42 protein-coding genes are annotated in these 48574 nt (G+C 66.2%); 24 read left to right on the top strand and 18 right to left on the bottom strand.

Features of this window, described 5'->3' with window-relative positions; all coding sequences use genetic code 11:
• Positions 1-216: 216 nt before the first annotated feature.
• From Q0K12_RS07290 to rpoZ, 5 genes are all read right to left on the bottom strand, one after another.
• Positions 217-1428 carry an acetate kinase gene (locus tag Q0K12_RS07290; protein ID WP_297261518.1) on the bottom strand — a complete coding sequence of 404 codons (1212 nt, stop codon included), beginning with the start codon at positions 1426-1428 and terminating at the stop codon, positions 217-219.
• Between the two features lie 80 nt (positions 1429-1508).
• Positions 1509-3608, bottom strand: a complete 2100-nt coding sequence (gene pta / locus Q0K12_RS07285; protein ID WP_297261516.1) for a phosphate acetyltransferase — start codon at positions 3606-3608, stop codon at positions 1509-1511.
• 101 nt (positions 3609-3709) lie between these two features.
• Positions 3710-7243: a pyruvate:ferredoxin (flavodoxin) oxidoreductase gene (gene nifJ / locus Q0K12_RS07280; protein WP_297261514.1), complete on the bottom strand. Its 3534-nt coding sequence runs from the start codon at positions 7241-7243 to the stop codon at positions 3710-3712.
• Between the two features lie 710 nt (positions 7244-7953).
• On the bottom strand, positions 7954-9069 hold the full coding sequence (gene dnaJ / locus Q0K12_RS07275; RefSeq protein WP_297261512.1) for a molecular chaperone DnaJ: 1116 nt from the start codon (positions 9067-9069) through the stop codon (positions 7954-7956).
• A 2-nt stretch (positions 9070-9071) separates the two neighbouring features.
• A complete protein-coding gene (rpoZ, locus tag Q0K12_RS07270) occupies positions 9072-9311 on the bottom strand; it encodes a DNA-directed RNA polymerase subunit omega (protein WP_296304060.1) in 240 nt (79 codons plus the stop codon).
• A 319-nt stretch (positions 9312-9630) separates the two neighbouring features.
• Here rpoZ and Q0K12_RS07265 point away from each other — a divergent pair, with 319 nt between their 5' ends.
• The 4 genes from Q0K12_RS07265 (at position 9631) to Q0K12_RS07250 (ending at position 13992) form a co-directional block, all read left to right on the top strand.
• Complete coding sequence (locus Q0K12_RS07265) at positions 9631-10440, top strand: tRNA 2-thiocytidine biosynthesis TtcA family protein (RefSeq protein ID WP_297261510.1); 810 nt, start codon at positions 9631-9633, stop codon at positions 10438-10440.
• Positions 10441-10474: 34 nt separating this feature from the next.
• The gene (locus tag Q0K12_RS07260; RefSeq protein WP_297261508.1) at positions 10475-11371 is read left to right on the top strand and encodes a M23 family metallopeptidase; all 897 of its coding nucleotides are present in this window, start codon (positions 10475-10477) and stop codon (positions 11369-11371) included.
• Positions 11372-11479: 108 nt separating this feature from the next.
• On the top strand, positions 11480-12706 hold the full coding sequence (locus Q0K12_RS07255; RefSeq protein ID WP_297261506.1) for a dicarboxylate/amino acid:cation symporter: 1227 nt from the start codon (positions 11480-11482) through the stop codon (positions 12704-12706).
• Entirely contained in the window at positions 12703-13992 is a 1290-nt protein-coding gene (locus Q0K12_RS07250; RefSeq protein WP_297261504.1) for an L-serine ammonia-lyase, iron-sulfur-dependent, subunit alpha, read from the top strand. The genes Q0K12_RS07255 and Q0K12_RS07250 overlap by 4 nt, the downstream gene beginning before the upstream one ends.
• 382 nt (positions 13993-14374) lie before the next feature.
• On the opposite strand, the gene Q0K12_RS07245 is transcribed toward Q0K12_RS07250, so the two are convergent.
• The 12 genes from Q0K12_RS07245 to Q0K12_RS07190 form a co-directional block, all read right to left on the bottom strand.
• Positions 14375-16018: a hypothetical protein gene (locus Q0K12_RS07245; protein ID WP_297261502.1), complete on the bottom strand. Its 1644-nt coding sequence runs from the start codon at positions 16016-16018 to the stop codon at positions 14375-14377.
• Positions 15996-17000, bottom strand: a complete 1005-nt coding sequence (locus Q0K12_RS07240; protein WP_297261500.1) for a lysylphosphatidylglycerol synthase transmembrane domain-containing protein — start codon at positions 16998-17000, stop codon at positions 15996-15998. The genes Q0K12_RS07245 and Q0K12_RS07240 overlap by 23 nt, the downstream gene beginning before the upstream one ends.
• Positions 17001-17126: 126 nt before the next feature.
• Positions 17127-18563, bottom strand: a complete 1437-nt coding sequence (locus Q0K12_RS07235) for a glycosyltransferase (protein WP_297261498.1) — start codon at positions 18561-18563, stop codon at positions 17127-17129.
• Positions 18564-19556: 993 nt separating this feature from the next.
• Positions 19557-22793: an efflux RND transporter permease subunit gene (locus Q0K12_RS07230; RefSeq protein WP_297261496.1), complete on the bottom strand. Its 3237-nt coding sequence runs from the start codon at positions 22791-22793 to the stop codon at positions 19557-19559.
• On the bottom strand, positions 22790-25915 hold the full coding sequence (locus tag Q0K12_RS07225; RefSeq protein WP_297261494.1) for an MdtB/MuxB family multidrug efflux RND transporter permease subunit: 3126 nt from the start codon (positions 25913-25915) through the stop codon (positions 22790-22792). The genes Q0K12_RS07230 and Q0K12_RS07225 overlap by 4 nt, the downstream gene beginning before the upstream one ends.
• 146 nt (positions 25916-26061) lie before the next feature.
• Positions 26062-27231, bottom strand: a complete 1170-nt coding sequence (locus Q0K12_RS07220) for an MdtA/MuxA family multidrug efflux RND transporter periplasmic adaptor subunit (RefSeq protein WP_297261492.1) — start codon at positions 27229-27231, stop codon at positions 26062-26064.
• Positions 27228-28529, bottom strand: a complete 1302-nt coding sequence (locus Q0K12_RS07215; protein WP_297261490.1) for a HAMP domain-containing sensor histidine kinase — start codon at positions 28527-28529, stop codon at positions 27228-27230. Before Q0K12_RS07215 ends, Q0K12_RS07220 begins: the two co-directional genes overlap by 4 nt.
• Positions 28526-29230 carry a response regulator transcription factor gene (locus Q0K12_RS07210; RefSeq protein WP_297261488.1) on the bottom strand — a complete coding sequence of 235 codons (705 nt, stop codon included), beginning with the start codon at positions 29228-29230 and terminating at the stop codon, positions 28526-28528. The genes Q0K12_RS07215 and Q0K12_RS07210 overlap by 4 nt, the downstream gene beginning before the upstream one ends.
• A 183-nt stretch (positions 29231-29413) precedes the next feature.
• Entirely contained in the window at positions 29414-29794 is a 381-nt protein-coding gene (locus tag Q0K12_RS07205) for a NirD/YgiW/YdeI family stress tolerance protein (protein ID WP_297261486.1), read from the bottom strand.
• Between the two features lie 220 nt (positions 29795-30014).
• On the bottom strand, positions 30015-30407 hold the full coding sequence (locus tag Q0K12_RS07200) for a NirD/YgiW/YdeI family stress tolerance protein (RefSeq protein ID WP_297261484.1): 393 nt from the start codon (positions 30405-30407) through the stop codon (positions 30015-30017).
• 34 nt (positions 30408-30441) lie between these two features.
• On the bottom strand, positions 30442-30864 hold the full coding sequence (locus Q0K12_RS07195; protein ID WP_297261482.1) for a NirD/YgiW/YdeI family stress tolerance protein: 423 nt from the start codon (positions 30862-30864) through the stop codon (positions 30442-30444).
• 29 nt (positions 30865-30893) lie between these two features.
• Positions 30894-31277, bottom strand: coding sequence for a NirD/YgiW/YdeI family stress tolerance protein (locus Q0K12_RS07190; protein WP_297261480.1), 384 nt, complete (start codon positions 31275-31277; stop codon positions 30894-30896).
• 184 nt (positions 31278-31461) lie between these two features.
• Here Q0K12_RS07190 and Q0K12_RS07185 point away from each other — a divergent pair, with 184 nt between their 5' ends.
• Positions 31462-31692 (top strand): hypothetical protein, encoded by a 231-nt coding sequence (locus Q0K12_RS07185; RefSeq protein ID WP_296304945.1) that lies wholly within the window; start codon positions 31462-31464, stop codon positions 31690-31692.
• Between the two features lie 51 nt (positions 31693-31743).
• Here the strand turns inward: Q0K12_RS07185 and Q0K12_RS07180 are convergent, their stop codons facing one another.
• Positions 31744-32424, bottom strand: coding sequence for a helix-turn-helix transcriptional regulator (locus Q0K12_RS07180; protein WP_297261478.1), 681 nt, complete (start codon positions 32422-32424; stop codon positions 31744-31746).
• Between the two features lie 257 nt (positions 32425-32681).
• Here Q0K12_RS07180 and Q0K12_RS07175 point away from each other — a divergent pair, with 257 nt between their 5' ends.
• The 19 genes from Q0K12_RS07175 to Q0K12_RS07085 all read left to right on the top strand — a co-directional run bounded on the left by Q0K12_RS07175 (position 32682) and on the right by Q0K12_RS07085 (position 48354).
• Positions 32682-32912: a hypothetical protein gene (locus tag Q0K12_RS07175; protein WP_297261476.1), complete on the top strand. Its 231-nt coding sequence runs from the start codon at positions 32682-32684 to the stop codon at positions 32910-32912.
• Positions 32899-33591 (top strand): Mor transcription activator family protein, encoded by a 693-nt coding sequence (locus Q0K12_RS07170; RefSeq protein WP_297261474.1) that lies wholly within the window; start codon positions 32899-32901, stop codon positions 33589-33591. Before Q0K12_RS07175 ends, Q0K12_RS07170 begins: the two co-directional genes overlap by 14 nt.
• A gap of 486 nt (positions 33592-34077) precedes the next feature.
• Positions 34078-34758, top strand: a complete 681-nt coding sequence (locus tag Q0K12_RS07165) for a glycosyl hydrolase 108 family protein (RefSeq protein WP_297261472.1) — start codon at positions 34078-34080, stop codon at positions 34756-34758.
• Positions 34759-34760: 2 nt separating this feature from the next.
• Positions 34761-35072, top strand: coding sequence for a hypothetical protein (locus Q0K12_RS07160; RefSeq protein ID WP_297261469.1), 312 nt, complete (start codon positions 34761-34763; stop codon positions 35070-35072).
• 17 nt (positions 35073-35089) lie between these two features.
• Entirely contained in the window at positions 35090-35470 is a 381-nt protein-coding gene (locus Q0K12_RS07155) for a DUF2730 family protein (protein ID WP_297261467.1), read from the top strand.
• Complete coding sequence (locus Q0K12_RS07150) at positions 35470-35763, top strand: hypothetical protein (protein WP_297261465.1); 294 nt, start codon at positions 35470-35472, stop codon at positions 35761-35763. Before Q0K12_RS07155 ends, Q0K12_RS07150 begins: the two co-directional genes overlap by 1 nt.
• Positions 35764-36141: 378 nt before the next feature.
• Positions 36142-37557, top strand: a complete 1416-nt coding sequence (locus tag Q0K12_RS07145; RefSeq protein WP_297261464.1) for a terminase family protein — start codon at positions 36142-36144, stop codon at positions 37555-37557.
• A 1-nt stretch (position 37558) separates the two neighbouring features.
• Entirely contained in the window at positions 37559-38170 is a 612-nt protein-coding gene (locus Q0K12_RS07140) for a hypothetical protein (RefSeq protein ID WP_297261462.1), read from the top strand.
• 46 nt (positions 38171-38216) lie between these two features.
• On the top strand, positions 38217-38429 hold the full coding sequence (locus tag Q0K12_RS07135; protein WP_297261460.1) for a hypothetical protein: 213 nt from the start codon (positions 38217-38219) through the stop codon (positions 38427-38429).
• Positions 38430-38441: 12 nt separating this feature from the next.
• Complete coding sequence (locus Q0K12_RS07130; protein WP_297261458.1) at positions 38442-40331, top strand: portal protein; 1890 nt, start codon at positions 38442-38444, stop codon at positions 40329-40331.
• A complete protein-coding gene (locus Q0K12_RS07125; RefSeq protein ID WP_297261456.1) occupies positions 40328-40651 on the top strand; it encodes a hypothetical protein in 324 nt (107 codons plus the stop codon). Before Q0K12_RS07130 ends, Q0K12_RS07125 begins: the two co-directional genes overlap by 4 nt.
• Entirely contained in the window at positions 40644-41177 is a 534-nt protein-coding gene (locus Q0K12_RS07120; RefSeq protein ID WP_297261454.1) for a hypothetical protein, read from the top strand. The genes Q0K12_RS07125 and Q0K12_RS07120 overlap by 8 nt, the downstream gene beginning before the upstream one ends.
• A 96-nt stretch (positions 41178-41273) precedes the next feature.
• Positions 41274-42266 (top strand): major capsid protein, encoded by a 993-nt coding sequence (locus Q0K12_RS07115; protein WP_297261452.1) that lies wholly within the window; start codon positions 41274-41276, stop codon positions 42264-42266.
• 102 nt (positions 42267-42368) lie between these two features.
• Complete coding sequence (locus Q0K12_RS07110; RefSeq protein WP_297261450.1) at positions 42369-42800, top strand: hypothetical protein; 432 nt, start codon at positions 42369-42371, stop codon at positions 42798-42800.
• Positions 42801-42947: 147 nt separating this feature from the next.
• Complete coding sequence (locus tag Q0K12_RS07105; RefSeq protein ID WP_297261448.1) at positions 42948-43541, top strand: hypothetical protein; 594 nt, start codon at positions 42948-42950, stop codon at positions 43539-43541.
• 486 nt (positions 43542-44027) lie between these two features.
• Positions 44028-45503, top strand: a complete 1476-nt coding sequence (locus Q0K12_RS07100) for a hypothetical protein (RefSeq protein WP_297261446.1) — start codon at positions 44028-44030, stop codon at positions 45501-45503.
• Positions 45504-45505: 2 nt separating this feature from the next.
• On the top strand, positions 45506-45991 hold the full coding sequence (locus Q0K12_RS07095) for a DUF4376 domain-containing protein (RefSeq protein ID WP_297261444.1): 486 nt from the start codon (positions 45506-45508) through the stop codon (positions 45989-45991).
• A complete protein-coding gene (locus Q0K12_RS07090) occupies positions 45991-46269 on the top strand; it encodes a pseudouridine synthase (protein ID WP_297261443.1) in 279 nt (92 codons plus the stop codon). The genes Q0K12_RS07095 and Q0K12_RS07090 overlap by 1 nt, the downstream gene beginning before the upstream one ends.
• Positions 46270-46272: 3 nt before the next feature.
• On the top strand, positions 46273-48354 hold the full coding sequence (locus Q0K12_RS07085; RefSeq protein ID WP_297261441.1) for a hypothetical protein: 2082 nt from the start codon (positions 46273-46275) through the stop codon (positions 48352-48354).
• Positions 48355-48574 lie beyond the last annotated feature (220 nt).

The following is a 48574-nucleotide window of genomic DNA, read 5'->3' as shown; positions in this document are numbered from 1 at the left end:
GCGAGGCAGGAGCCTTACGGACATCGACAGCAGAGCGCGACCGAAAGGCGGCCCGAGGGGCCGTGTCCGTTAGGCGACGAAGGAGCCTTACGGACATCGACAGCAGAGCGAGGGGTTCCCCTTCCCCCCAAATAAACAGCGAATAGTGTCAACAGGCCCTAACGCAAGAAGGCCCTGCCGGAGCAGGGCCTTGCGGGACGGAGAAAGAGGCTGGGGCTAGCGGCCCACGATCTCCAGGGTGGCCTGGGCGATCTGCAGTTCCTCGTTGGTGGGGATGACCAGCACCTTCACCCGGCTGTCCGGGGTGGAGATGGTGCGGGCGCCGGGACGGCGGGTGCTGTTTTCGGCAAGGTTGAGGTGGATGCCGAATTCTTCCAGACCCTTGCAGACGGCTTCACGCACGATGTCGTCATTTTCGCCGATGCCGGCGGTGAAGACGATGGAATCCACCTTGCCTTCCAGCAGGAAGAAGTAGCTGCCGAGGGTCTTCTTGATGCTGCGCACGAGCATGTTCAGGGCCAGTTCGGCGCGCTTGTTGCCGTTTTCCACTTCCTTGTGCACGTCGCGCATGTCGGTGAAGCCGCACAGGCCCAGCAGGCCGGACTTCTTGTTCATGAGCGTGTCCATCTCGGCGGGGCTGAGCTTTTTCTTCTCCATGACGAAGGGCACGATGGCCGGGTCGATGGAGCCGCAGCGGGTGCCCATGATGAGGCCTTCCAGAGGCGTGAGGCCCATGCTGGTGTCCAGGCACTTGCCGTCGCGCACGCAGCTCATGGAGGAGCCGTTGCCGAGGTGCATGGTGATGGAGCGCAGATCCTTCAGCGGCTTGCCCAGATATTCGGCGGTCTTCTTGGCGATGTACTTGTGAGAGGTGCCGTGGAAGCCATAGCGGCGGATGTGCAGCTCTTCATAAAGCTCGTAAGGCAGGCCGTACATGTAGGCTTCCTGCTCCATGCCCATGCCGAATTCGGTGTCGAACACGGCCACGTTGGGCACGCCGGGGAAGAGCTTCTCACAGACTTCGATACCCATGAGGTTGGCCGGATTGTGCAGGGGGCCAAGCAGGAAGCAGTCGCGGATGATCTTCTTGACGTGGTCGTCCACCTTCACCGGGTCGGTGATGGATTCGCCGCCGTGCAGCACGCGGTGGCCGATGGCGTGGATCTCGCTCTTGTCCTTGATGACGCCCTTTTCCGTATCGGTCAGCAGGGCGATGACCAGTTCCATGGCTTCCACGTGGGTGGGGAAGGGAGCTTCCTTGACGATCTTTTCTTCCTGGTCGGTATCAGGAGCGATTTTGTGGGACAGACGGCCCATGTCCTGGCCGATGCGTTCGGCCACGCCGGAACAAAGGACGGTCTCGGTCTCCATTTCCAGCAGCTGATATTTGCAGGAAGAGGAACCGGCATTGATCACAAGAACTTTCATGGCAAGACTTCCTTATGGTTGATGCCGCCCGGACACGACGGCTGGTGCGTCCGGGCGGCGATGGTGTGCGATGATCAGATCTACTTGTGCTTTTCGGCGGCGGCCTGCACGGCGGTGATGGCCACGGTGTTCACGATGTCCGGCACGGTGCAGCCGCGCGAGAGGTCGTTGACCGGCTTGTTGAGGCCCTGGAGCACCGGGCCGATGGCCACGGCCTCGGCGGCGCGCTGCACGGCCTTGTAGGTGTTGTTGCCCGTGTTGAGGTCGGGGAAGATGAAGACCGTGGCGCGGCCGGCCACCTTGCTGTCGGGGAGCTTGGTCTTGGCCACGGAGGGATCGATGGCCGCGTCGTACTGGATGGGGCCTTCCAGCAGGAGGTCGGGGGCCATTTCCTTGGCGATGGCCGTGGCTTCCTTGACCTTGTCCACATCCACGCCCTTGCCGGAGGTGCCGGTGGAGTAGGACAGCATGGCCACGCGCGGCTCGATGCCGAACACCCGCGCCGTATGGGCCGAGGCGATGGCGATTTCGGCCAGCTGCTGGGCCGTGGGATTGGGGTTGACCGCGCAGTCGCCGAAGGCCAGCACGCGGTCCTTGAGGCACATGAGGAAGACCGAGGACACCACCGAGAAGCCGGGCTTGGTCTTGATGAACTCGAAGGCCGGACGGATGGTGTGGGCGGTGGTGTTCACCGCGCCGGAGACCATGCCGTCGGCGTCGTCCTTCTTGACCATCATGGTGGCGAAGTAGGTGGCGTCGTTCATGATGTCGCGGGCGGTCTCGGGCGTGATGCCCTTGGCCTTGCGCAGTTCGTAGTAGGTATTGGCGTAATCGTCGAAGCGCGGCGAGGTGGCGGGGTTCTCGACGGTGGCGCCGGAGATGTCCAGATTGAGGTCGCGGGCCTTCTGATGGATGACGTCCGGGTTGCCCAGCAGGATGATGTCCGCCACGTCACGGCGCAGCAGCACGTCCGTGGCCTGGAGGATGCGCTCTTCCTCGCCTTCGGCCAGCACGATGCGCATCTTTTTGGTCTTGGCGCGCTCGATGAGGTTGAACTCGAACATCATGGGCGTCATGCGCGAGCTGTTGGAGCTGAACTGCAGACGCTTGCTGATCTCCTTGGAGTTCACATGGTGGGTGAACAGGCCGAGGACGGTATTGATCTTGCGGGTGTCCGTGGGCTCGATGTAGCCGGACACTTCGTGCAGGGCCATGACGCTCTGGTAGGTGAGCGTATTGGTCATGAGAATGGGCAGGGGCGAATTGGTCCAGCCCTCGATGAGCTCGCAGACCTCGACGGGCGGCTTCATGCCGCCGGTGAGCAGCACGCCGGCGATGTCCGGCTTGGAGGAGGACATACGGGTGCCGATGGCGGCCAGCAGGATGTCCGTACGGTCGCCGGGCGTGATGATGAGCTGGTCCTTCTCCACATATTTGAGGAAATTGTCGATGTGCATGGCCGCGATGAGGTAGGAGCCGACCATGGTGTCGAGGCGGTTTTCCCCGTAGAGCACTTCCGCGCCGAGGCTCTTCTTCACGTCGTACATGGTGGCCTTGGCGATGGTGGCGTCGTCGGGGATGGCGTAGACGAGGGCGCGGTGCGCCTCGGTGCTCAGCGCGTCGCGGATCTCGTCCAGTTCCATCTGGGAGAGATGGCCGCGGTTGATGATGGTGGCGATGACCTCCAGCGAGTTTTCGTTCATGGTGGCCATGACGTTCTGGAGGCTCTGGCGCAGGTCGTCGGCCGGATGGTCGCCGTTGACCACCAGCATGACCGGGCAACCGAGGTTGGAGGCGATCTCCGCGTTGAGCTCGAATTCGTAGACCGCGTCCTTGCCCAGGAAGTCCGTGCCTTCCACAAAGACGAATTCGTGTTCGGCCTGCAGTTTCTTGAACTGCTTCATGATGGTCTCGATGACCAGATCATGGTCGCCGCGGTTGATGACCTTGCGGGCCTCCTCGTGGGTGTAGACGAAGGTCTCCGCATAGTCCTGCCGCAGTTTGAACTGCTCCATCATGAGGTGGATGTCCGGGTCGCGGTCGGTCATCTGGGGGGTGTTGATGATGGGCCGGAAAATGGCCACGTCGCGCATACTGAGATTGAGCATGTGCATGATGCCCAGAGCCGCGGCGGTCTTGCCGGACAGAGGGCCTGTGGCGGTGAGATACAGGGCGTTCATGTTTCCTCCAAAGGCGGCAGCGGGGCTGCCATACTCAAAGCCCGGGCTGCGCAAGGGGGGTACGGCGCAGCCCGCCGTACCCCCGTGGTATGCGTGAGGCGTTAGCTGTTGCTGCCGGGCAGCGGCAGTTCAGCCATTTGCTTGTACATGGCGAAGCGTTCCATGTAGGACTTGTCGAGCTGTTCCTTCAGCTGCTGGGCCACGTCGGGGGCCTTCTTGTCCAGGGCCGCAAAGCGGGTCTCCCCGGCCAGGAATTCCTGCAGGCCGCCGTTGGGCTCCTTGGCGTAGTCGAGCTGGAAGGGGTTCTTGCCTTCCGCGGCCAGGGCGGGGTTGTAGCGATAGAGGGGCCAGTAGCCGGTCTGCACGGCCAGCTTGGCTTCTTCCATGCTCTTGCCCATGCCCTTGCGCAGGCCCTGGTTGATGCAGGGCGCGTAGGCGATGATGAGCGAGGGGCCCTTGTAGGCTTCGGCCTCGCGGAAGGCCTTGACCACCTGCGCCTTGTCCGCGCCCATGGAGATGGACGCCACATAGACGTAACCGTAGGTCATGGCCATGCGGCCCAGATCCTTCTTGCCCATGCGCTTGCCGGAGGCGGCGAACTGGGCGATGGCGCCCAGCGGCGTGGACTTGGAGGCCTGACCGCCGGTGTTGGAGTACACTTCGGTGTCGAAGACCAGCACGTTGATGTCGTCGCCGGAGGCCAGCACATGGTCGAGGCCGCCGTAGCCGATGTCATAGGCCCAGCCGTCGCCGCCGAAGACCCAGACGCTCTTCTTGGTGAAGAGGTCGCCCATGTGCCAGATCTCGTGGGCCAGCGGGCTGCCGAAGTCTTCCAGGTTGGCCAGCACGCGTTCGCCGTATTCGCGCGAACCTTCGGCGTCGTCCTTGTGGGCCAGCCAGCCTTCCATGGCGTCCTTGAGTTCGGGAGAGATGCTCTCGTCCTTCAGGGATTCCTGCACGAGCATGGCCAGGCGGTTGCGGCGCTGCACATAGGCCAGGCCGATGCCGCAGCCGTATTCGGCGGCGTCTTCAAAGAGGCTGTTGCCCCAGGCCGGGCCGAAGCCGTCCTTGTTGGTGGTGTACGGCGTGGTGGGCGAGGAGGCGCCCCAGATGGAGGAGCAGCCCGTGGCGTTGGCGATGAGCATGCGCTCGCCGAAGAGCTGGGTCAGCACCTTGGCGTAGGGCGTTTCGCCGCAGCCGGCGCAGGCGCCGGAGAACTCGTGCAGGGGCTGCTGGAGCTGCGAACCCTTGACGCTGTCGCGCGGCATGAGGTCGTCCTTGAGGGCGACATGATCTTCGGCGAAGGCCAGGTTGACCTTCTGGGCCTCGATCTGGGTCTCCAGCGGCTTCATGACGAGGGCCTTTTCCTTGGCCGGGCAGACGTCGGCGCAGGAGCCGCAGCCGAGGCAGTCCTCGGCGTAGACCTGCATGCGCATCTTGAAGCCCTTGAGTTCCTTGCCCTGGGCGTCCTTCACCTCGAAGGTCGCGGGCGCGCCTTCCAGTTCGTCGTCGGAAGCGATGACCGGACGGATGGCGGCATGCGGGCAGACGAAGGAGCACTGGAAGCACTGGATGCAGTTGTTCACCTGCCATTCGGGCACGAGGATGGCCGCGCCGCGCTTTTCGCAGGCGGCGGTGCCCAGCGGCATGAGGCCGGCCGGCTCCATGGCGGAGACGGGCAGCTTGTCGCCGCGCTGGCCGAGGATGGGACGCACCACGTTGCGCAGGTAGTCGTCGTCGCCGCAGTGGCAGACTTCCGCACCTTCGGTGGCATTGGCCCATTCGGCGGGGTATTTGATCTCTTCAAGGGCGTCCATGCCCTTTTCCACGGCGGCGATGTTCATGTTGACGACCTTGTCGCCCTTCATGCCGTAGGTCTTCTTAATGGATTCCTTGAGCAGCTCCACGGCGTGCTCGAAGGGGATCACGTTGGCCAGCTTGAAGAAGGCCGTCTGCATGATCATGTTGATGCGGCCGCCGAGGCCCACTTCCGCGGCCACCTTGACGGCGTCCACGTTGTAGAACTTGAGCTTCTTGCGGGCGATGGTGCGCTTCATGGCGGCGGGCAGGTGCTTTTCCATGTCGGCCAGCGACCAGTTGGAGTTCAGCACGAAGGTGCCGCCTTCCTTGGCGCCTTCCAGCACGTCGTACTGAGTGACGTAGGAGGACTTGTGGCAGGCGATGTAGTCCGCCTGGGTGATGAGGTAGGAGGACTGGATGGGCGCCTTGCCGAAGCGCAGGTGGGACACGGTGAGGCCGCCGGACTTCTTGGAGTCGTAAGCGAAGTAGGCCTGGGCGTACATGTCCGTATTGTCGCCGATGATCTTCACGGCCTGCTTGTTGGCGCCCACGGTGCCGTCGGAGCCGAGGCCGAAGAACTTGCACTGCACGGTGCCGGCGGGCACGGTGTCGATCTCCTCGTCCACGTCAAGGGAGAGGTTGGTCACGTCGTCGCGGATGCCCACGGTGAAGTGGTTCTTGGGACCCACGGCCAGCATGTTGTCGAACACGGCCTTGGCCATGCCGGGCGTGAAGTCCTTGGAGCCGAGGCCGTAGCGGCCGGCGACGAGGGTCGGGGCCTCGCCCTTTTCCATGAAGGCGGTGCACACGTCCTGATAGAGCGGATCGCCGAGGGAGCCGGGCTCCTTGGTGCGGTCGAGCACGGTGATGGTGCTCGCCGTGGCCGGGATGGCCTGCATGAGGTGGGCGGCGGAGAAGGGACGGAACAGGCGCACTTTCACCAGACCCACGCGCTGGCCGCGCTGGTTCAGGTAGTTCACCGTCTCCTCGATGACTTCACAGGAGGAGCCCATGCTGATGATCACGCGGTCGGCTTCGGGATCGCCCACATAGTCGAACAGCTTGTATTTGCGGCCGGTGATGGAGGCCACCTTCTGCATGTTCTCCAGCACGATGGACGGCACCATGTCATAATACAGGTTGCTGGCTTCTCGGTTCTGGAAATAGATGTCCGGATTCTGGGCCGTACCGCGGATGTGCGGGTGCTCGGGGTTCATGGCGTTGTTGCGGAACTCTTCCACCTTGTCCCAGCTCACCAGACCGCGGATATCTTCATAGTCGATGAGTTCGATCTTCTGCACTTCGTGCGAGGTGCGGAAACCGTCGAAGAAATGGCAGAAGGGCAGGCTCGAGTCGATGGCGGACAGATGCGCCACCAGCGCAAGGTCCATGCATTCCTGCACCGAGGAGGAGCAGAGGAAGGCAAAGCCCGTCTGACGGGCGCTCATGACGTCCTGATGATCGCCGAAGATGGACAGGGCGTGCGAGGCCAGCGCGCGGGCCGACACATGGAAGACGCCGGGCAGCAGTTCGCCGGCGATCTTGTACATGTTGGGAATCATGAGCAGGAGGCCCTGCGAGGCCGTGAAGGTGCTGGTCAGCGCCCCGCCGGAGAGCATGCCGTGCACGGCGCCGGCCGCGCCGGCTTCGGACTGCATTTCCCGCACGAGCACTTTCTGGCCCATCAGGTTGATCGCGCCGCGGGCGGCCATTTCGTCCACCACTTCGCCCATGACGGACGAGGGCGTGATGGGGTAGATGGCCGCCGTGTCGGACAGGGCGTAGGCAATGTGCGCGGTGGCGTTATTGCCGTCCATGGTTTTCATCTTCGCCATTATGATCCTCCTTGCGCCCGAAGGCGCTCTTTTTGGCTAAAGCAGGCCAGAGGCATGGCGTCCCGTTCTCCGGCAGGGTGCGGCAAAGCGGGAGAAAATGCGCTGCTGGCATGGTCAGGGTGTTGTCTCCCGCGGCTTCGATGCGGCAGGAGGCAGGGCGTCGGGGATGCTTCCTCGACATGTCCAGAGCCTAGCAAGAAATTGATTGATTGAACAGTCTATTTTGACGCATTTTCTGAAAACTTTCTGCGCTCCTTGCAGAAAGGCAGGAAAATCAGCATGTTGTCATTTTTTCTTTGACAACGTGTCCGCCGCGTGGCTGCGGCGGAAGACCGGTCGTGGCGGAGCTGATCTGCTGTCCTGCCTCACCCTAGCCTGTCTTGGACAGGGGTGCAAGCACTGCGGAACATTCTCCGGGTCAGGGGACGAAAGGCCGTCGCACGGCGGACGCGGGGGCAGGGAAGCGTGGGGAGGGGGTGCGTCCTGGCGGAGGCGGCCTTGCGCGGCAGGACAAAAACAGGGGGACGCTGTGCGTCCCCCCTGTCGTCTGCGATCATGTATCGTACGTGTCCGAGAGCATTTCCAATGTGAAGCGCGTTGCGTTTCACACCATACGGCCTGGCGTTTCGCGGAAAAAACGCGGTTTTTCCGCTCACTTTGGGCCGGGCGGCGCTGTGCCGCCGCCTCGCGTTTGTTTTTGATAAAACGCTCTAGTCGAGCCCGATCTTCTTGCCGATCTTCTTGCCGACTTTCTTGGCCTTGTCGAGCAGGCTTTCCTCGCCCAGGGATTCGAACTCGCGCAGCAGTTCCTCCTGCCGTTCGGAAAGCTTGGTGGGCGTCAGCACCTTGACCACCACCAGCAGATCCCCGCGCTGGCTGCGGCCGGGATAGGGCATGCCTTCGCCCTTGAGGCGCAGGGGCGTGCCGCTCTGGATGCCCTTGGGGATCTCCAGCGGCAAGGGGCCGTTGAGGCCCGGCACTTCGACGCGATGGCCCAGCGCGGCCTGCACGAAGCTGATGGAGCACTCATAGATGAGATCCTGCCCCTGACGGTCATAATGCTTGCTCGGGGCCACATGCAGCACCACATAGAGGTCGCCGGGCGGGCCGCCGTGCACGCCGGCTTCCCCTTCGCCGCGCACGCGCAGGCGCGTGCCCGTGTCCACCCCGGCCGGGATGCGCACCACGATCTCCCGCACGTTCTCCACCACGCCGTCTCCCTTGCAGCGGGGGCAGGGCGTGGCGATGACCTGGCCCGTGCCGTGGCAGGCGGGGCAGGGCATGGCCAGTTGGAAAAAGCCCTGCGTGCGGCGGACCTGCCCCGTACCGTTGCACTGGCGGCAGGTCTCCGGTTTGGTGCCGGGCGCGGCGCCGCTGCCCTGGCATTCGGGACATGGCTCATGACGGGGCAGCTTGAGGGGGATCTCCGCGCCGGTGGCCGCCTGCTCGAAGCTGATCTCCAGATTGTAGCGCAGGTCGGCCCCGGCCATGGCCCGGGGGCCGCTGCGGCCCGTGCCGCCGCCAAAGCCGAACAGATCGCCGAAAATATCGCTGAAATGGGCGAAGATGTCGTCCGTACTGCCAAAACCGCCCGCGCCGCCCTGGAGGCCGGCATGGCCGAAGCGGTCATAGCGGGCGCGCCTGTCGGCATCGCGCAGCACGTCGTAGGCTTCCGCGGCTTCCTTGAACTTGCGTTCGGCTTCGGCATCCCCGGGGTTGCGGTCCGGGTGATACTGCATGGCGAGCTTGCGGTAGGCCTTTTTTATCTCGTCTTCCGAAGCGTCGCGGGCCACGCCCAGCACTTCGTAATAATCGCGTTGCGCCATGACTAGCCTTCGCTGTTGGGGGCCTCTTGACCTTCAGGCAGCGGCGTGTACAGGCTCATGTCCTCGGGCATGACCTTGCCGGCGGCGATCTCGCGCAGGGCGGTCACCACTTCCTTGTTGCGGCTGTCCACCAGCGCCTCGTAACCTTCGCGGTACTGGCGCACGCGCTTGATGGCCATCTGCACCAGCAGAAAGCGGTTGTCCACGCGTTCCTGACAATCTTCCACAGTAATACGGGCCATGCGTCCTCCTTCTTGGTTGGCGCGGGGCTGTCGCAGGACGGCTCCGACAGGGCCTCACCCGCCTTGCCGGGCCGTTCCCGTCCGGGGCAGGGACGAAAAGAGCCGTGCCCGGGAACGGACGCGGCGGCAAGGCTCAAATTTGTTGTAACGCACAATCTTATGTGTCTCCCCCTCTTCTGTCAAGGGAAGATGGCCTTCCCGCCGTGTGGCGGCGCGCCGGGCGATCCGCTCCTTGCGGCAGGCGCTTCGCCTCTTGACGCGGGGCGGGCCTTCATGCGACATGCCGCCCTGCGGGAACCGCCCGCAGGCAAGGGGAACCATGCGCGAAAAACGATCCTATGCCCAGGAGGTCTGCGTCAAGGGCGCGGGCAAGGCCATGCAACAGGCGGGCATGCTCTGGCCGGGCTGCCGGGTGGGAGTGGCCGTCTCCGGCGGCGTGGACAGCTTCGTGCTGCTGAAGAGCCTGCACATCCGGCAGGGCATCGTCCCCTTCCGCTTCGAGCTCATGGCCATACATCTCAATCCGGGCTTCGATCCGCAAAGCCACGCCGCGCTCCTGCCCTGGCTCGCACGGCACGGCATCGCCTCCCATCTGGAAGTGACGGACTACGGCCCGCACGCGCATTCGGAGGAGAACCAGCGCCGTTCTCCCTGCTTCCGTTGCGCCTGGCTGCGCCGCAAGCGGCTGTTCGAGCTCTGCGCCCGCTACCGCCTGACCCATCTGGCGCTGGGCCACAATGCCGACGATCTCGTGGAGACCTTCTTCCTCAACCTCTGCCGCAACGGCCGTGTGGACGGCATGAGCATGAACGAACCCTTTTTCGGCGGCAAGCTGCGGCTCATCCGTCCGCTGCTGCTCGTGGAAAAGAAGTACATCCGCAAGGCCGCCCAGCAATGGGAACTGCCCATCTGGGCCAACGTCTGCCCCTCGGCGGGGCATTCGGCCCGCAGCGACATGAGCGCCACGCTGGAGCATCTCTACGCCGTGGCCAAGGATTCGCGCCGCTGCATCGGCAACGCGCTCACCCGCTGGCAGCTGGACAAGCACCGCAACGATGCCCTGACGCGCGACGCGGCGCAGGACGCTTCCGCTCCCGGCGACAGGGCCCGCGGCGGAAGCGTGCGTTGACAGCGGCCCGCATGGCGGCTTAGAAGCAGAAGGTATGCTCCTCGGCAAGTACCATATCGTCATCTTCCGCGAAGGGCGCAGCGGCAGCCGCAATGTGCGGCTGCGGGGCTGGTTCGGCTTCGTCTCCTGCATCATCGTGCTGGCGCTGGTGGGCTGCAACGTGTGGTTGTGGCGGGAATGGCTGCAGAACCGGCATCTTGAGGAATCCCTCACCAATACCGAACGGCGTCTGGAGGATCAGCGCCGGCAGCTTTCCCTGCTTGGCGGCAAGCTGGGCGAGGTGACGCAGGATCTGCAGCGGGTACGCAATTTCGACAGCAAGCTGCGCATCATGATGAACATGGAGCAGGACCCCGCCGAGGTGGGGGACGATCAGGTGGGCAGTTTCGCCCATTCCTACCTGCCCATGCACCGGCAGGAACTGGCGGCCCGCAAGATGCAGGACTTTCTCGATTCCCTCTCCGACGCCGTGCGGCTGGAAGAGGTGCGCCAGCAGGATCTGCTCCATGCCCTGCGCGACAACCGCGACGCCCTCTCCACCATGCCGACCATCTGGCCGGTGGTGGGCTTCGTGACCTCGGGTTTCGGCGCGCGCTCCGCCCCCTTCGGCGGCGGCAGGCGGCAATTCCACAAGGGGCTGGACATCTCCAACCGCACGGGCACGCCCATCATGGCCACCGCGCAGGGGACCGTGCTCAAGGCCGGACATGACGGGGCCTATGGCCTCTGTGTGGAGATCAACCACGGCGGCGGCATCGTCACCAAGTACGCCCACATGCAGCGCTTCGTCGTGCAGCCCGGCCAGTACGTCAAGCGCGGCGAGGTCATCGGCTACATCGGCATGACCGGCCGCACCACCGGCCCGCACCTGCACTATGAGGTCATCCTCAACGGCGTACCGGTCAATCCCATGCGCTATATCCTCGAATAGAGCGTAATGCTCCAGGGGGGCCGCCGCGTTGCGTGCCCCGGCGCTGTGCGCTATACAGGTTCCGGCTCGTACTCTCGCGGGCCGGAACTTTATTTTGGGAGGTGCAGTATGGCTGCCAAGGCGGGGGACTTCTCCCTGATCCTCAAACTGCTGGCCGGCATCGTCATCGGTGCGCTCGTCGGCACGTACATCGGCAATAATGCCGACAGTTCGCTCAACCATGTCATGGACGTGGTCGTGTCGTTGCGGCACATTTTCGGACAGATCATCTTCTTCCTCGTGCCGCTGGTCATCGTCGGCTTCATCACGCCGGCCATCGTGCGCCTCGGCCAGAACGCCAGCAAGATCCTCTTCACCGCCGTGGCGCTGGCCTATGCCTCGTCGCTGGGGGCGGCGCTCTTTTCCACCATCTCCGGCTACGCCATCATCCCGCATCTTTCCGTGGCCAAGGAGACGGAAACCCTGCGCAAGCTGCCGGAAATGGTCTTCCGTCTGGACATCCCGCCGCTGTTCAGCGTCATGAGCGCGCTGGTGCTGGCGTTGCTGTTCGGCGTGGCCATCGCCTGGACCAGGTCCGAGACCCTGAGCCGTCTTTTCAGCGAGCTGGAACGCGTCATGAGCGCGCTGGTGGTGCGCATCATGATCCCCATCCTGCCCTTCTTCGTGGGCCTCTCCTTCCTCGGCCTCGCCTATGAAGGTTCCCTCAGCCTGCATCTGCCGGTCTTCGTCTCCATGGTGCTCATCGTCATCGTGGGGCACTTCATCTGGCTGGCCCTGCTCTACGGCATCGGCGGCATCCTCTCCGGCCGCAATCCCTTTGAGGTCTGCCGCCACTATACGCCCGCCTACCTCACCGCCGTGGGCACCATGTCCAGCGCGGCCACTCTGCCCGTGGCTCTGGAATGCGCCCGCAAGTCCCGCGTGCTGAGCCGCAACATGGTGGAATTCATGGTCCCGCTGGGCGCGACCGTCCATCTCTGCGGTTCCGTGCTCACGGAGACCTTCTTCTGCATGACCCTGCATCTCATGCTCTACGGCAGCCTGCCCAGCGTGGGCGTGATGCTGCTGTTCTGCGTGCTGCTGGGCATCTTTGCCGTGGGCGCGCCCGGCGTGCCCGGCGGTACGGTGGTGGCCTCGCTGGGCATCGTGACCGGCGTGCTGGGCTTTGACCAGAACGGCGTGGCCCTGCTCATCGCCATCTTCGCCCTGCAGGACAGCTTCGGCACCGCCTGCAACGTCACCGGCGACGGCGCGCTGACCCTCATGCTGGAAGGCATGTTCAATCGTAACGGCGAGCTCGGCCCGTTGCAAAACGGCGCATCGGAGCAGGCATGAGTCTGGCCCCTGAAGATCGCAAGGCCATCATCGGCCTGCTGCACAAGGAAGTGGTGCCCGCGCTGGGCTGCACGGAGCCCATTGCCGTGGCGCTCTGCGCGGCCCGCGCCGCCGAAGCCCTCGGCTGCCGTCCCCAGTCGCTGGATGTGGCGGTGAGCGCCAATCTGCTCAAGAACGGCATGGGCGTTATGGTGCCCGCTACCGGAGAGATGGGCCTTGCCGTGGCCGCCGCCGCCGGGGCGCTGGGCGGCAAAAGCGCCCTCGGGCTGGAATGCCTGCGCGATCTGGACGCCGCTACCGCGGCCGCCGCCCGCGACATGGCCGCCGGCGAGGCCGTCGTCCTCCATCTGCCGGACAATGAGGATCTGCTCTACTGTCTCGTGACCGCCTCGGCCGATGGCCGCACCGCCGCCGCCGAACTGCGCGACAGCCACGACAACATCACCCGTGTCTGGCAGGACGGCGTGCTCGTCAGCGACACGGCGGCCACGCCCGCCCGGCAGGAAGAAGGGACGACCGTCTGGCCCCTGAGCATGGCCCGCATCGACGAGTTTGCCCGTACCGCGCCGCTCGAGGAGATCAGCTTCATCCTGGACGCCGCCCGCATGAACCGTCAGGTGGCCGAGGAAGGCCTGCGCACCCAATACGGCCTCGGCGTGGGCAAGATGGTGGATGCCCAGATCCGCCGGCATGTGCTGGCCGACGATCTGCCCACCTTCGCCATCAAGCTCACCGCCGCCGCGGCCGACGCCCGCATGGCCGGCGTCATGATGCCGGTCATGAGCAATTCCGGCAGCGGCAATCAGGGCATCACCTGCACCATGCCGGTGGTGGCCTGCGCCATCCGCCAGGGCTGCGACGACGAACAGCTGACCCGCGCCCTCATCGTCAGTCACCTGACCTCCATCCACATCAAGCACCACCTCGGCCGCCTCTCCGCCCACTGCGGGGCCATGGTGGCCGCCACCGCCGCCGCCTGCGGCATGGCCCTGCTCATGGGCGGCGGCCTGCCGGACATGGAACGCACCATCCGCAACATGGTCGGCAACGTGGCCGGCATGATCTGCGACGGCGCCAAAAGCAGTTGCGCCCTCAAGGTCGCCACCGCCGTCAGCGCCGGTATCCAGGCCGTGCTGCTCGCCCTCGACGGTACCGTCGTCCCCGGCAACGAAGGCATCGTGGACGACGACATCGAATCCTGCATCGCCAACCTCGGCCGCCTCGGCTCCACCGGCATGAAAGAAGCCGACAAGGTCATCCTCGATATCATGCTCCACAAGGCATGATGTTTCGTTGAGTCTCTTTTCGGGGAGGGGGACCTTTTGTGGACAAAAGGTCCCCCTCCCCGAACCCCTCCCCTCCAAAAAACTTTATTTGTCCAGACGTCGGACGTCACGGCATGGGAAGGCGTCGCCTGACCGCAAGCCAGCCAAACTCTGTACAAAAACACAGGCCGGACGGTTTTTCTCTGTCCGGTTTGTGCTTTTTCGTATCGCCGGGGGACGTGTCGGCCACGCGTCAGCTTGGCGAGTCACGTCGTCCGTCATGGACCCCGGTAAAAGTTTGGGGAAGGGAGAGGGGGAGCGCGAGGGGGAGAGGGGAACCGTTTTTCAAAACGGTTCCCCTCTCCCCCTCGCAACAACCTCTATATCCCCAATAATCACATCATCATTTTTTGTGGGCGTTCCTGACGAGCAGGTAGCGGGCATTCTCCCAGACGACGGGGCCCACCTCCGCTTCCAGACGTGCGCGGTCCTGCGGGCGTTCGCTCAGCAGATAATCCGGGTTCGTGGAAAGTCCTTCCTCGATGTAGGCTGACGGCGAGCTCTTGAGTCCGGCTTCGATGCGTTCCCACTGATGCAGCGGGCCAAGCCCCTTGGCGTAATACAGCAGACAGGCGTCTTTCCAGCCGTAGGTGAGGGGGCGCAGGGCATTGTAGCGGATGGCCTGATCCTCACCGGGGAAGAAGATGCTTTCTCCGGGCCGGGTATGCGTGCCGAGGGCGCTGATCATTTCCGCCCGCCGAAGCAGCGGCCCGTATGCCGCTTCGTAGCGATCCGCATCAAGCCGGTTCCAGTACCAGGCCAGGGCGCTGCGCGCCATATCCTGCTGGCCGCCGCAGAAAAAGCCGATGACCAGCCCCAGGCAGACGAGGCAGGCCGCCGTCCGCTGCCAGAGCGGGCGCTCCCGCTGCATGCCCACCCGGCGCAGCAGGATGTTGGCACCCAGAAAAATGAGGCAGATGGCAAAAAACGGCAGGAAACGGTGCACACGCACAAGGTCGAACTCCATGTGCATGCGGCCCAGGGCCCGGCTGATCTCCTGATCCAGCACGAAAAGCAGGATGACCACATAGACGCCCGCGATCCAGAGCCAGATATGCTTGCCGAACAGCCGTTCACGCGGCGTGCCATGACGAAAGATCATCCAGGTGCCCCACAGAGCGAGCGGGATGACCGGCAGCAGGGTATACTGCCGCAGGAACTTGCCCATGCCGTAAAGATATTCGGCGTATTCGATATCGAAACGCGTGCGCAGAATGTGATCCATGAAAGCCACGTCTTCCGGGCCGAGCCTGACGCCCGAGGCGTGCGTATAGGTCAGGGCATAGGGCGTCATGACGGCGAGGAAGCAGCAGCCCGTCGCCAGCAGCCGCAGCAGATGGCGGGACAGGGGCGTCCCCTGCGGACGGCTGAAGGCAAAGCCCAGCCACAGGCCCGCCGCCACCGGCAGCGCGCTGATGGAGTGTACATAGACGAGCCCGCCCAGCGCGGCCATGAAGAGCGGCCACCAGCGCGGCTTGTCCAGGAGCGCGAAGTAGACGCAGAGAAAGAAGGCATACAGGGCATTGAACAGGCTGCGCGGCGTATAATCGACGTAGCCCGCTCCCCAGTAGGTGCCCCAGGGCGTCCAGTAGCACAGTCCCATGAGGATGGTGAAGATGAGTGCTTTCCAGCGGTCCCGGAAAAAGAGGATGCCCAGCAGATAGAAGGCGAAATAGTGCAGAAAGACGCTCAGGCCGGTCACTTGCAGGTAGGCGATGCCGTAATTTCCGTCATCCGACGCCAGCCAGTCCACGAGCTGCACCAGCGGCGTCACATGGGTAAGGTACTGGCTTTCCACGCCGTAGACGAAATCCTGCGCGAATTTTTCTGGATGCCCGTAGGCGGCGGCGATGGAAGCGTACATGGCCGAATCGGTGGAGAGCCATACGCCGTCGACGGAAGCGCCCATCCTGCCGTAGTGCAGGAGCACGGCAAAGAGCAGCATGCCCAGCACCGCCGCCAGATCAAATCGTGTCGCCTTGTCCATCTATCCTCCGGGAACTTTCCGGCTGATCCGCCGCCTTCCAGAAACCACGGCTGCCGTTGAGCAGGAGCGCGGCCAGCGCGGCGGGGAGAAAATGCAGGGCATGGGTATACAGCGCGATGCCCAGGGCGGCGCTTTGCTCCACGCCGAACCAGGAAAGACTGAGCACCATGGCGCCCTCGAAAACGCCCAGGCCGCCCGGTGAGGAAGGGATGGCCATGCCCAGACAGGTCACGGCAAAGACCGTGAGCATCTGTACCCCGTCGAGAGGCAATCCGGCCACCAGACGAAGCGAAATGACGAAACTGGCAAAGTAGCAGCTCCAGGTGCCCAGCGAGAGGACAAAGCCTCGCAGCACCCGGGGAAGCGATATCTTGTCGATGATCTGTTCATGCAGGCGGCTGCAGAGCGTCGCCATGCGGCCCGGGAAGAAGCGGGCATAGGCGGCATGGAACCAGGCCGACCAGCAGCGGAGGCAGAAGAACAGGCCGCCGCCCCCCAGCACGAGCAGCACCGGCAGCAGCAGACGCTGCCCTGTGCCGAGCAGCGTATAGGCCAGCAGGGCCACGCACAGCAGGGACAGGACATCCAGCAGCCGTTCCCAGAGGATGATGGAACTGACGTCGAGCAGGGACATCCCGGTCTTGCGGGTCAGGAAGACGACCTTCATGGCGTCGCCGGCCTTGGCGGGCAGGATGTTGTTATAGCCCACGCAGAGCAGCACGGCCTTGAGGCTCAGGGCATAGCGCGTGCCCGCGGACAGCAGCGTGTGCAGACGCAGCCCCATGCAGGCATAATCCAGCGCCAACGCGCCCAGGGAAAGCCCCACGGCCCAGGGCGCGTAGCCGCGCAACGCCTGCCAGAGCAGCGGCAGATCCACCCCCGCCAGGGCGTAGGCCAGCGCGCCCAGACTGATGGCCGCCTGCAGGAGAAAGAAGAGGCCGCGGCGGGAAAAAAGCGCCGCCGGCATGCCGGGGCTAGCCATGCGCTCGCCCCCTGTCCGCCTTTGCGGACGTTGCCGCCGAAGCGGCGGGGACGGGCGGGGAAGCAACGCGGAGACGGGCCGTTCGTGGCAGCCGGGGCAGTCGCACGTTTCGCACTGTCCGCTCCGTCAGCGCTGCGCCCGGCGCAGCACGCTTTCCGTACTGGGCGTATGCCGCGCTTCCAGCAGCACCTGATAGGCGAACAGGCCCGGCATGAGCCTGGCCAGCAGACGGTTTACGGACATGAGCCCCCGGGAGAGCAGGTTATTGCCTATGGCTCGCGGATACGGCGCCGCCATGATCCGCTTGCGGACGACGCGGAATCCGGCATAGCGCATGAGCCGGGCCAGCGAGGCGATGGTGAACAGACGCTTGTGGGACAGGGCCAGGATGCCCCGCCGCCCGTAGTTGAATTGGCCGAAGAGCAGCATGAGCCGCGTGATGAAGAAACCCACGTTGGCGCTGCCCGCAATGAGGATGGCCCCGGTGTTGTCCGTCAGGCGCTCGCGCAGCCTGGCCAGAAAATCTTCGGCGGAGTCGCGCTGTTCCAGCACGTCCAGCGCCACCACATAGTCCAGCTTCTCCCACGGCACGTCGGGCAGTTCCTTGTCCAGATCCACGGAATCCGGACAGCTGATGACGGTGCACCCCTTGCGCTCGCGCAGATGCGCCGCCAGTTCCATGTCCGAGCAGCCCAAATCGAGCACGAGGCTGCCGGGCCGGATGCTTTCGGCCACGGCCCTGCCGGTGGACGGGAAGGAGAAGGTGCTCACCTTGCGGGCCACTTCCGTCTGGGGAAAGAAGAACTTGGGGTCATAGAACAGGCCCATGCGGATGAGCCGTCCCTTGAGGCTGGTCAGCATGACGTCCCAGGCGTAACGCAGGCCGTTCACATGGCAGACTTCGTCCCCGTAATGGGTGGGGATGGGCAGCTCCACGATGTTGCCGCCGGAAAAGACCACCTGCATGATGATCTCCGTATCGAAATCGAAGTCGTTGGTATCCAGCTCCAGAGGCAGGCCCGCCAGCATGCTCACCCGATAGACGCGGTATCCTGTGTGGAATTCCGAGAGGTGCGTGCCGAGCAGACGGTTCTGCAGGCTGGTCAGCACCATGTTGCCCACGAACTTGTAGTAGGGCATGCCCCCCTTGAGCGCATCCCGCTTGTGCAGCATGCGCGAACCAAAGACCGCGTCCACCCGCTCGTTCCGGCGGGTAAAGGGCTCCAGCAGCTGCGGCAGGCATTCCGGCGCGTACTGCCCGTCGCCGTGCACCATGGCCACCACGTCAAAACCATGTTCCGCCGCGTAGCGGTAACCGACTTTCTGATTGCCGCCGTAGCCCTGGTTCACGGGATTGCGCAGGGCTTCCCCCGGGCACCAGAAGGATTGCAGATGCTCCCGGGCGCGCTGCCAGGTGGCGTCGCGGCTGCAGTCGTCGATGACCAGCACCCGCACATCATACCGCTGCTCCAGCTCGCGCGGGATGCGGTCAAGCACGCTGGCGATGGTTTTTTCCGCATTGTAGGCCAGAATGAAGATCAGGACTCGAAGACGCTCTTGCATATCGGTATTCGGGGCTGCCCGTGCCGGGGCTCGCTTTTTTGCCTGCTTTATCTTAGAGCGGATTCGCAGGGAAATTGTGTCCAATTTCCCTGCTGACGCTGCCTCACACTACGGGAAAAGCGGGGTTTTTCCGTGTGTTCGGTTGCGAGCAGTCGCACTTGCGACTACTCGATCAAGCCACATTTTCAATGTGGAATTGCTCTAGCGCATTTTCAGTTTGAAACGCTTTGGGTTTCAAACCATATCACCCGTCGTCTCGCGAAAAAACGCGTTTTTCCGCTCACTTCGAGCCGGACGGCGTTAGTGCCGACTCCGACGCGGATGCTTTCCGCGCCGACCGCGTATCCGCGTGCGCGGCCTTGTCGGGCCCAGCCTGCCGGTGAACGGCGGAAACGTTTCAGACCGTACGCCGGTGTCAAGGTCGTACGCCTCCCCGTCCCTCTCCAGCGAGCCGGGGACGGAGATCTTCCCGGCAGCGGCCGGCCGCGCTTTTCTCTTCGGATCCCACCGAAGAACGTCCGCCGGATCCCCTATCTTCTGACAAGCGGCAAGTGAAGGATGTGCGGCGAACGGACAGCGACGTCGCGTGCGCCGGGGAACGCCCGCATCACGGCTGCGCGGCGGCACTCCCCGTCCGTACGGGCTGAGGCGCCAGTGACAAAAAAGCGACCGGTTCCGGGGATGCCGGCTGATCAAAAACGCTTCATCTCGCGCGCGACTAACCTAACGGATTTCATCCAACGGGGACACCTGCAATACTCATCGGGTAAGGAGACATGCTCTCCTCTCCCGCATTCCGGGAACATCGCGTCATCGTCCAGCCGTGCCCCGCCGGCCAGCCTTCCAAGCCCGCCGACCGAGGGCGGTCGCGCAAAGGCGCTGCCGGCAACCTGCGCGTTTGCGGTGACATCTCGCCGCCCAGCACGACCTCTACGTTAAATTTGCAGTATTAGCCATTTTTTCCCGCAAGACAAGCCGATCCGTCCGGGGGCGTCAGGCGCGCCGGGACAGGACGGCCAGCCGGGCCGCCCGGGCCGAGCCGTAGCGCAGCCGCCACCAGCGCCGCCGCAGGCGCAGGCGCAGCCTGTCCAGACAAAGGTAGACCACCGGCGTCGTATAGAGCGTCAGCACCTGACTCACCATGAGCCCGCCCACGATGGTGATGCCCAGCGGCTGGCGGATCTCCGCCCCGTCGCCCTGCCCCAGCGCCAGCGGCACGGCCCCCAGGGCCGCGGCCATGGTCGTCATCATGATGGGCCGGAAACGCAGACGGCAGGCCTCGTAAATGGCCTCCTGCGGCGGCAGCTTGCGGGTGCGCGCGGCATCCAGCGCAAAGTCGATCATCATGATGGCGTTTTTCTTGACGATGCCGCAGAGCAGCAGCACGCCGATGAGCGCGATGACGCTGAACTCCATGCCCACGGCCATGAGCGCCAGCAGCGCGCCGCCGCCGGCCGACGGCAGGGTGGAGAGGATGGTGATGGGATGGATGAGGCTTTCGTACAGCACGCCCAGCACGATGTAGAGGGCCACCAGCGCCGCGAAGATCAGCACGATCTGATTGCGTATGGTCTCCTTGAAGAGCTTGGCCGTGCCCTGGAAGCTGCCCACGATGGTGGAGGGCATGCCGATGCTCACCCGCACGCGGTCGATGGCCTCCTGCGCCTGCGAGAGCGACGCGCCTTCGGCCAGGTTGAAGGAGAGCGTCACCGCCGCGAACTGCCCCTGATGCGCCACCGAGAGCGGCGCGAAACCCGGCCCCACCTCGGCCACGCTCAAGAGCGGCACAAGGCCGTCCCGTCCCGGCAGGTAGACCTTTTGCAGGGCCTCCTGCCCTTCCAGCCAGTCGGGCAGGAACTCCAGCACCACGCGGTACTGGTTCTTGTCCTTGTAGATGGTGGAGACCTGCCGCTGGCCGAAGGCGTTGTTCAGGGCGTTGTCCACGTCATCCATGCTCAGGCCCAGGCGCGCCAGCATGTCGCGATCCACGCTGAGCAGGGTCTGCAGGCCCCGCTCCTCGATGTCGCTGTCCACATCCTTGAGGATGGGGATGGTCGCGAAGGCCTCCTGCAGCTTCCGTCCCCAGGACCGCAGGGCGTCCAGGTCGTCGGCCTGCAGGGTGTACTGATATTGCGAGCGCGAACTGCGGCCGCCCATGCGCAGGTCCTGCGCGGGCTGGAGAAAGATCTGCATGCCCGGCTCGGAGGAAAGCTTGCCCCGCAGGCGGCCGATGACCTGCATGGCGGAGATGCCCCGCTCCTCCAGCGGCTTCAGGGCGATGAACACGCCCCCGCCCCCGCGCGAGCCGGACATATGCCCGGAGACCTGCTCCACGGCCGGGTCTTCCTGGATGATCCGCATGAGGCGCGGCATCTTCTCCTGCAGGCTCTGGAAGGACGCGCTCTGGTCGGCGCGCATGCCGCCCATGATCACGCCCGTGTCCTGCGTGGGGAAAAAGCCCTTGGGCACGACCATGTACAGCCAGACGTTGCCCGCCATGACCAGCAGGAGCGACAGCATGGTCAGGCGCGGATGCCGCAGCACCACGGCCAGGCTGCGTTCGTAGCCGCGCTGCATGCCGCCCAGCAGGCCGCCCCACCACAGCCCGAGACGCGTGAACAGGCGGGAGACGATGCCGCCCGGCCGCCCGCCAAGCCGTCCGCTGCGGCGGGAAAGCTCTTCCTCGTAGGGACGCAGATAGCGGGCGCACATCATGGGCGTGGTGGTCAGGGAGACCACCATGGAAACGAGCACCGCCGTGGCCAGCACCACGGAGAATTCCCGGAACAGCCGCCCCACGATGCCGCCCATGAAGAGGATGGGGATGAAGACCGCCACCAGCGAGAGCGAGATGGAGATGACCGTGAAGCCCACCTCCCGCGCGCCGCGCAGCGCGGCCCGGAGCGGCGTCTCTCCCAGCTCCATGCGGCGGACGATGTTCTCCAGCACCACGATGGCGTCGTCCACCACGAAGCCCGTGGCCACGGTGAGCGCCATGAGCGAAAGATTGTCCAGCGTGTAGCCGCAAAGGTACATGACCCCGAAGGTGCCGATGAGCGACACCGGGGCCGCCACCGCGGGGATGGCCGTGGCCCGGCCGTTGCGCAGGAAGAGGAAGACCACCAGCACCACCAGGGCCACGGAGAGCAGCAGGCTCTTCTCCACCTCGGCCAGCGAGGCGCGGATGGTGATGGAGCGGTCCATGCGCACGGTCAGGTCCGCGCTTTCCGGCAGCCAGGCCCGCAGTTGCGGCAGCATGGACTTCACCCTGTCCACGGTCTCGATGATGTTGGCCCCGGTGGAACGGAAGACCATGAGCAGGATGGCCTGCCTGCCGTTGGAAAGGGCCATGTTGCGCACGTCCTGCGAGCTCATCTCCACCGTGGCCACGTCGCCGAGGCGAATGACGGCATCCCCCTTGCGGGCCACGATGAGCCGCCGGTAATCGGCCACATCGGAGAGCTGGTCCGCGGCGTCCACCAGCCAGAACGCCTCGTCGCTCTCCACCATGCCCTTGGGCAGGTAGGCATTGGCCCCGCTGATGGCCCGCCGCACGTCCTCGCTGCTGACGCCCGCCCGGCTCAGGGCATCGGGGATGAGGCGCACGCGCACGGCCGGCAACGCGCCGCCGCCCAGCGTCACTTCCCCCACGCCGGGGATCTGGGCGATCTTCTGGGCCAGCACCGTGGAAGCCGCGTCGTAGAGCTGGGAACTGGTCAGCACCTCCGAGGTCACGGAAAGGATCATGATGGGCGCGCCCGACGGGTTCACCTTGCGGTAGGTGGGATTGGACGGCATGGTCGGCAGGGTCGAGCGCGCGGCGTTGATGGCCGCCTGCACGTCGCGGGCCGCGCCGTTGACGTCGCGCTCCAGATCGAATTGCAGGATGACGCTGGTGGAGCCGAGGCTGCTGCTGGAGGTCATCTCCGTCACCCCGGCTATGCGGCCGAGGGCGCGCTCCAGCGGGGTGGCCACGGTGGCGGCCATGGTCTCCGGGCTCGCGCCGGGCATGGAGGCCCGCACCACCACCACGGGCAGGTCCACTTCCGGCAGCGGGGCCACGGGCAGCAGGCGAAAGGCGATGATCCCCGCCAGCGCGATGGCCAGGGACAGCAGCGCAGTGGCCGCCGGTCGCCGGATGACGGGCGCGGAAAAATTGACCGGCAGGAACTCCGGCCCGAAACGATGCCGCCGGGCCGCCCCTTCGCTGTCGAAGTCCGGCTGCTTCATGGCCGTTCCTCCGCATCCCTTCCTTCAGCGAACATGACGGAACGGCGTCGGCGGAAACGGATGGCCAGCCGGTCGAACCAGAGATAGATGATCGGCGTGGTGAAGAGAGTCAGCACCTGACTGAAGATGAGGCCGCCCACCATGGTCACCCCCAGGGGCCGCCGCAGCTCCGCGCCCATGCCCCAGCCGATCATGAGCGGCAGCGCGCCCAGCAGGGCCGCCAAGGTGGTCATGAGGATGGGCCGCAGGCGCAGCAGGCAGGCCTGCCGGATGGCTTCCTCCGGGCTCTTGCCCTCGCCGCGCTCGGCGTCCAGCGCGAAGTCGATCATCATGATGGCGTTTTTCTTGACGATGCCGATGAGCAGGATGATGCCGATGATGCCCACCACGCCCAGCTCCATGCCGCCCAGCATGAGCGCCAGCAGCGCGCCCACCCCGGCCGAAGGCAGGGTGGAAAGGATGGTGACCGGGTGGACATAGCTTTCATAGAGCACGCCCAGCACGATGTACATGGTGATGATGGCCGCCAGCACCAGCCAGACCTGATTGGTGGTGGAGGACTGGAAGGCCAGCGCCGCCCCCTGGAACTGGCAACGCAGGGAGGCGGGCAGGCCCAGCTCCCGTTCGGCGGCCAGCACGGCGTCCACCGCCGCGCTCAGGGACGAGCCTTCGGCCACGTTGAAGGAAATGGTGGCCACGGGGAACTGCCCCTGACGGGCGATGGAGAGCCGCACGGCGCGCTCCTCCATCCTGACCAGCGTGCTCAGCGGCACAGGCTGCCCGTCCGAACTCTTCACATAGATGTTCTCCAGCGCGCCCGGCCCGTTGCGGAAGCGCGGGGCCGTCTCCAGCACCACCTTGTACTGATTGGTCTGGGTGAAGATGGTGGAGATGAGCCGCTGGCCCAGCGCATCGTACAGGGCGTTGTCGATATCGCTCATGGTGAGCCCGTAGCGGCCCGCGCTGTCCCGGTCGATGTCCAGCCAGAGCACGCGGCCGTAGCCCTGCAGATCGCTGGTCACATGGTCGAGCTCCGGCAGTTTGGCCAGAGCGTCCACGATCTTCGGCGTCCATTCCTGGAGCTGCTCCCGGTCCAGGGCTTCCACCGTGAACTGGTACTGGGTGCGGGACACCCTGTCCTCGATGGTCAGGTCCTGCACGGGCTGCATGTAGAGCTTCAGGCCCGGCCGGGCGTCGGCCCGGGCCATGATGCGGCGGGCGATCTCCGGCGCGCGGGCGTCGCGGTCGGACAGCGGCTTGAGGTTCACCGTCAGCCGGGAAGTGCCCAGACTGGGATTGACGCCGTCCACCCCCACCAGAAAAACCACGCTGTCCACGGCCGGATCGGCCAGGATGAGGTCGGAAAGCTCCTTCTGGCGGCGGGTCATGGCCGCGAAGGACGAATCCTGCGGCGCTTCGGCTATGCCCTGGATGACGCCCGTGTCCTGCGTGGGGAAGAAACCCTTGGGCACCACGATATAGAGGAAGACCGTCAGCACCAGCGTGCCCAGCGCCACCAGCAGGGTCAGGCCCTGATGGGCCAGCACCCAGTCCAGTTTGCCGGCGTACCAGCGCAACAGCCGGGCAAAGAAGCCGCTCTCCGTCTGCTGCTTCTCGTGCCGCATGGCCTGGGGATGCAGCATGGTGGCGCAGAGCATGGGCGTGAGGCTCAGGGAGATGCCCGCCGAGATGAGGATGGTCACGGCCAGCGTGACCGCGAATTCCCGGAACAGCCGCCCGGCCACATCGCCCATGAAGAGCAGAGGGATGAGCACCGCCACCAGCGAGAGCGTCAGGGAGATGATGGTGAAGCCGATCTGCCCCGCGCCGCGCAGGGCCGCCGGGACGGGCTTCATGCCCATTTCCAGATAACGGGAGATGTTCTCGATGACCACGATGGCGTCATCCACCACGAAGCCCGTGGCGATGACCAACGCCATGAGGGTCAGGTTGTTGAGGGAGTAGCCCGCAAGGTACATGACCCCCAGCGAACCCACCAGCGAGAGCGGCACGGCCAGCGCCGGGATGATGGTGGCCGAGGCGTTGCGCAGGAACAGCCAGATCACCCAGATGACCAGCGCGATGGAGAGCAAAAGCTCCAGCTGCACGTCATGCACCGTGGCGCGGATGGTGGTGGTGCGGTCGGTCACCACACGAACTTCCACATTGCCGGGCAGGGTCTTCTGCAGTTCCGGCAGCAGCTCGATCACGCTGTCCGCCACCTTGATGACGTTGGCCCCGGGCTGCCGCTGCACCGAGAGCACGATGGCCTGCCGGAAGGTCTGGCCGTCGCCCGCGGCATAGGCCGAGAGCCGGGCGTTCTCCGCGCCTTCCACCACCTCGGCCACGTCCTTGAGGCGCAGGGGCGCGCCGTCCTTGTACCCGATGATGGTCTGCGCGTACTCCTCCGCCGAGGCCAGCTGGTCGTTGGCGTCGATGGTGCTGGCGCGCTCCGGCCCGTCAAAGCTGCCCTTGGCGCCGTTGACGTTGGCCGTATTGATGGCCGAGCGGATGTCGGCAAGGGTCATCCCCGCCGCGGCCAGCGCCTTGGGATTGACCTGCACGCGCACGGCGGGCCGTTCGCCGCCGGAGAGCGTCACCAGTCCCACGCCCGAGACCTGGGAGATCTTCTGCGCCAGACGGGTGTCCACCAGGTCTTCCAGCCGGGTCATGGGCATGGCGTCGCTCATGACCGCCAGGGTGATGATGGCCGGGTCGGCAGGGTTGACCTTGTTGTAGACCGGCGGATTGGGCAGGTCCGAGGGCAGGAGGTTGTCCGCCGAATTGATGGCCGCCTGCACTTCCTGCTCCGCCACGTCCAGCGGCACGGAGAGGTCGAACTGCAAGGTGATGACCGACGAGCCGGCCGAGGAGAGGGACGTCATCTGCACAAGGCCCGACATGCTGCCGAACTGCCGTTCCAGCGGGGCGGTGACCACGGCGGAGGTCACGTCCGGCGACGCGCCGGGGTACAGGGTCTGCACCTGGATGGTGGGATAGTCGATCTGCGGCAGGGCCGAAATGGGCAGGTAGCTGTAGGCCAGCAGGCCCGACAGCAGGAGCGCCGCCATGAGCAGCGAGGTCGCTATGGGCCGGAGGATGAAAATACGGGAAAGATTCATGGCTGATCACGGGGTTCGGGTCGGTGCGTCCCGTCCGGGGAAGTGAAGGACGCCTGCGCGGACGCCGCGCCGCGCTGGCGGGCGCGGCGGACGGGGGGGCGGACGGGAAACGGCGGAAAGACGCAGGAAGCGGGATGCGCCCGCCCTTACTGCAGCGGCTCGGCGCGGGGGGTCTCCATACGGGCGGCCACGTTGACGGTGGTCCCGTCACGCAGACGGTCCAGCCCGTCCACCACCACCACTTCACCGGCCGCAAGCCCCTTGTCGATGACCGCGAGCTGATTGGTGCTCACGCCCGGCGTCACGTCGCGCACGCGGGCCACGTTGTCCGCGTCCACCACATAGACGTAGGAGCCGCGGCTGCCCAGCTGCACGGCGGAAGCCGGCACGGTGACGGCGTCCTTGAGCAGCTTGACCATGACCCGGGCATTGACGAACTGCTGGGCGTACAGCAGGCCGCCGTCATTGGGGAAGAGCGCCTTGAGCCTGACCGTGCCGGTGGCGGAATCGATCTGATTGTCCATGGAGAGCAGCTCGCCCACGGCGATGAGCCCCTTTTGCTCCCGGTCCCAGGCCTGCACCAGGGGACGACCCGCCTCCCCCTTGCGCGCGGCGCGCAGGGCCTCGCGCACCAGCGGCACGCGGTTCTCCGGCAGGGTGAACAGCACATGACAGGGCCGCGTCTCGGTGATGCGCACGATGCCCTCGCTGTCCGAGCTCTTGATCATATTGCCCTCGTCCACCTTTTTCAGGCCGAGGATGCCGCCCACCGGCGCGGTGATGCGGCTGTAGGTCAGCTGGAGGGCCGCGGCTTCCACGGCGGCCTTGTCCGCCGCCACCACGCCCTCGTACTGCCGCACCAGCGCACGCTGGGTCTCGTACTGCTGGGCCGACACATAGTCGTTCTTCACCAGCTTGGCGTAGCGTTCAAGGTCGCTGCGCGCATTGGCGAGCTGGGCCTGATCGCGCAGCAGGTTGCCCTTGGCCTGCGCCAGTTCGGCTTCAAAGGGGCGGGGGTCGATCTCGGCCAGCAGGTCGCCCGCGGCCACGCGGCGGCCTTCCGTGAAATGCAGTTTGACGAGCTGCCCGTCCACCCGGCTGGTGACCAGCACGTCGCTGGACGGCTCCACCGTGCCGAGACCATTGAGGAAATAGGGCATGTCCTGCGCCAGCGCCGTGGCCACGCGCACGGGCGGCGTATCGGCCGCCATGCGGGGGCCGCCCGGCCCGGAGGCGAAGAAGAGACGATACACCGCCAGCAGGACGGCGCAAATGAGGACAAGGCGGATCAGTCTGCCCCGTGCGGGAAGTTTCATATGGCGTGCTCCGGCTGCTCACTGGGAAAGCGCACCGTAAAGACGGCTTCCCTGTCAGCGACGTTTTCCTGTCGGATAATCCAGCCCATCTGCTCGCAGGCGCGCAATGCCAGCGACAGACCCAGCCCGCTCCCCACGGGTGTCGGCGCACCGACGGGATGCGGTGCGCGGACGCCTCTCGCGAAGACGTCCAGATGTTCCGGGATATGGCCCTTGTTGCGGATGCGGAAAAGGCCATCCTCCACACTCACCAGAACCTTGCCATCTTCGGCGTATTTTCGCGCGTTGTCCAGCAAATTCTTGAAGATGATGCGGGCAAGCCCCTCATCCCCCACGGTCATGACCGACGCGGCGCCCTCCCGCCGGATGTTCTCGTCCCCGCCGCACAGCTCGCGCACCAGCGCCGCCACGTCGAGGCTCTCGGGCACGATGTCTTCCGGCCGGCGGGCCAGCATGAGCAGGCTGCGCACCATGTCGCTCATGTCCAGCACGGTACGCTGCAGACGCTGCAGCACCGGCATCAGCGCCTCGCCGCCCTCCAGCCTGTCGAGGCGCAGCTCCAGCACTTCCAGCCCGCCCTGCAGGACGGTGAGCGGCGTGCGCAGCTCATGGCTCACGTCGCCGGTAAAAAAGCTTTCGCGCTGCATGTAGCGCACGAGGTCGCGCTCACGGGCGGCGATGGCGCGGGCCAGCACCCCCACTTCGTCATTGAGAGCCTCCTGCGGCAGGACGGGCAGGCTGCCGGGCTGTTCGCCCTGCTCCACGGCATGCGTCAGCTCCGTCAGCGAGCCGGAGAGACGGCGGGAGAGCACGATGCCCAGCAGGGAGGCCGCCACAAGGCTCACCCCCACGCACAGCAGGAAGATGCGGATGGTCTCGGCCCGCAGGGAACGGAAGGCCCCCGTGCTGCCGCTGAGCGAATAGCGCAGGTTCTCCCGCGTGGCCAGCAGGACGAAACCGGCTCCGTTATCCAGCAGGTGCAGGCCGTCCGTCAGCGCCTGCCAGGCCGGCGGCACCTGCTTGCCCACCAGGAAGTCCAGATCCATGCTCTCGGCCAGATCGGAACCCCAATAGAGCACGCGCCGGCCGTGGTCCTCGGCGTAGAAGGCACGCTCCTCCGCCTCCATGAGCAAGCGCATGACCGGGCGGGCATTGACTTCCAGCATATGCCGACCCAGCCGTTCATAGGCGAAGAGCCCCACGGCGATCATCACGCTCCCCATGCCCACGGTGAGCAGGATGAAGGAGAGCAGCAGCCGCCGCCGGATGCCGAACCGCCGGGAGGACGGCGGCCTCACGCGTCCTCCCCGCCGCCCAGCCGGTAGCCCACATGGGTCACCGTCTGGAGCAGGGGCCGATCAAAGGGTTTGTCCAGCACCTGCCGGAGCTCGTGAATGTGGGTGCGCAGGGCGCTGCCGCCCGGCGGGTCGTCTCCCCAGAGGGTCTGCTCCAGCTCTTCGCGGGGCAGGAGCGCCGGGGCCACCCGCAGGAGTTCGCAGAGGATGCGAAAGCCCGTGGGACTGACCCGCAGTTCGCGCCCCTGCCGGGTGACGCGATGCCCGGCCACGTCCACCACCACGTCCGCGTAGCGCAGTTCGCCGCCGCTGCCGCCGCCCGCCCCCTGCATGCCGCGCCCCTGCGCGCGGATGAGCGCCCGGATGCGGGCTTCCAGTTCCTTGAGCGCAAAGGGTTTGATCAGGTAGTCGTCCGCGCCGGACTCCAGTCCCAGCACGCGGTCAGGCACGGTGTCCCGGGCCGTCAGCATGATGATGGGCGTGCGGCAGTCGTGCTTTTCCCGCAGGGTTCGGCACAGGGTGATGCCGTCCATGCCGGGCAGCATCACATCCAGCACCAGACAGTCGAAACGGCCGGCCAGCGCCTGTTCCAGACCGGCCCGGCCGTTGCGGGCGCAGTCCAGCTCGTAGCCCAGCGGCTCGAAGAAGGCATAGAGCATGGCAAGGATATCTTCGTTATCTTCCACCAGAAGCAGTGCGGGCATGCGGGCCTCCCACGGCATGACCGCCCCCCTTCCCCTTGCGGGAAGAGGGCAGCGGCGCCGTCCTGTCATGACAGGGAAAGATCTTTTCCGGCGGACGGCCGGCCATTGCCCCAGAGGAGGGCCATGCCGAACAGCCAGCGTCCGCGGGAACGGGGGAAGACGGCGCGGCGGCCGCTCCCCCGGTCAGGGCCGGGGCTCCTCGTCCAGGATGGCCAGCCCTTCCACCTCCACCTCGTTGGGGCGCTTGGAACTCCATTCCACCTGTCCCACGATGCGGATGCGCGTCTGCGGCGTCACCGTGAGATGCCCGAAGGTCTCGTCCTCTATCTCCACCACCACGCTGCCGCTTTCGTCCCGAAAGACGTAACGGTTCTTGCGCTGCGGCAGTTTTTCCACAAGGTGACCTTCGAGGACGCACGGCACGTCGTCATAGGCGTCGGCCACATCGGCCGCCCGGGTCACCACGCCGGCGGCCGGGCCCGCGCCCGGCCCCTCAAAACCCGCGGACATGACGCTTGTCGCCCCGCACAGGCAGAGAAAAAGCAGGAAGATGGCGATTCGCATGGGGGGCTCCTGTAAAAAGCTGGAAAGGTCTTCGGCGCTCCACGGCCCGGGGCCGGGAACCACCTTATCCCGCCGCATCATCCCGGCCCTGTTCCGCCAGGACCGGCCGGGAGGCCTCCCTGACGGAGGGGCCTCCCCGTGCGGGAAGCCGCCGGCCGTCACATGCCGGACGGCCGGCGGCAGGGGGAAACGGCAGGCCGGGCCTGCCGCCGTCAGGAGGTCACTTGAGGATTTCCAGCACCTTCACGTCCACCTTGGCCGGCTCCATCATGCCGTCCTTGTCCATCTTGCCGGAAAGGCGCACCCGGGTCTCCGGGGTGACCGTGCGGCCGGCAAAGACGCCGAAGTCGATCTCCACGATGATCTCGCCGGTGGCGTCCCTGAAAAGATACTTGTCGTCGCTGCCGGCATAGCGCTGCATGATGTTGCCCGTGAGGATGACCGGCGCATCATCCCAGCATTTGAGCGCCTTGGCCACGGTATCGGCCTGTATGCCCGCCGTCGGTCCCTGAAAACCGCCCCCCTGTCCGGCCCCCGGCCCCTGGAAGCCCGGTTGAGCAAGGGCGGGAGCGGCCAGCGCCAGCACCAGCAGGGAAGAAAGCAGAATCTTCATGACAAACTCCTTTTTGATCTGGTTTCCGAGGGCGTCACTTTATGACTTCCAGGAACTTGACGTCAATCTTGGTGGCCTCGAACATCTCCTTGTCCACCTCTCCGGCGATGCGCACGGTATTGGCCGGCGTCACGGTCTTGCCCCAGAAAAGCTCATGGTCGATGTCCACGATGATCTGGCCGGTGGCGTCGCGGAACATGTATTTGTCGTCGCTGCCGGCCAGGCGTTCCACGATATTGCCGGTCAGCACCACGGGGGACTCGTCCCAGGCCTTGAGCGCCTTGGCCACGGTATCATTGTCCGTTCCGCCGGTGGGCCCCTGGAAACCGCCGTATGAAGCCGACGGGCCCTGATAGCCCGGAGCGGCCGCCGGATTCGGCGGAGTGCCGTCCGCTTGCGCGGCAAAGGCGGGAACGCTCAGCGACATCGCCAGCAGGAGAAGGGGGAAGAATTTCATACAGGCCACCTCTTTCTTGGTTTGGGATCCTACTTCAGAACTTCAAGGAACTTGACGTCGATCTTGGTGGGATCGAACATGTCCTTGTCCACATCGCCGGAAATGCGCACGGTATTGGCGGGCGTCACCGTCTTGCCCCAGAAAAGCTCATGGTCGATGTCCACGACGATCTGACCGGTGCCGTCCCGGAACACGTACTTGTCGTCGCTGCCGGCCATGCGCTGCACGATGTTGCCGGTCAGCACCACCGGGGCATCGTCCCAGGCCTTGAGCGCCTTGGCCACGGTGGTGACCCCCACCGAGGACGTCGGCCCCTGGAAGCCGCCATAGCCGCTGCTCGGACCATCATACGCGGCAAAGGCGGGAGAGGAAAGACCAAGAACAAGAGCGAGAGCGGGAAGGAAACGACGCATATCAAGCCTCCATGTTGTTTTGTGGCGGTATCGCCTTGTGTTCATGCAGGCAAGCTAGCGCAACCGCCGTCAGCGAGGCGTCAGGACGAAGAAATTTTCTTGCACGCAAAAAGATAAAAAATTTCCGGCTGATTAAGGTATTTCTTGCTTGCCCCTCCCGCGCCCGGCTGATACAGTCCCCTGCATGAAAGAACTGGATCCCCATACCATACGTCCCTGCCTTGCCTGCGGCGGTGTCGATGTCCACCTGGAATCCATGCGTCCGCCGGGACGGCGGGATGACGTATGGCGCGTCGTCTGCTCCTGCGGGCAGACCTCCCAGCAGTGGTCCGTCTCCCAGGGAGCGGCCATACGCGCCTGGAACCGCAATCTCGGCAGCGAACATTGCGACGGCGGCACGGCAAGCCGCCGCTGAAAACATCGCTTTGCTTTTTTACGGGGCGCTTCCGTCAGGGAGCGCCCTTCGTCATTCCAGCTCCCGGCCGACCCAGACGGCCCGCCCGATGATGTGCACCAGATCGCCGAGCTGGTCGCGCGTATCCGCCTCGATGGGCGCATACGCCGGATTGGCGCTGCTCAGGATCAGCCTGCCCGGCATGGCATTGACGATCTTCAGGTAGATCATGTCCTCCACGCTCACGGCATAGATGCGCCCCGGCCGGGGCTCCTGCTGGCTCTGGTCGATGAGCACCACATCATTATGGCGGATGTCCGGCTGCATGCTGTCGCCCGAGACCCGCAGCAGCACCATACGCGCCGGGTTGCCCTTGCGGCGCAGGAAATCATGCCGGAAGGCATAATGCCGCAGCACCTCGCTCCCGGTCTCCAGACTGCCGCTGCCCGCCGAAAGGCGCGCCTCCACCAGCGGCACCATGACCAGATCCTCTTCTTCCCCGCCCGCCACGCTGTCGGGACCGCCGCGCCCCGCCAGCAGCCAGTCCAGCGAACAACGCAGGACGGCCGCCAGACGGACGGCGAATTCCCCCTTGGGGAGCTGCCCGTTCTCGTACTGCTGTATGGTCGTCAGGCTCACGCCGATACGGGCGGCCAGCTCCTGCTTGCGCAGGCCCTGTTCCTCGCGCCGGCGGCGCAGCCTCCCGGCAAACGCGGCCCCCAGTCCGGGCGGCGTAGCGCATGGCATCGTCATATCCCCTCCTTTGCCTGAAAGAACGCCACGTTGGCTCAGATCCAAAAGAAAAGTTATAAATTTTTCTTTTGAACTTTTCTCGAAAAACATATAAACAAATATCTGTTGTTGGAAAATGCTAGCCAAGAAAGCCATGTAGCGCAAGGCTTGCCTGCCTCGGGCGCGACAACATCCCCCCACCCACGGCAACGGAGCCCTTTACGGTTACAGGAAAACTTTTCAACCAGACCGCTTTCCGGGTCTTTCAGGGAGGCACCATGCACCAGTTACCCTACCACCTCGAAACCGTCAGCGATGTCCTCGATGCCCTGGCCCGTGGCCACGCGGCCGAACGTCCCCTGCTGGCCCTGGCCGCCTGCCACCTGCGTCTGCTGGCCAGTCTGGCCATGTCCGGCAACGCTCTGCCGCAGCCCCCGGCCTGCGCCGCCGTTCCGTCCGCTGCCGGGACGCCGCGTCCCGCGTGGGAGGCCGGACATGTCGTCCAGTAGGTGCGACCATCCGGCGGATCCCCGTCAGCCTGACGGCGGTTCGCCGCTTAATCGCCTTCCCGCAAGAGCGCAACGGCCTGTCCTTGCGCACAGTGCCGGCATCCGCCGTCGGGAACGTCCTGCAGCGGCGGCCGCCGTCCCGCCCCCGCCCGCTCGTCCCGCCGCCACGCGACCCGCCGCGACATCCCCCATCCCCCCTCCCTATACCGACACCGCGGCCACCGGGATATGGCAGGCCCTGCGGCGACACCTCAGCCCCAATGCCCGACTCATCCTGCGCGTCCTTGACGAGGACGGCACGGCCTTTACCCGGCTGCTGCGTCACTACGGCGGCCAGTCCCTGCGCATCCCCCGCCGCCTGCCGCCGGAGGACCATCCCCTGCGGCAGACGCTGGGCACGGACTGCCTGCGCCGCCTGATGGACACCTTCGGCGGAACGGTCATCTATGTCCCGCGCTGCCGCTTCCTGCTGGCCGCCGTGCGCCGCATCCATCTTGTCCGGCAGTTCAGCCGCCATACCGCCGCCGGCGCTTCCGGCTGCGCCGCCGTGCGCCATCTGGCCCGGCAGGAGGGCCTCAGCGAGCGGCGCATCTGGCAGATACTCAAGACCAGCGACGCCCTGCCCGAAGCCGCTGCCGCCCTCCCTGACCTGCTCCCGGACGAAACGCCGGAAACTTAGAACGGATTCGCAGGGAAATCGTGTCCGATTTCCCTGCTGAGGCTGCCCTCACACTACGGAAAAAGCGTGGTTTTTCCGTATGTTCGGTTGCAGGTAGTCGCTCGCGCGACGACCAGAGCAATCCCCATTTTCAATGGAGAATTGCCCTGGAGCGTTTTGCCTTTGAAAACGGCAATCGCGAAGCGGCGGCACAGCGCCGTCCGGCCCGGACCAAACGGAGAGACCGCGTTTCTTCCGCGAAACGACATGCCGTATGGTGTGGGACACGAGCCCTCCTCCATCCCTGCCCGCTCCGGCGGGCAGTTTGCCGCCGGGGCGGTCCCGGCCGCCATCCCTTCATCCTCCGCCTTTTCCCGCCGTCCGCAAAACCGCGCCCCGCCACGTCCCGACGCTACAGAAGTCTTTCAGTCTTACGCCGGACGCCCTTTCGGGCATGGTGCACCTGTCCGCGGGATCCTCCCGCCCACCGCAACCAGGAGAGCAGCCATGCCCACAGCCTTTGAACGTGCCCATGCCTTTACCGCCCGCTGGGAGGGCGGCCTTGTGGACCATCCCGACGATCCGGGCGGCATCACCAACCACGGCGTATCCTTCCGCTGGGTGAAGGATCTGGCCGAGGAGGCCCGCCGCCGCTGCCGGCAGGAAGACCGCCACTGCGACGGTTGCGCCCGGCGGGGCGGTCCCCGCTGCGGCATGCAGGCGCTGGATATGGATATGGACGGCGACGTGGACGCCGACGACATCCGCGCCTGCACGAAAGAGCAGGCCGCCGCCCTCTTCCGGCAGCATTTCTGGGACAAGCTCGCCTGCGACGCCCTGCCTCTGCCGCTGGCCGTCACCCTGTACGACGGAGCCGTGAACATGGGGCCGGGCAGGGCCGTGCGCCAGCTGCAGGCCGCGCTCAATCTGGTGGGAGAAAACCGCCTCGACATCTTTGAGCCGCTGGCCGAGGACGGCATCATGGGTCCCAAGACCCGGGAAATGGCCCAGGCCATCGCCCACATCGACGCCCATTTCTACACGGCCCGCCAGAGCCTGCGCCAGCGCGACGCCTTTTACCGACAGCTGGCGGCACGCAGGCCGTCCATGCAGGCCTTTCTGAACGGCTGGCGCAACCGGGTGAAGGCCCTCGGGGACTATCTGGCCGAACTGGAACGGGAGGTCTAGCCATGTGGAGCGTACTGGCCGGACTGGCCGCCGGACTGGGCAAGGGCCTGCGCGGCCTCCTGGGCGACGACGCCAAACGCGCCGAGGCGCAGAGCCGCCTCAACGAACGCGAAGTGGAAGGCGCGCCCGCCAGCCGCCTGCGCCTCTGGCGCTCCTTCCTCGGCTGGGTGCTGAGCCTGCTCTTCGTCTGGGAAGTGGCGGGACGGCTCGTCCTCGTGCCGCTGCTGGCCCCACAATGGGGCGAGCGGCTCCCGCCCTCCACCCTTGACCAGATCATGAGCCTGCTGCTCGGCATGCTCGGTCTGGGATTCTGACCCGTGAGGATCTTTTCATGGAAAGCATACTGCATTCCTCGGCGGCCTCGCTGCTCATCCTCGCCGTGCAGGCCGCCGTCGTCTGGGCATTCTGGAGCCTGCGCCGGGCCTTCGTGCGGCAGGAGGAATTCCAGGAGCAGCTCCAGCGACAGAGCCGTTACGAGAACGCCGTCAGCCGCCGTCTGCTCACTCTGGAACAGCAGGTGCGGCAGGTGCCCGGCGAAAAGCGCCTGAACCAGCTCCACAGCGAACTGGCCGGTCTGCGCGGGGACATCATGGCCCTCAATGCCCGCATCTCCGGGCTGGATCATCTGCTGAGCCGGCTGGAACGCAGTCTGGAGCGGCAGGAGGAACGGCTGCGCCCGCTCCCGGCCCGCAACGCCCGGGAGGCCATCTGATGGCCGCCAGAAAGAGCGCCGCCGCCCCCGCGACCGGACGCAAACGCCCGGATGCCGTGGTCCGCAGTCTGGAGCGTCGCCTGCTCACCCTGACCAGCGGCCTGGACAGCGCCGACGTGGCGGAAAAGGGCATCGACGTGGTGAAGGAGATCCGTGAGCTGCACGCCCTGTTGCGGGCCTTGCACGACACCGCGGACGACGCGGCCCCTCCGCCGCCGCTGGAAGTGCGCTGGCTGGAGCAGCCGCCCCCGGATGCCGCCCCCGCACCCACCGCCGCGCCGCCCGAGACCTGATAGTCGCCTGTTTGGGGGGAAGGGGAACCCCTCGCTCTGCTGTCGATGCCCGTAAGGCTCCTTCGTCGCCTAACGGGCACGGCCTGCGGCCGCCTTTCGGTCGCCGCCGGCGCGGGAGCGGGTTCCCCTTCCCCCCAAGCCCCCATCCCTTCCCCAGCGCGCTTTTATCAGGGGAGGATACGGTGGACGAGGTTTCCCCTAAGGGTAAGCATAGTTTGTATACATGACTTATCTAATATACCTAAATAATTTGTAAAATTTGTGAAAACCGGCCGTGGAACATTTCCCGTTTGAAACGCTCCGCGCTTCAAACCATACGGCCTCGCGTTTTGCCTTTGAAAAAAGGCAAAACGTTCCAACCTCAGCCCGGAAAAACGCATGTCCCACGTCATCCCCTACTGTCCGCGCCCGTTGCAATGGCAGTTCCATAGCCGGCGTACCCGCTTCTGCGTGCTGCTCTGCCATCGCCGTTTCGGCAAGACCGTGGCCGCCATCAACGATCTGCTGCGGGCGGCCCTGCGTTCCGGCCGGAGCGACTGGCGGGCGGCCTATGCCGCGCCCTTCCTGGGGCAGGCCAAGGCCGTGGCCTGGGATTACCTCCGCCGTTTTGCCGGGGCCGTGCCGGGGACACGCTTCCATGAAAGCGAACTGCGCTGCGATCTGCCCACCGGGGCGCGCATCCGCCTGTACGGGCTGGACAATCCGCACGCCCTGCGCGGCCTCTACCTTGACGACATCGTGCTGGACGAACCGGCGGACATGCCCCGCAGCGTCTGGTCGCAGGTCATCCGGCCCATGCTGGCCGACCGGCAGGGGCGCGCGCTCTTCTGCGGCACCCCGCACGGGACGGACAACCTGCTGCACGATGTCTGGGAGCAGGCCGGACGGGAAGGCGCGGCCGGCGGCTGGAGCCGCTTCCGCTTCCCGGCCTCGCAGACGGGCTACCTGCCCGCCGCCGAACTGGAGGCCGCCCGCCGCAGCATGGACGAGGCCGAATACCGGCAGGAATTCGAATGCTCCTTCGCGGCGGCCGTACGCGGGGCCTATTATGCGCCCCTGCTGGAACAGGCCGAGCGCGAGGGCCGCCTTGGCGACGTGCCCCATGCGCCGGAACTGCCCGTGCACACGGCCTGGGACCTCGGCATGGATGACGCCACGGCCATCTGGTTCTTTCAGGTGGAGCCGGGGGGCGTCTGGCGGGTGCTGGATTATTACGAGGCCAGCGGCGAGGGGCTGGCCCACTATGCCCATGTGCTGGAGAGCAAGTCCCGGCCTGCCGGGCACTCGCCCGGGCTGTCATCCGGATTGTCATCCGGACTGACGGCCGGACTGGCGGCCGGACTGGCGGCCGGACTGGGACCCGAGCCGTCGGGCAGCCTGGACGACGCCCTCCGCGGACGCGGCTTCCGCTACGGCCTGCACATCGCTCCCCACGACATCCGCGTGCGCGAGCTGGGCACGGGCAAGAGTCGTCTGGAGTCCGCCGCCGCTCTGGGCATCCGCTTTGTCACGGCCCCGGCCCTGCCCGTGGCCGACGGCATCGACGCCGTGCGCCGCCTGCTGGGGCGCTGCCGCTTCGACAGCAGCCGCTGCGCCACGGGACTGCGGGCCCTGCGCGCCTATCGCCGCCGCTGGAACGCCCGGCAGGAGCAGGCCGCCTCCGGCCCCCTGCACGACTGGACGAGCCACGCCGCCGATGCCCTGCGCTACGCGGCCGTGGGCTGGAGAACGGAAACGGATCTTTCCGCCGGGCCGCGCCGGGCCCGCACCCATTACGACATCTTTGGAGCCTGATATGGATACGCCCTACCGCTATCGCCCCGTCCTGCAACAGGCGGAACGCGACGCCCTGTTCTTCCGCATGCGGGAGGAAGGGCTCACCCCCTGCGCCATGTACGCCTGTCAGCGGCCCAGCCTGCGCCGCTGGCGGCACATCACCCGGCCCCGCCACGGCCTGCTCCTGGTCTGCGAACAGGCGGCCGCCACGCCATCCGCGGCGGTCTCCGCCCCTGCCGCCCCTGTCCTCAGGCCGTCGGACAGCACCGCGCCGCCCCTGCCGGATACCGACGGCATCCTGGCCGTAGGCCTGTTCAGCGGCTGGCGCGGACAGGTGGCGGAATTCGACTTCACGGTCTTCCGGCGGCACTTTTCCCAGGCCGTGCCCATCGCCCGGGGCGCTTTCCAGTGGATGTTCGCCCAGACGGACGTCTCCGCCATCATGGGTCTTTGTCCGGTGAGCAATGCCCACGCCTGGCGGCTGGCCACGGCCTGCGGCTTCCGCGAGCTGGCCCGCCTGCCGCGCGCCTGCTGGCTGGCCCGTCGCCGCCGCCATGTGGACGGCGTGCTGGTCTGCTGCACGCCGGACAGTCTGGCCGCCGCCGGACAGGACGATCCTCCGGCCGCCTGAGGCGGCCCTGTCTTCCCTTCACCATCATACGCCCAAGGAGGTTCTTATGGGATTTGGAGGAGGCCCCAGCACGCCCAGCGTCCCCGCCGTCACCCCTGCGCCCAAGCAGGAAGTGCAGAAACCCGTCACCGAAGCCGCCACGGCCGCCCGCCAGAGCCAGAAGGACAAGGCCAGCAAGGCCGCCGGCATCAGCGGCGCCATTTACACCAATCCGCTGCGTTCCGAAGGGGCGAGCGGCAAGACCCTGCTGGGTCAGTAGGAGAACGGTCACATGGCCCTTTCCCCCGAAAACCGCCCGCGCGCCCTCGCTGGGCCGCCTCCCGACCATGAAGGACTGGCGGCGCGGGCCGACGTGCCCGCTCTGGCCCGGCGCTGGCGCGCTCTGCTGGATCGCCGCTCGCCCTGGGACAGCGCCTGGCAGAGTCTGGCGGAACACTTCCTGCCCACGCGCTGCCGCCTCGGCCCGGAAGACGAGAACCGCCCCCTGCTCAACAAGCGACTGGTGGACGCCACCGGCATCCTGGCCATGCGCACCCTGGCGGCGGGCCTGCACGGCGGCATGACCAGTCCGGCCCGGCAGTGGTTCCGTCTCTCCCTCGATGATGCCGATCTTGCCGACAGTCGCGCCGGCCAGCTCTATCTGGATGAAGTGGAGCGGCGCATGCGTGTGGTGTTCCAGCGTTCCAACTTCTACAACGCCATGCACACGCTCTATGCCGAGCTGGGGACCTTCGGCACGGCCTTCGTCTTCGAGCTGGCCGACCCGCGCCACGGCTTCCGCTTCCTGCCGCTCTGCGCCGGGGAATATGCGCTGGATACCGATGCCGCCCGCCGGGTGGATACGGTGTTCCGCCGCTCGTCCATGAGCCTGCGGCAGATCGAGGAAGCCTTCGGCCCGCATGTCCTGCCGGACAGCCTGCGGCAGGCGGCGCGGCGCACGCCGGATCAGCGGCAGACGGTCATCCATGCCGTCTTCCCCCGGCGGGGACGGCGGCCCGGCCTGCTCACGGCGGCGGCCATGCCCGTGGCCTCGGTCTACTGGCTGGAAGGCAGGGAGGGCAATGCCACCCCGTTGCGCGTGTCGGGCTTCTGCGACTTCCCCGGTTTCGGGCCGCGCTGGGACGTGGCGGGAAACGAAGTCTACGGCCGCTCCCCGGCCATGGACGCCCTGCCCGACTGCCGCATGCTGCAACAGATGGGCATCACCACCCTCAAGGCCATCCACAAGGCGGTGGACCCGCCCATGAGCGTGTCCGCCGGCCTGCGCTCCGTGGGGCTCGACCTCACGCCGGGGGGCATCAACTATGTGGACAGCCTGCCCGGTCAGAACCCGCAGGCCGCCACGCCCCTGCTCCAGCTCAAGCCGGAGCTGGCCCAGTCCCGGCAGGCCATGCAGGCCGTGCAGGAACAGATCCGCGCCGGGCTCTACAACGATCTGTTCCGCCTCATCCTCGAAGGACGCTCCAAGGTCACGGCCAGCGAGATCGCCGCCCGCGAAGAGGAAAAGATGGTGCTCATCGGCCCGGTGCTGGAACGCCTGCACGATGAACTGTTCATCCCGCTCATCGACAGGACCTTCAGCCTCATGCAGCGGCTGGACATGCTGCCGCCCTGCCCGCCGGAACTCGTCGGACGGCGGCTCAAGGTGGAATTCGTCTCCCTGCTGGCCCAGGCCCAGAAGCTCGTGGGCAGCGGCGCCACGGATCAGTACCTCAGCCTGACCCTGCGGGCCGCGGCCGCCTGGCCGGAAGCGCTGGACAGTCTGGACGTGGACAACATGCTGGATACCTATGCCCGGAATCTGGGCCTGCCCGTGAGCATCACCCGCTCCCGGCAGGAGCGCGAACAGCTCCGGCAGGCCCGCGCGGAAGCCCAGCAACAGCAAAGCCTGCTCAAGCAGCTCGAACAGGCCGCGGAGCTGGGCAAGACCCTCTCCCAGAGCGAGATCACGCTGAGCGGGGAAAAACGGAACCTGCTGGACGGCATCGCCCTGGGCCTGCAGGCCCTGCTGCCGTCCGCCCTGCCCGGAACGCCCTCCGTCGCGCCAGCCCCCACGCCTGACCGTCCGTCTGGCCCGGCGGCCGAGACGGGACCCGCGCCGGGAACGACGGCAAACGCCGCGCCCGCACCTGCGGCGGAAACCGCGGGAGGCCGCGCATGAACAGCCCGACCGGCCTGTTCCCCCAGAACGAGGACGCCGCCGTGACCGTCCCCCCCGACGGGCTGCGGCGCTGGGAGGAGAACCTGCGGCAGGCCGCCGCCCTGCTGGCGGAAAACCGTCAGGGCCGCTCCCTGCTGCGCTGGCTGCTGACCTCTTGTCACTGCTTCGAAGCCAGCGACCCCGGCCCGCAGGATGCCCCCGGCAGCCTGTACGCCCGCGAAGGACGCCGCGTGCTGGGGCTGCGCCTCCTGCGGCTGGTGCAGGAGGCTTGTCCGGCCCGTGTGGCCCAACTTCTTACCCCGGAGGAACACGATGTCTGATGCCCCGTTCACCGTCCCGGAAACCTCGATCCCGACAAGCCCGACCCCGGAGACCGCTGCCGCGCCCGGCGGCGCGCTGCCCCTGCCGCCCTTCCTGCCGGGCGTGGACGATGCCGCCCCCGTCGCGCCGGAAGCGCAGACTGCCGATGCCGGACAGTCTCCGGCGGAGGCGCAGGAAGCCCTTTTCCGCCAGCGTCTGGAAGCGCAGGACAACAGCCGCCGCCAGCAGTGGCGGGAGCAGGTGGAACAGTGGCGGCGGGATGTGGCCGCCGACCCGGAAATGGGCGGCGACAGGCTGGCCGGGACGGTGGCCCGCGCCCAGCTCGCCCTGGAACGCTTCGACACGGACGGCAGCATCGGCCGTCTGCTGGAGGAAAGCGGCTACGGCAACCATCCGGCCGTGATCCGTTTCTTCAACCGCATGGCCGACGGACTCATGGAGGACAGCCTGCCGCAATCCCGGCCCGACCTGCCCCTGCAGCCGCTGGAAGAACGCATGTACGCGGGCTGGAGCTCGCGTCCGTAAGCCCCGCGGCAGGGAACGGCCCTGCCCGTCAACTCCCCTGCCCGCCCTCCGGCACCCCTCACTTTTCGTACCCTTTTCCTTTCAGGAGGTTTTCTCATGGCCAATTCGTCTCTTGGTTTCGTCGTCACGCTGGCGGAAATGGAACAGTTCTACCGCGGCGAGAAGGCCGGCCAGATCATCGAACTCATGAACCGCACCAACGACATCATGGATGACGTGCCGTGGATGGAGGCCAACCAGTCCGACGGCCACCTGACCCGCATCCGCACCGGCCTGCCGGAGATCTACTGGCGCAGGCTCTATCAGGGCACGCCGCCCGCCAAGTCCCAGTGGTCGCAGGTCAAGGAGAGCTGCGGCATCCTGGAAGCCATCATGGAGCTGGACGTGGAAGAGCTGCGCCTCTACGGCAGCCGCGACAAGGCGTTCCGCATGAGCGAGGGCATCGCCTTTGCCGAAGCCATGCGCCAGAAGGTGGCCTCCACCCTCTTCTACGGGGACAGCAACCTCAATCCCGACGCCTTCAACGGGCTGGCCATGCGCTATCCGGCCAAGGACGCCGAAAATGTGCTGGATGCGGGCGGCACGGACGAAGGCGGCTGCACCTCCCTCTGGCTGGTCTCCTGGGGCGCGCAGGCCGTACACGGCATCTATCCCAAGGACAGCACCGGCGGCCTCTCGCACGAAGACCTCCATACCTACATGGCGCAGGACGACAACGGCCGCAAATATCAGGTCACGGGCGACAAATACAACTGGCGCTGCGGTCTTGCCGTCCGCGACTGGCGGGCCGTGGTGCGCATCGCCAACCTGCCGGTGGCCGCGCTCGGCAAGCGCAAGGGCGAGGAGGGCTTCATCGATCTGCAGAAGCTGACCATCGAGGCCAAGAACAAGATGCCCCAGCACCTGCGCCAGAAAGCCATCTGGTACGGCAATGCCGACGCGCTGACCGCGCTGGAACTCCAGAACTCCGACGCCGGACAGGTGCAGCTCCAGTACGGCGAATTCTTCGCCGCCCAGGCCGTCCCCGTCCTGCACGGCCGCCCCGTGCGCCAGTGCGACGCCATCCTTTCCACCGAACAGCCCGTTTAGACTGTTCCACCAAGGGGCATTTCTTTCCGAGACTCAGCCCTCGGGCCGTCACGCCGCCGACGGGCCGTTTCCCGCCACCTTCCAACCACAAAGGACAGCATCATGGCCATTATCGACAGCACGTCCGTCTTCCATGAAGGCCCCCTCACCGCCGAGACCGACAGCCGCGCCGTGCCGCTCACGGCCCTGCGCCTGCCCGGCCGCATGGAGCCCATCCCCTTCCGCATCAGCGTGCCCGAAGCCTTCGATCCCGCCGAGCTGGACACGCTGGCCATCACTCTGCAGGAGGCCGACAGCAGCGACGGCTCGTGGACGGACGTCCCCGACGCCAGCCTGACCATTGCCGGCACGGCCCTTACCGCCGGCGCGCGCGTGGGCTGGCGGCATGTGCCGCAGGGCGTGCGCAAGGGCTGGCTGCGCCTGCACCTCGTGCCCACGCCGCAGTCCTCGCAGACCGTCAGCAAGGGGAGCCTTTTTGCCGCCCTCACCCGTGAGGAGGATCTGCCCTACGAGCCGGCCCTGCAGGTCCGCTAGAGCATTTCCCGTTTGAAACGCGTTGCGTTTCAAAGCATACGGCCTGGCGTTTCGCGGAAAAAGCGCGCTTTTTCCGCTCACTTTCGGCCGGGCGGCGCTGTGCCGTCCGGCCCATCCCCGCCCTCTCCCCTCACTGCGAGACGACGTATGAACACCCTCAGTCAAATGGCCATCTGGAACCGTGCCCTCGGCTTTCTGGGCACGCGCAGCGTGGCCTCGGAACGGGAAAATACCCCGGAGGCCATCCAGTGCCGCCTTTACTGGGACAGCGCCCGGCGGCAGGTGCTGCGGGATTTCCCCTGGCCCTTCGCCCAGCGGCGCGGCTGGCTGGCCCGCCTGCCCCTGCCGGACGGCTATGAGCTGGAATTCCGCTACGCCTATGCCTTGCCGGAAAACTGCCTCAAGGCGCACGAAGTCCGGCACAAGGGACGCCACAAACGCCCCTTCGCCCTGGCCCGGCACACCGAAAGCGAACGCCCCATGCTGCTGACCGATGCGGCCCGCGCCCTGCTCCTCTACACGGAGGACGTACGCAACTGCCAGCTTTTCGACGACCTGTTCGCGTATATGCTCTCGCGCAAGCTGGCGGCACAGGTCGCCGTCTCGCTGCTCAAAAACAACACCAGCAAGATCAACGAGCTGGAACAACTCTACGCGGCCAGCCTGCCCCAGGCCCGGCAGGCCGCCATGAGCGAAGGACGGGAGCCGCCCCTGCGGGACAGCTGGCTGGACGCCCGCTAGTCGGAGTAGTGGGGGGAAGGGAAACCCCTCCGCCGGCGCGGGAGGGGATTTCCCTTCCCCCCACGCCCCCCATCCTTTCCCCAGCGCGCTTTTACCAAAAAAATGAAACAGCATCGTGACGCGCAGGCCCGACCTCACCGACGATCTTCGTTCCATGAACAGGAAGACAGGACAGCAGCGCGCGACCGAATGGCGGCCTGAAAGGCCGTGCCTGTTGGGCGACGCAGGAGCCTTACAGGCATCGACAGCAAAGCGCGACCGAATGGCGGCCTCTCTTTTCCTTTCACGGCTGGCAACGGCAAGGGAAGGCCGCCATGCCGCGACGCCGCATCATCCCCCATGTAAAGCGCGCGGGGGAGGGGTTGGGGGCCCCCTTACCCCCTCGGGAAAAACTCTCCCGCAACCCGTCCTGCCAGTGCCTGCCGCAGCGCGAAGGACCATAGTCATGAACAGACGACCTTACCGGGATACCAAGGAGCAGCCCCTATGACCATGCCCTCCAGCGTCAGCCGTGCCCGTTATGAAGGCAACGGCACGGCGACGCGATTTCCCTTTTCTTTCAAGGTCTGGGAGACATCCCAGCTCAGCGTCACCCTTACCCGGCCGGACGGCATAAGCAGTGCCGCCGAAGGCTGGACGGCCAGCCTGGACGAGGATGGCGGCACCGTCACCTATCTGCATGAAGGCTCGCCTCTGCCTGAGGGCTGGCTGCTGGCCATCACCCGCGACATGCCTTTCACGCAGGAGATCGACCTTGTGAGCGCCACCCGCTTTGACCCGGCCGTCATGGAGGACGGCCTGGACATGGCCACGGCGGAGCGGCAGCAGTTGCGGGAACAGCTTTCCCGTTCGGTCATCCTGCCGCCCACCAGCGACAAGAGCCCGCTGGAAATGGTCAACAGATTGCTGGAAGCCGAGAAAAATGCCGTCAATGCCGCCCAGAAGGCCGAAACGGAAGCGGATACGGCGACGGAACAGGCGGGACGGGCCGAAGCGGAAGCCGATGAAGCGACGCGGCAGGCCGACGCTGCCGCTGATTCCGCCCTGCTGGCCCGGGCCTGGGCCGAATCCCCCACGCCGCCCGACCCGGACGATCCCGCGAGCAAGTCGGCGAAGGAATGGGCACGCATCGCTTCCGACACGGTGCCGCTGGCCACGGCCAGCCTGCCGGGCAAGGCCTGCTTCCCGGCGCCGTTCACCATCGGACAGAACGGCGCTGTGGGCATACGGGGGGCCACTGCCCAGCAAAACGGCATCTGCCGCCTTGCCACGGCGGCGGAGATTGCCGCCGCGACCGCCCCGGCCACCGTCGCCCTGCCCGGCAACGCCCTTTCCCTCACGGCGCAGGCGGGAAAGATCCCGGTCTATGGCGCGGGGGGCAAGCTGCCTGTCCCGAGCCTGCCCTCCGTGATCTGCAACACCCGTCTGGTGCTGGCCGCGTCCAATGCGTCATGGGCTTCCCCCGTGAGCGGTTGGGCCCGCATAACCGTCATCGGCGGGGGCGGCGGAGGCTGCAAGGGACACAGCGACGGGACAAGCGTCATGGGCGGCGGGGGCGGCGCTTCCGGCGAGTGCCGCATTGATTTCCGCTATCTGCAGAAAGGCACCAAATATCCTGTCACCGTCGGCGCGGGCGGGGCCATCGGCGAATATAGCGCCGGAGGGACCGCCGGGGGGGCTTCCGCCTTCAACGGCATTACGGCCGGCGGCGGAAAGCCCGCCCTCGGTTCCGAAGGCGGGGCCGGCACGACCTATTCCTTTCCCGGCACTCGCGGCGGCTACAATTCCTTTTCAAGTCCCTATGAAGCCCTTTCTTCCGGCGGCACCGGCGGCGGCTTCGGCTACGGCCGCGGGGGGAACGGCGCGAACTGCTACAAAAACAGCGGCTCGGCCAACAACGCGAGCAAGGGAGCGGCGGGAGCCGTCATCATCGAATACTACAACCCCAGCAAAGGAGCCTGATCATGCCCACGTTTTTCAGCCCGGACGGGAACCCCGAGATCTGGGACGAATGCCCGGACGGGTATCTTTCGCCGGAAGAATGGGCCGCCGCCCATCCGGCCCCTGAGCCCGAGCCCCCCACGCTGGACGAAGCCCGCACCGAGGCTCTTGCCCGGCTCGCTGCGGCGTTCCTGGCCGCCGAGGCGGCAGGCAGGCTCATGTCCTCGGCGGGTTTCGTCATCGACGCCACGGAGCGCAGCAACCGCGACATCGAGGGCCTCATCACCAGCATGGAGGCCACGGGTGCGCCGGAAGCGGCCTTCTGCGCGGCGGACAACAGCTTCCATACCGTGACGCTGGAACAGCTTCGCGCCATGCGGCTGGAAGTCATTGCCTACGGGCAGGCCCTCTATGCCCGCAAATGGGAAGTGCGGACGGCCATTGAAAGTGCCGGGAGCGTGGCGGAGGTGCAGGCCGTGGACATCAGCTTTGAAGGAGTGGGAGCGTGATGGGATACGGCAAGCATCTTCTGGTGGCTCTGGATCAGCTCATCAACGCCGCGTGCGGCGGCTGGCCGGACGAGACCCTGTCCAGCCGGGCCTGGCGGCGTCATGTGGCGGGCCGTGGCTCGTGGCCCTGCCGGCTCATCGACGGACTCTTTTTCTGGGATACGGAGGAGCGCGGCGGGCGCGTCGCGCGGCACTGCCAGCTGAGCTACGAGAGCGAGCGGCAGGGACGGCAGCAGCCGCCGGAGCTGCGGCCGGTGACGGGAACAGGCAGGAGCTGAGCCATGCGCGTAGCCATACAGAACTTTACCGGCGGCGAGATATCCCCCATCCTCTCCGCGCGTTATGATCTGGCCCGTTACCGCAACTCCGTGGCCTGCATGGAGAACATGCTGCCCGGCCTGCACGGGGACGTCCGGCGGCGGCCCGGCATGCGCTTCGTGGCCGCGCTTGACGGCGACAGCGTCCTGCTGCCCTTCAGCTTCAGCGCCGAAGCGGGGCAGAACTTCGTGCTGGTCTTCGGCAACGGCACCCTGCGCGTGGCCGGCAGCAACGGTTTTGACGCTTCCGCCGGGGATGCCGTGCTTTCGACGCCCTATACCGGCGGGGAACTGCTGCATCTTTCCAGCGCCCAGGTGGGCGATACGGTCTATCTGGCCCACAACGCCCATCCCCTGCACAAGCTCATCCGGCGGGACAGCCTGCCGGCGGGCATGAGCGGCATCCGCTGTCATGGCTATGTCTGGACGCTGGAAAAGGTGGCCCTCAATACCTCGCTGGCCGCACCGGCACGCCCCACCGTCACCTTCTCCGGCGAAGGAGGCAGCTTCACCCTGCGTTACCGGGTGGCGGCCGTGGATTCTTCCGGCAATATCTCGCTGGCTTCCGCCACGGGCGAGTGCGTCAATGCCCGCCATCCTTCGGACTGGGTGCAGGGCAATTGCGCCACGCTCAGCTGGCAGGCGGTATCCGGCGCGGTGGAATACAACGTCTACCGGGAGGAGGCCGGATATTACGGCTTTATCGGCATCGCGCGGGGGACGAGCTTCATCGACAACAACTATCAGGCCGATACGTCCGATACGCCGCGGGAAGACTGGGACCCCTTCGCCGGGAACAACCATCCCGGCGTGGTGGCCTTCCACCAGCAGCGCATGGTGCTGGCCGGGACGCGCAAGCAGCCCCAGGCCTTCTACCTCTCCCGCAGCGGCGACTTTGAAAATTTCCGCAAGTCGCGCCCGCTGCAGGACGACGACCCGCTGGAATACCTCATCGCCTCCGGCTCCATCGACGCCATCGCCTGGGCGGCCAGCTTCGGGGATCTGCTCATCGGCACGTCCGGCAGCGAATACAAGGCCGCCAGCGGCGACGGCGGGCCGCTCACCCCCTCAAGCATCGGCATCACGGTGCAATCCTCCTGGGGGAGCGCGGGCCTTGCCCCCATCATCATCGGCAACTCCATCCTCCATGTGCAGCGGCACGGCGCCCATGTGCGCGACCTCTTCTATTCGCTGGAAAAGGACGGCTACGCCGGCAACGACCTCTCCATCCTCGCGCCGCATCTCTTTGAAGGGCACACCCTGCGGCAATGGGCCTACCAGCAGACGCCGGGCTCCGTGGTCTGGATCGTGCGGGACGACGGCCTGCTGCTGGGCTTCACCTACATGAAGGAGCATGACATCTGGGGCTGGAGCCGCCACCCCACGGCCGGGGCCGTCCGCTCGGTCTGCAGCCTTTCCGGCGAAAACGGGGATGACCTCTGGCTGGTGACGCGGCGCAACGTCAACGGCAAGCAGCGCTACTTCCTGGAAGTGCTGGCCCGACAATGGGGCGATAACGACGCCATCCAGCAGGCGTTCTTCGTGGATTGCGGCAAGACCCTCTCCCTCTCCGCCCCGGCGCGGCAACTGTCCGGCCTGGGGCACTTGGAGGGCTGCACCGTCTCGGTGCTGGCGGACGGCAGCCCCGTGGAAGGCTGCGTGGTGAAGAACGGCGGCATCGAGCTGCCCTATGCCGCGCGGACCGTGCAGGTGGGCCTGCCCTGGGCCTCCGTGCTGGGCCTGCTGCCGCTGGAAAGCGACGGACAGTACGGTTCGACCCTCGGCAAGCGCCGGTCTTACGGGCGCTGTACCCTGCGCATGCACCGCAGCGTGGGCGGCAAGTACGGACCGCACCGCGAGGAGCTGTATGATCTGCCGGTGCTGCCCGAAGTCTGGGGCAAGGCCTGCGAACCCTATACCGGAGATGTGGACTGCCTGCCCGGAGGCACGCAGGAAGCCCGCGCGAGCCTCTGGCTCGTGCAGGACCGCCCTCTGCCCTTCCATCTGGCAGCCGTGGTGCTGGATGTGGATTTTGGCGAAGTCTGACAGAGGCGCGTGCTCCCCCTCTCCTTTCCCAAAACTTTTGTCAGGGGACATGCCGGACAGCGTATCCCGGCAAGGCGTCGCCCGCCTGCCCCGTCCCCCGGCGGCATGAAAAAGGCATGCCTGACGGGAAGGTCCGAGATGAACCTTATGCGAGAGGGAGAGGGAAACCGTTTTGGAAAACGGTTCTCCCTCTCCCCCTCGCGCTCCCCCTCTCCTTTCC

It is taken from the genome of uncultured Desulfovibrio sp., assembly GCF_944324525.1.
In the GTDB taxonomy this organism is placed as follows: Bacteria; Desulfobacterota; Desulfovibrionia; order Desulfovibrionales; family Desulfovibrionaceae; genus Desulfovibrio.
Note: the sequence above shows the minus strand (reverse complement) of the source record. Positions and strands in the feature narration are given on the sequence as shown.

Coding starts and splice junctions, on each gene's coding strand:
- Q0K12_RS07245 (WP_297261502.1), bottom strand. CDS start 16,018: ATGGACAAGGCGACACGATTTGATCTGGCGGCGGTGCTGGGCATGCTG.
- Q0K12_RS07230 (WP_297261496.1), bottom strand. CDS start 22,793: ATGAAGCAGCCGGACTTCGACAGCGAAGGGGCGGCCCGGCGGCATCGT.
- Q0K12_RS07100 (WP_297261446.1), top strand. CDS start 44,028: ATGACCATGCCCTCCAGCGTCAGCCGTGCCCGTTATGAAGGCAACGGC.
- Q0K12_RS07135 (WP_297261460.1), top strand. CDS start 38,217: ATGGGATTTGGAGGAGGCCCCAGCACGCCCAGCGTCCCCGCCGTCACC.
- Q0K12_RS07090 (WP_297261443.1), top strand. CDS start 45,991: ATGGGATACGGCAAGCATCTTCTGGTGGCTCTGGATCAGCTCATCAAC.
- Q0K12_RS07175 (WP_297261476.1), top strand. CDS start 32,682: ATGCACCAGTTACCCTACCACCTCGAAACCGTCAGCGATGTCCTCGAT.
- Q0K12_RS07265 (WP_297261510.1), top strand. CDS start 9,631: ATGCGCGAAAAACGATCCTATGCCCAGGAGGTCTGCGTCAAGGGCGCG.
- Q0K12_RS07095 (WP_297261444.1), top strand. CDS start 45,506: ATGCCCACGTTTTTCAGCCCGGACGGGAACCCCGAGATCTGGGACGAA.
- pta (WP_297261516.1), bottom strand. CDS start 3,608: ATGAACGCCCTGTATCTCACCGCCACAGGCCCTCTGTCCGGCAAGACC.
- dnaJ (WP_297261512.1), bottom strand. CDS start 9,069: ATGGCGCAACGCGATTATTACGAAGTGCTGGGCGTGGCCCGCGACGCT.
- Q0K12_RS07195 (WP_297261482.1), bottom strand. CDS start 30,864: ATGAAATTCTTCCCCCTTCTCCTGCTGGCGATGTCGCTGAGCGTTCCC.
- rpoZ (WP_296304060.1), bottom strand. CDS start 9,311: ATGGCCCGTATTACTGTGGAAGATTGTCAGGAACGCGTGGACAACCGC.
- Q0K12_RS07260 (WP_297261508.1), top strand. CDS start 10,475: ATGCTCCTCGGCAAGTACCATATCGTCATCTTCCGCGAAGGGCGCAGC.
- Q0K12_RS07125 (WP_297261456.1), top strand. CDS start 40,328: ATGAACAGCCCGACCGGCCTGTTCCCCCAGAACGAGGACGCCGCCGTG.
- Q0K12_RS07240 (WP_297261500.1), bottom strand. CDS start 17,000: ATGGCTAGCCCCGGCATGCCGGCGGCGCTTTTTTCCCGCCGCGGCCTC.
- Q0K12_RS07250 (WP_297261504.1), top strand. CDS start 12,703: ATGAGTCTGGCCCCTGAAGATCGCAAGGCCATCATCGGCCTGCTGCAC.
- Q0K12_RS07130 (WP_297261458.1), top strand. CDS start 38,442: ATGGCCCTTTCCCCCGAAAACCGCCCGCGCGCCCTCGCTGGGCCGCCT.
- Q0K12_RS07155 (WP_297261467.1), top strand. CDS start 35,090: ATGGAAAGCATACTGCATTCCTCGGCGGCCTCGCTGCTCATCCTCGCC.
- Q0K12_RS07290 (WP_297261518.1), bottom strand. CDS start 1,428: ATGAAAGTTCTTGTGATCAATGCCGGTTCCTCTTCCTGCAAATATCAG.
- Q0K12_RS07160 (WP_297261469.1), top strand. CDS start 34,761: ATGTGGAGCGTACTGGCCGGACTGGCCGCCGGACTGGGCAAGGGCCTG.
- nifJ (WP_297261514.1), bottom strand. CDS start 7,243: ATGGCGAAGATGAAAACCATGGACGGCAATAACGCCACCGCGCACATT.
- Q0K12_RS07115 (WP_297261452.1), top strand. CDS start 41,274: ATGGCCAATTCGTCTCTTGGTTTCGTCGTCACGCTGGCGGAAATGGAA.
- Q0K12_RS07200 (WP_297261484.1), bottom strand. CDS start 30,407: ATGAAGATTCTGCTTTCTTCCCTGCTGGTGCTGGCGCTGGCCGCTCCC.
- Q0K12_RS07145 (WP_297261464.1), top strand. CDS start 36,142: ATGTCCCACGTCATCCCCTACTGTCCGCGCCCGTTGCAATGGCAGTTC.
- Q0K12_RS07220 (WP_297261492.1), bottom strand. CDS start 27,231: ATGAAACTTCCCGCACGGGGCAGACTGATCCGCCTTGTCCTCATTTGC.
- Q0K12_RS07235 (WP_297261498.1), bottom strand. CDS start 18,563: ATGCAAGAGCGTCTTCGAGTCCTGATCTTCATTCTGGCCTACAATGCG.
- Q0K12_RS07165 (WP_297261472.1), top strand. CDS start 34,078: ATGCCCACAGCCTTTGAACGTGCCCATGCCTTTACCGCCCGCTGGGAG.
- Q0K12_RS07225 (WP_297261494.1), bottom strand. CDS start 25,915: ATGAATCTTTCCCGTATTTTCATCCTCCGGCCCATAGCGACCTCGCTG.
- Q0K12_RS07255 (WP_297261506.1), top strand. CDS start 11,480: ATGGCTGCCAAGGCGGGGGACTTCTCCCTGATCCTCAAACTGCTGGCC.
- Q0K12_RS07210 (WP_297261488.1), bottom strand. CDS start 29,230: ATGCCCGCACTGCTTCTGGTGGAAGATAACGAAGATATCCTTGCCATG.
- Q0K12_RS07190 (WP_297261480.1), bottom strand. CDS start 31,277: ATGCGTCGTTTCCTTCCCGCTCTCGCTCTTGTTCTTGGTCTTTCCTCT.
- Q0K12_RS07085 (WP_297261441.1), top strand. CDS start 46,273: ATGCGCGTAGCCATACAGAACTTTACCGGCGGCGAGATATCCCCCATC.
- Q0K12_RS07180 (WP_297261478.1), bottom strand. CDS start 32,424: ATGACGATGCCATGCGCTACGCCGCCCGGACTGGGGGCCGCGTTTGCC.
- Q0K12_RS07120 (WP_297261454.1), top strand. CDS start 40,644: ATGTCTGATGCCCCGTTCACCGTCCCGGAAACCTCGATCCCGACAAGC.
- Q0K12_RS07170 (WP_297261474.1), top strand. CDS start 32,899: ATGTCGTCCAGTAGGTGCGACCATCCGGCGGATCCCCGTCAGCCTGAC.
- Q0K12_RS07205 (WP_297261486.1), bottom strand. CDS start 29,794: ATGCGAATCGCCATCTTCCTGCTTTTTCTCTGCCTGTGCGGGGCGACA.
- Q0K12_RS07140 (WP_297261462.1), top strand. CDS start 37,559: ATGGATACGCCCTACCGCTATCGCCCCGTCCTGCAACAGGCGGAACGC.
- Q0K12_RS07185 (WP_296304945.1), top strand. CDS start 31,462: ATGAAAGAACTGGATCCCCATACCATACGTCCCTGCCTTGCCTGCGGC.
- Q0K12_RS07105 (WP_297261448.1), top strand. CDS start 42,948: ATGAACACCCTCAGTCAAATGGCCATCTGGAACCGTGCCCTCGGCTTT.
- Q0K12_RS07150 (WP_297261465.1), top strand. CDS start 35,470: ATGGCCGCCAGAAAGAGCGCCGCCGCCCCCGCGACCGGACGCAAACGC.
- Q0K12_RS07110 (WP_297261450.1), top strand. CDS start 42,369: ATGGCCATTATCGACAGCACGTCCGTCTTCCATGAAGGCCCCCTCACC.